We start from the raw sequence: 57,671 nt of genomic DNA on the forward strand, positions 1-57,671 counted from the left end.
CATGAAGTCGTGGTGATGGAAGTAGCGGAGCGCGCCACGGGAGGGGGCTGGTTGGCGGGGCTCTCCGAGGGCTTGCGCCCCCGGCTCAGGACGTGCGAGAAACGCGACTTTTTCGGGGTTCAACGAGTCGGGGTCGAAGTGGTTGAGATCGACCTTTATGCCGAGCTCCTGCTCAATCACCGCGGCGCCGCTGGGACTGATTGACAGATGCACGTCGCGCCCCGAACGCAACAACACCTCAAGCAGGCGGACGGCGTAAGCCGCGCCGCTCGCTCCGGTGACGCCGACGATGAGAGGAAGATCATTCATTTATCATTGAACCACAAAGACACGAAGGGCACGAAGAAAGCTCGAACCCAAGCCGCTCTCAACCTCGAACACCTTTGTGTGCTTCGTGTTCTTTGTGGTTCAAACCTTTTCCCCGACGTACAAAGTCGCAATGCCGAGCGTCAGCGGGTGGAACCGCACGTTCGACAACCCGGCGGCCGTCATCCGTTCGGTGAGTTGCTCGTACTCGTAAAAACCCTTGACGCTTTCGGGCAGGTACTCGTACGCGGCTGAGTTGTTCCGCATCACGGCCTGGCCAATGCGCGGCAGCACGTTGCGGAAGTACCAGCCGTAGAACGCCTTGAAGGGCTGCCAGCGCGGCGTGGTGAACTCGAGGACGGCGACCTTGCCGCCCGGCTTACAGACGCGCGTCATCTCTCGGAGGCCGGCGTCGGTGTCGCTGACGTTCCGCAGCCCGAACGCCGCGGTGACGAGCTGGTAGGTGTTGTCGTCGAACTGCAATTGGTTGGCGTCGGCTTCGACCCACTGGATGCGGCCGTTGACGCCGCGATTGGCGCCCTTCTTCTCGCCCAGCGCGAGCATCTCCGGGCAGAAGTCGGCCGCCGTGACTCGCAGCCGGCCCTTGGCGGCCCGGTCGTAGGCCAGGGCCAGGTCACCCGTCCCGGTGCAGAGGTCGAGGATTGGCGCCACGCCGAGGCGGCCCTTCAGCACCGGCGGGACGATCCGCGTCGTCCGCCACCGCCAGTAGCGATCGACGTTGCCGCTGAGTAGGTGGTTGAGCAGGTCGTATCGCGGGGCGATCTCGCCGAACATCTGCCTTACGCGATCGCCCGATTTGTCGACGGCGGTGGCGGTGTTGGGCATGGGCGGGCGAGACGGGGCGGGGGACGTAGGCTGACAACCGTGGGGAAGTCCCTTAGCTTAACGGCGGACCCCTGGTAGGGAACGCCCTCCGCGGCGTTCCGGGGCAAGAGGTACGCGTTGTCCTGCGTAGCGCCCCGAACGCCGCGGAGGGCGTTCCCTACGGAGAATCGACGGTTGTCCAACACCCTCGCCGTCCACTACCTGCCGCAATTCGTCGCCGAGACCGACCTCGCCGGCGAGACGGTCGTCGTGATCGACCTGCTGCGGGCTTCCACGACGATCTGTCAGGCGCTGGCGTCGGGCGCCCGGGACGTGACGGCTTTTTTGGAGGTCGGCGACGTGGTCCGCGCCGCCGAGGCGGAGGGGAGCCGGGAAGGGCTGATCCTCGCCGGCGAGCGGAATTGCCAGATCATCGACGGATTCGATCTCGGGAATTCGCCCGCCGAGTTCACCCCCGACGAGGTCTTCGGGCAGCGGGTCTTCTTCACGACGACCAACGGCACGCGGGCCCTGCAGCACGCCCGGCTTGCTAGCCGAGTCGTGGTGGGGGCGGTTGTGAACCTGTCGGCCGTCGTTGACGCCATCGCCGACGACCAGGCGGTCCACCTGCTCTGCGCCGGCACCAATGGCCACGTCACGCGCGAGGACCAGCTCGCCGCCGGGGCGATTGCCCACCAGCTCCTGGCTCGCGGAGAACGCGACGTCAACGACCAGGGACGCCAGGTCCTTGGCGAGTGGCAAGAGTTGCTCACCACGGCCCGGGCCTTCGCCCGCACCACCAGCGAACAGCTGGCCCACGAGCTCCGCGACACGTCGGGCGGCAAGAATCTGTTGGCGATCGGCATGGAGGCGGACCTGGCAAGATGCGCCGCCCTCGACGCCCTGGGGGTGGTCCCGGTCTACGACCCCGCGACCGGCCGGCTTACCCCCCTTTAGCCAAGTGGGCCCCCCTTTAGCCGAGTGGGCCCCCCTCTAGTCGGCGCGAACGCTCCGCTAGACTGGCGGGTCTAACAAGAGTCCCCCTCCCTCTGGTGGGGAGGGGCTAGGGGAGGGGGGAGAGTCGGGTACCCGCTTCACCCCCACCCCAACCTCCCCACCAGGGGGAGGGAACGACTTCCTCAAGCCTCACCTCTTAAAGCGAAGCGTCTCCCGATGGAAATGGAAAAGCTGGTCTCGCTCTGCCGCCGGCGCGGCTTCCTCTTCCAGTCGAGCGAGATCTACGGCGGCCTCAACGGCTTCTGGGACTACGGCCCCCTCGGTGTGGAGCTGAAGCGCAACGTCAAAGAGGCGTGGTGGCGCGACATGGTTAGCGCCCACGACGACCTCGCGACCCTACCCGGCGCCCCGAGTCCCTACGAAATGACGGGGCTCGATTGCACCATCATCATGCACCCGCAGGTGTGGAAGGTGAGTGGGCACTTCGATTTGTTCGCCGACAAGATGCAGACTTGTCGCCAATGCAAGAAGCTGGTCAGAGCGGATCACGTTGCGGATATGACTCGCGACGCCGAATGGGCGCAATCGTTTGCAGCGTGTTGTTTTGTGCCGAAACCAGATGGAACGATGTCGTTCAACAGCGCCGAAGCGATCAGTTGGGCGAAGACTCGAAAGCTAGGCCGCAAGCTTGCGCCAGGGCTTGCGCTTGTGCGGGATCCAGAGGTTACGATGTCGTGGCTCGCTGAGGATATCGAGAACGAGTCGGTAACGCCGGCGACGCTGACACTGCCGCTCGTTCTCAGCTACATGGCGACGGCACAGAAGAACGAGACCGGCTTGCAGACGCCCTGCCCGCATTGCGGTGGCGATCTGACCGAGCCGCGTGACTTCAATTTGATGTTCGAGAGCCACGCCGGCGCTCTGCAGAGTGACGAGAACAAGGTCTTCCTCCGCCCCGAGACCGCTCAGGGCATCTTCGTCAACTTCAAGAACGTCATCGACTCGAGCCGTGTGAAGGTGCCGGTAGGCATCGCACAGATCGGCAAGAGCTTCCGGAACGAGATCACGCCGCGGAACTTCACGTTCCGGTCGCGCGAATTCGAGCAGATGGAGATCGAGTTCTTCTGTCATCCCAGCCAGTCGGCCGACTGGTACAAGTTCTGGCGCGATCGCCGGATGAAGTGGTGGCAGGAAATCGGCCTGGCTGGCGAGCGGCTCATCCTCCGCGACCATCATGCCGACGAGCTGTCGCACTACTCGACTGGCACCGCCGATATCGAGTACGCCTTCCCGTTCCTCCCTGAGGGCGAGTACGGCGAGTTGGAGGGGATCGCCCACCGCGGCGACTTCGACCTCCGTAGCCATATGGAAGGAAAGCTCGACCCCAACAGCTGCCCCCTCGAGGTGCAGAAGGGCGAGGACGGCAAGCCGCTCCACAAGGGGAGTGGCCGCGACCTCACCTACCGCGACGACATTACCAACGAGCGGTTTACGCCGCACGTGATCGAGCCCTCCGCCGGCGCCGACCGGGGGACGCTCGCGCTGCTCTGCGAGGCGTACCACGAGGACACCGCTCCCGACGATAAGGGCAAAGAGCAGACGCGCGTCGTGATGAAGTTCCACCCGCGGATCGCCCCGATCAAGGCGGCCGTCTTCCCGCTGGTGAAGAAGGACGGCATGCCGGAAGTCGCGCAGGACCTGTACCGCGCGCTGAAGAAGAAGTTCCCGGCGTTCTACGACGAGAAGGGCGCCGTCGGCCGCCGCTACCGCCGCCAGGACGAAGCGGGCACGCCGTACTGCATCACGGTCGATGGCCAGACGCTGCAGGACCAAACGGTCACGATGCGCGACCGCGACACGCTCGAGCAGGTGCGGCTGAAGCTCGACGACGTCGTGGCCGAGGTCGAACGCCGCGTGACGGGGGAGTGAGCCGCAGATACGCGCAGATGAGCACGGATGTCGCTTGGCGGGTTGACTCAATTCACCAAGACGCATCCGCGATCATCTGCGTCCATCCGCGGCTAATTCTTCTCACCGCAGCCGCGAGGCGAGGTGGTCGAGCTGCCCGCGCAGGTTGCCCACGAGCATCTCGGGCGAGGCGTCGCGGGCGATGTCGGCGTAGAACGACGCGGCGCTCGGGTGATTGCGGCTGGCCGATTCTTCGGCGGTGCGGCGCATCCGGCGTAACTCATCGTGCATCTGCGACAGCTTGCCGGCCGCCTGCCGCGCCGCGTTCCACAGCGACGAGAGCAGCTGCAAGAGGCCGATAATCAGCAGGCCTTGCCCACCGAGCGCCGCGGCGACGGCCGGGTTCCAGAGCTCGGAGCGGCCGCCAACGAGCGACCACGCGCCAAGACCCATCCCGAGCCCCAGGCAGCCGGCTCCGAGCGAAGTGATCAGCCAAGCGGTGAGCTGTCCCCGCGTCGAGTAAGCGGCGGAGATGGTCGGCGTTGACCGGACGACGGACGCCGGTCGCTTGACCGGCGCCGCGTGGTGGTGGGGCGGGGCGAGCGCCTCCGCCAGCGGCGTGTGGGCGACATCGACACGGAACGTGCGGGCCGCTTCGCCGGCGCTGATCGTCGCGTGGGCCGAGCGGAGGGTGCGGTAGATCGAACGCCGCGCTTCGTCGCCGTCGTCATCTGCGTCGTCGGTGGCCGCTGTCGGTTGCGACTCCGACGCCGACGGCGAAGTACGCTGGCAGCGCCCGCAGCGGGGCCCGTTGGCGCCGGGAGGGCCGAGGGCTGGCGTTTCTTGCTGGCAGTGGCGGCACCACATGGCGGATCGACTCGCTGACGAAAGGAAGCGGCTTCGTCGTCTGTCGTCGGCGCTGCGGCGCGCGAAACTTTAACGGTTGCGCCGACGAGCCGGCTACGCTTGCGCTTGTAGCTGCGCCTTCACGGCCGCTAGCAGCGCGGTGCGGGTCTCGGCGATCGTGCCGCGATAGCGGACGCCTGCCGCCTTGGCGTGGCCGCCGCCGCCGAATTTTTCCGCCACCGGTCGCACGTCGACAACGCTGCGGCTGCGGAGGCTGCACTTGGTCAGCCCGGGTTCCATCGCTGCGATCAAGACCGCGACCTCGACCCCCTCGACGCTCAGCAGCCGATTCACCACGTCCTCGGTGTCCGCCTGCGCGGCGCCGGTCGCGTCAAAATCCTCGTCGGTTGCTTGGCCGAAGGCGACGCGGCCGTCAATCTCGAGCGAGAGGCTCTCCATGATGCGGCCGTGTAGCCGGACGCGGGCGGCCGTGTTGCGGTCGTAGAGTTTCTGGAAGAGGTCCGATGGGTTCGCGCCCGCTTCGACAAGCTGGGCGATCGTGCGGTAAGTGGTCGGCGTCACCGACGGGAAGCGGAACCAGCCGGTATCGGTCGCGATCGCGGCGAAGAGCGGCGACGCCGCCTTGGGCGAGAGCTCGACTCCTAGGGCCCCGGTCGCCTCGACGATGAGGCGGCCAGTCGCCTCGGCCGTGTCGTCTTTCAGGACGATCGCGTCGAGGTCGTCGCCGCTCTGGTGGTGGTCGATCACGCAGCGCTGGGCGGGGGTTGTCCGGATCACGTCCGCCATCGCGCCGAGCTGGCCCCACGCGCTGGTGTCGCACACGATGTGGGCGTCGGCCTGATGGACTTCGCTGACGGAGACGCCCTCACCGAGGACTTCAACGCGTCCCTCGGGGTCGAGGAAGCGGATGTGCTCGGGCGGCGCGTCGGCGTTGATGATCCGCACCCGCTTGCCGAGCGCCTCGAGGGCGTAGAGGAGCCCCAGCTCGCTGCCGACCGCGTCGCAGTCGGCGCGGGTGTGGGTCGTGAGGGCGAACGAATCGCACTCGGCGACGAGCTTGCGGAGCGGGGTCCAGTCGATTGGCATGGTGGCTTGGTTTAAGTCAAACACGGAGGCGCCGAGGGCTCTGTGGTTAATAAGTTGTGTTAGTGACGATGGCCTGGGCGGCGGCGATGTCTAGTTTGATTTGTTCTACCAATTCATCGGCGGAGGCGAAGGCGCGTACGTCCCGCAATCGCTCGAGGAAGTCAACCTCCAGAGGGCGCCCGTAGACTCTTTCATCGCAGCCGATGAGGTGGGCTTCGACCTTGGCGTGGAGGTCATCGAAGGTCGGATTGGCGCCGATGTTCACCGCCGCGGGCCAGATCGCCGTGGGGCCGTCGCGTCCGACCAGCCGCCCAACGCCGGCGTAAACCCCCTCGGCGGGAAGGATCGTGTCGATCCCCTCCAGGTTGGCGGTAGGGATGCCCATCTTCGCGCCGCGGCCGGCGCCGTGCGTGACAATGCCGCGAATACGGTAGGGCGCCGTCAACATCGCCGCCGCCCGGCCGAGATCGCCGGTCTCGCCGATCAAGCGACGGATCCGCGAGCTGCTCAGCAGCTCACCCGCCTCGTTGGTTGGTTCGACCACGTCGAGCGTCATGCCCGCCTCCGCGGCGAACTCGCCGAGCAGCCGGACGTCGCCCTCACGGTTGTGGCCGAAATAGAAGTTAGGGCCCTCGACCAGCGCGCGGGCCGCCATCGTGTCGCGGAGCACCAAGTCGAAGAACTCACGCGCTGAAAGCCGCAGCAGCGCCTCGTCGGTCGGGTAGGCGACAACGCGGTCGACGCCCAGCTTCGCCAGCAGCTCGGCCTTCCGTTCGGTCCAGGTGAGTGGCGGCGGGCAGTCGTGCGGCCGGAGGACGCGGACCGGGTGGGGATCGAACGTAAAAACGACGGCCGGACCGCTGATCTCCTTAGCCCTTTGGATCAGCCGCTCGATGAGTCGTGCATGCCCTCGATGCACGCCATCGAAGTTGCCAATCGCCACAGCGCCGCCACGGGCGTCGGGCGGCAGATCATTGAGGTGGCGGGTGATTTGCAAAGCGGGAGGGACGAGTCGTTAGGGGCAGGGGACGAGCGGAGTGTGTGAGCCGCGTCGTCCTCGACGCAGTTTGTCAAATGTCGGCGCCGAGTTGGGTGAGCTTGTTCGTTTGGACCCAGGCCTCGGGGAGATGATCGAGCAGGTCGGGGGCGGTGAGTCCGATTTCGCCTAGCTTGGCCGCAGCAAGGTCTCCCGCCAACCCGTGGACGAAGGCGCCGAGCCGCGCCGCGTCAAACGGGCCGAGCCCCTGGGCGAGCAGCGCCGTGACGACGCCGGTGAGGACGTCCCCGGCGCCGCCGGTCGCCATGCCGGGGTTGCCGGTGGAATTAACCGCATAGCGCTCGCCATCGGTCACCACGGTGCGGGCGCCCTTGAGCAGGACGACCGTCTCGTCGCCGCCAAGCGACAGGGCGAGATCGGCCGCTCGTTCACGGCGTTCCGTGTCGTCGTTGGGGTCGCTCAGGGGCGAGCCGCTGAGGCGGGCGAACTCACCTGCGTGCGGCGTCAGGACCCGCGGCCCGGCCGGCGCCGTGAGGCGTCCCCGCGACGCCGCCAATCCGTTCAGCCCGTCGGCGTCGACAACCATCGGCATGGCGATCGACCAAGTGACGCCAACCAGGGTGGTGACCGCATCGCTGCGTCCGAGGCCGGGGCCAACCGCGGCGGCGTCGGCTTCGGTCAGGAGGCCCGACAGCGCGGGACCTGCCGACTCGACGAGCCGTTCGCCGTCGTCCGCCAGGGCGTGGGTCATGAGGGCGGGGCAAAAGCCGGCGGCCGTCGCTTGCACGCACCGCGGCGTCGCCAAGCTCACGAGGCCCGCCCCGGAGCGGAGACAGGCCATCCCCGCCAGCGCCGGCGCGCCCGCCATGCCGAGCGAGCCGCCGACCACCAGCACGCGGCCGTAGGTCCCTTTGTGCGAATGCGGATCGCGGGCTAGTAGGTTCGGCAGCGGGTCGTTGGTGGCGTCGATCATCGGGGGCCGCTCCGCGTGGCGATGAGTCCCGCCAGGTAACCCCCTTTGAAGCCCGCGTCGATGTTCACCACCGCGACATTCGAGGCGCAGCTGTTGAGCATCGACAGCAACGCCGCCACGCCGCCTAGGTTGGCGCCGTAGCCAACGCTCGTCGGCACGGCAATGACGGGGCACGCCACGTAGCCCGCCACGACGCTCGGCAGGGCGCCCTCCATGCCGGCGACGACGACGATGGCCGTCGCCGACTCGAACTCCGCCAAGCGCTCGCGGAGCCGATGAGGCCCGGCGACCCCGACGTCGCTGACGCGGGTGACCGCGACGCCCATCCAGGCGAGCGTTTCGGCCGCTTCCTCAGCGATTGGCAGGTCGGTCGTCCCCGCGGTAATGACAGCGACGCGGCCATCGACAACCGGCGGCGTCCATCCCTCGGGAGTCGCCCGCACGGTGCGGGCCAGCGCGTTGGGCCGGGCGGTGGGGAACTGTTCACTGAGCAGGGCGGCCGTAGCGGGATCCACCCGGGTGGCGAGGGCCGGCTCCCCCCGCTGGAGTTGGGCGGCGAAAACAGCGGCGATGGCCTCGACCGGCTTCCCCTCGCCGTAGACGACTTCGGGGTACCCGCATCGCCGGCGCCGGTCGGCGTCGAGCGTGACAGCGCCATCGGCGAGGGGCAAACTCTGAGATTCTTCGGCCATAGGCCCGATTCTAGCCGGTTGGCTGCCTGGCTGTTAGCGACGTGGCAGCCAAACGGGGGCCGTTGAGGCTCGGGACCGATTCCGAGGAGGGGCCGAATTCGCGGCTAAAAATCGTTGAAAAGCGTGCGCAAAGGTTGACCCAGCGGTGCGCGTAGGTAGCCTCAGTGGCTGACTTTACGCGCGTTCGTCACAAGCGATCGTTCGTCGAGATTCCCACCTAAGCCCCCACCCGCGGTACGGCAAGGTCAGCCGCATCGCTATCGGCAAGGAAGCCCGCCGCCCCCGATTGCGTAGCCGACGGGGGGCGTTAGCGCGCGTAAGACCCGACACCGCTCTGAGCCCATTCCCGCCTGTCCCCCCCATGCCGGCGGCGCCCGCCGCTATTCGCTTCTAGCGGCCCCGGAACGCGGCTGACGCCATCCCCCCCCGAGGGGTTCGTCGTCGACGACTGGCGGGGCGCCCGTCCTGTTACAAGCACCTTTTGGAGTTACTCATGAAGAGTCTGTTCTGCCGCGTTAGCTTCGCGGCGTTCCTCCTCGGCGCGGCGCCCGCTTGGTCGCAGCTGCAGATCACCGAGATCATGTACAACCCGAGCACGCCGAGCGACGGGTTTTACGAGTGGTTCGAGGTGGTGAACACCGGAACCGAAGCGATCGATCTCGATGGCACCTACATAGAAGACTTTGCGGGGTTCGCTCGCGCCGACTTCTTGCCGGCCGTCCAGAGTGCCCTGGCGTCGAACACCGTAATCCAGCCGGGCCAAGTCGCCGTTCTCTACGACGCCTTCGTCGGCGGCGGAAGCCCGTACAACTACGACGACGCCGCGTTCCGCGCCGCTTGGAACATTCCCGAGACCGCCGCAACGATTGCGGTCGATTTTTTCCCGTCGCTAAACAACAGCAATAGCGCCGCCAGCGCCGGCAACAACAGCAACGCCGATACGATCGGCTTCTGGGCGAGTCAGGCCGACCTCGCACTCGACACCGTTGCGGGCGTCATCGACGCGAACGGCACAACGGTCAACGCGTTCAATAACACTTACTTCAATTTCTCCTACAAGTCCGGAAGCGGCTGGCCTGCCAGCACCAATGGCGTCTCGATCGAGCTGATTGGCAGCGACGTGAACGCCGGGGCCAGCTGGGCGTTGTCGGCGAACGGCGTGAATGGCGCCACCACCAGCAACGAGATCCTCGACACGTCGGCCGGCTTCAAGAACAGCACGGACGACTTCGGCAGCCCCGGCCAGGTTCAGACAGCCGGAACTCCGCCGGTCGGCCTGCACTTCTCCGAGATTATGTACAACCCCGCGTCGGGTGAGCCGGCCTGGGAATGGGTCGAGGTGTACAACGCCACCGGCGCCGCGATTGACTTCGGCGCCACGCCGTATGTGTTTGACGACAATGACGACGCCGATCTCGCCGCCGCCAACTTGACGTCGGGCACGATCGCCAACGGATCGGCTGCGGTGCTCTACAACGCATCAGAGACCGGCGTTTCGCTCGCCGATATGCAAACCGCTTGGGGCGCCTCGGTGAACTTCATCCCCGTAACCGAGTGGACCGCTCTGACGCAGGGTGGCGACGGCATCGCCCTTTGGGACAGCTACGCCGCCTACACAAGCGAGCCGACAACCGGACAGGGCCGGACTTTCGACAACGCCATCGAGTCCATCGACTACGGCAATGCCGAGTTCGGCTGGCCTGACGACAACGGAACCAGCTCGATCTACTTGACGGACCTCACCAACGCCAACGCGACCGTCGCGGTGGCGCCCGCTGCGGGCGACTTCAATGGGGATGGCTTGGTCGACGCCGCCGACTACACCGTCTGGCGTGACACCGAAGGTACCGGTGATCTCCGAGCCGACGCGAACGGCGACCAGGTTATCGACGGTTTGGACTACGACCTCTGGGTCGCAAACTACGGAACGATCACCGAGCAGTCGGCAGGACCGTTCTGGGCCCTGTCGGGTAGCGACTTCAACGACTTCATCAGCACACAGGCGACGGCTGTACCCACGGGCGGCCAGGCGGTGGTTTACGCCGGTGGAGAGGTTGGCAGCCCCGGTGTCTACAACGGCACGTCGTTGGCGGTTTCGGTCCCCGAGCCCTCCTCGGTGCTGCTCGCCCTCGTCGCCCTCGCGGGCTTGGCGAAGCGTCGCGGCTGAGACCCCCAACGCGGTTGATTTAACAACGAAGCCGCCCCGGCCTGTAGGCCGGGGCGGCTTTTTTCGTTCTGCCGATGCGGCGCCGCGTCTTACGGCGTTCCAACCGCGACAAGCTCGCGGTGCACCGCGTCAAGTTCGCCCGGCCCGACCTGCGAGCGTCGCTCGGCGAAGCCGACGACCAAGGCGAGGTCGGCCAGCCGGTCGATGCGGCGGGCGTAGCCACCCGTGAGCACGTGCAGTTGCTGCAAGGCTGGGTCGCTGAAGACGTCGCGCGCCGCTCCCGCTGCGGCGAGCCGATGACGGACGTAGGCCGCTGTCTCTTCGGCGGTGAAGCCGCGGAGCAGCGTTTTGACATCGAGCCGCTCGTCGAGCGTCGGTTTGCGAGCGACCGCCGAGAGCAGCCCCATCTGGCCGACCAGCAGCAGCGTGAACGCCGCCGCGGCGCCCGACCGGAAGTTGGTGACAAGCCGCAGTGTTTCTAGAGCGCCGCAGTCCTCGAGCAGGTGCGCTTCGTCGATGACGACGAGTTGGCGCTGGCCCGTTTCGGCGTTCGCCTCGGCGAGCGCTTCGAGCCGGCGGACCGACTCCTCGATCGACCCGGTAGGCGAGGCCGAAACGTCCGGCGCGGCGAGCCGCTCGGCCAAGTAGGCCAAGAGGTCGCGGCTCGACATCTCGGGGAAGACCGCATGCACGAGCCGGACGCCGTCCGGCGCCAATAGCGTGGCGAGCCGATTTACCAGCAGGGTTTTGCCGACACCGCTGGGCCCCGCCATCGCCGCCGCAGCGCGTCCCTGGCGGACGGCGTAGAGGAGCTTCGAGAGCGCGCCCTCGTGGGCCTCGCTCGGGTAGTAGAACGCGTCGTCGGCGCCGCCGGGCTCAAACGGCTTGGCCGTGAGTTGCCAGTAGTCGAGATACATGTTGCGGCTTGTGGTGGCTTAGGGAGGGGTCACGGCTTCAGCCGACCGCAGCGAACGTCTCGACGATCCCCGCCACGCCAACCGCGGCAAGGGCCTTTTGGCAAGCGGCGATGGCCGTCGAATCGGAGGGCGCCGCGTCGATGACGACCGCCATGACGCCCAGGCCGAGCCGCGTCGCCGCGACGGCGGCGGGTCCGGCGTCGATAAGGACCAAGTCGTGGGCGCCGGCCAACCGCGTCGACGCCGATTGAACGATGGCGGGCGAGGCGTCAGGACCGAGGGCAACCACCGTCGTCTGGTCCTCGCGGCTGACGATCGCCAAGTCGTCGATCGATCGCGGATCGAATGTCGGCGAGACGCCAGCGATCCGCCGGACGCCAAGCTGCGCCGCGGCGCCCGCCTCAGCCGTGAGGTCGAGGATCGCCGTCTTGCCGCCGGCGCCACCCACGATCCGAGCCAAAGCGAGCAAAGTTGTCGTGGCCCCGACCCCGGGTCGGGCGCCAACCAGAGCGACGACGGGCGTCGCCGACGGCGTCTGCTCGGCGAGGTTCGTAAGAACTTCGAGCAACGCATCGCGGCCCGCATGGGCGAGTTGCTGAGCCACCGCGGGCCAACTGAGTGACTCGAGTTCGATGCCGGGCGTGAACCGCTCGGGAGGGCAGGCCACTGCGGGCTGCGCCGCGGGCGGATCGACTTTCGGTGGTTCGGGTTGCTGCCGTTCGGCGCGACGCTTGGCGAGGTGCGCGGACAACGGCGCCTTGGCGGTTGTCTCGACGCTTTGCGCCGAGACGTAGTGGGGCCCGCCCAGCGCGAACCCGTTTGGCGGCGCGGCGGCGCTGGCCTGTTGCAAGGCGGCGATAAAGGCGCGGTCGGTATGGCTCATCGTGTGGTCGTTTGCGGGTAGTCGGGGGCGTGGGCGACGTCGACGCGGCCGGAGTCAACCGGCATCACCTGCCCCGTGAGCTTCGCCCCAGCGGGGCCCTGCCACGCCGAGGCGGGGCCTCTAGCGAACGACGACGGCGGCAGCGAATCGGTTGTCGCGACGGACTCCCCGAGGGGAGACGCGTCGAGCGGGCGGAGCGCGCCGCTCGCGGGCGTCGGTGTCGAGGCGACCGGCCAGTGGAACGGCGGGGCCTCCTCGGCGGAGGGATTCGCAACGGTCTCCACGGCTTCCACGGCGGCGAGCGTGTCGGTGTGGGCGTCGATCGAGACTTGCGGCGAGGTGTTGGGCGCTTCCATGGCGGCGGCGCCCCCGCGGAGCAGCACGAACGTCAGACCCATCGCGGCGATCACGGCCGCCAGGACGATAATCCGCGAGTAGGGAAGAATCGTTGACTCAAGGTTCAAGAGCCACGTGGCCCAAGGGTCGTCGATAGCGGCTTGTTCACCGAACATCCTGGGCTCACCGAGCATCTTAGGCTCACCGAACATCGTAGGGCTATCGATCGCCTGGCGACGCGGCGGTGGCTCAGGCGTCTCGTCGTCAAAAGTCGAAGGCGAGACCGTATCGATGCGGATCGTCGCGGTGGGATCGGAGAGCTTGTAACGCCGCGGCGCCGGCTCGACGGAGGGCCCAGCCATGGCGAGGTCCGAACCCCCGTCGTAGAGATGGACGCCATGCAGCGCGGACTCGGCGTCGTCGAAGCGTTGAATCGGCTTCGGGCGCGGTGGCGACGGCGCGACACGCGGCAAGCGCGCCAGCAGCGACGGACGCTGCTGTTGCGGCGCCGGGGTCGGCTCGGCGGGGGTCTCCCCGACGGAGAACGTGTCGAACGAAACGTAAGGATCGGTCATGGCAAGTCCGGCAACCGGGCGGCGAAGGCGCAGGGGCGCCGCGGAGGGCGCGTCCTACCCTCTGTGATCGGGTCCGGTCGGCTGGACCTTGAGGATTGCTCCGATGGCGACGGTGATGACGGCGGTGATAGCGTCCGCCGACTCCTCGCGAAGCCTCTTGAACACGCGCGAAATTGACGAACCGTTAGCGGCCGGGGGTCGGCCGGGCGCCGTGTGGCGTCCGTTTTGTCCCCGCCATAAATTCGCTGCGGCAAAGCAGCCCACGGGTCGTCGCGACGAAGCCCGACTTTGCTAGCACCGGCGCAATCCCCGAAGCGATCGCCGACCCGCCGTCGATCTTTGTCAAGAGAATCGAGCGTTGCTCGTGGGCGCGGGTCGCCAGCGCCGTGGCGAGCCGCAACGCCTGGTAGCCGCGGTCGGGCTCGGTTTCGGCGAGGAAGGTGGTGAGCGATTGGCCCGTCTTGTTCAGGTAGCCGAGGGCCTGCCCGTCGCAGAGCACGACGCGGCAGCCAGCGGCGCGCTGCGGCTTGCCGGCGTCTTCGGCGGGCGCCGGCGGCCAGGGGAGGGCGACCCCGTAGGGATTCGCCGGGTCGGTAGCGGCGAGCACGAAAGTGGGGGGTTCGTCCTCACGCGGTCGTGAACGGAGCAACTCGTCGGCGCCGGCCGCCGCGAACTGCGCGCCCCCTTGTCCGTCGACGAAGTAACCGCGGCGGACTTTGCCCGCCTCCTCCATCGCCTTGAGCACCGGATAGATCGCCGAGAATCCCCCTTCGACCTGCTCGCGGGCGATCTGGTCTCGAGTCAGCACGCCGTGCCGCTCAACGAGTTGCACGGCGAGCGCCGCCAATCGTTCGGTGGAGGTCACGCCGCCGTGGAACCGCGACAGCAACGACCAGCGACCGTCGGCGCCCGGCAACCGCGTGCGGCGGCGTGAGCGGAAGGCCGTGCGGCCGCGGCGTGACGCGGCGCCGGCGACTTGTTTCGAATCCGATCCCGATTGGGCGACCAGCGCCCGGAGCGGCGCGAGCGTGTCGTTGGTGGCGTCGCCACGCCACACGAGGCGCCAAAGGGCGGCGAGCACATCGTTGGGGAACTCGCCTGTCGCACGAGCGATCTCGTCGAAAAAGAGCGCCCCCCGCTCGGCGAGCAATTCGCGCACCGTGCGTTCCAGGGCGTCTTTGCCCTCGGCTGGCGGCAGCGGCAGCCGGCCGAGCAACGGGAACTGGTCGGTCAGGTAGAGCGCGATGCGGCCATCGTGCTGGCCCAGGCTATCGACGCCCTGCCAGACGACTTCGCCGGCGAGGAACAGCTCGTCCAACAGGCCGGGCCGGTACTCCTTCACGCGGCTGGGAAGGATCTCACGTTCGAGGTCGCTAGCCGGCAGCGGGGCGCCTTGGAGCTGCTCGACCGCGTCGAGGACGCCATCGAGTCCCTTGCGTGGCTGCGTGACGCCTTGCCAGACGGGCAAGAAACGGGCGAGCGCCTCCGCCGGGACGGCTTCGACCTGTTGGCGGAGTTTGGCGAGCGAACGCCGTTTGATGGTGCGGAGCACGGCGACGTCGCACCATTCGCGGCCTCGGCGGCCGGGGACGAACTCGCCTTCGAGAACGCGGCCGGCGTCGCGCAGCCGCTCGAGAGCCGACCGCACCACGGCTTCGCCGAGTCCTAGCCGACGGGCCGCGTCGACCGATGAGAACGGGCCGTGGGTCCGCGCGAATCGCGAGACGAGGTCCCCCACCGGGTCGGCGACTTGCTCCAAAAAGGCGCCCGGGAGACCGGCGGGCGGATTCACACCGAGGGCGTCGCGCAACCGCGCGGCGTCCTCGCTCGCGGCGTAGCGTGGCTCGCCGCCGATCCGCACAGCGATGATCCGCCGTGTGTCGAGCAGCTCCGAGAGCCAACGCTCAACGTCTTCGCGCGCGACGGCGTCATGGTCGCAGCGGGCGTACAACTCGTCGCCGGTGAGGTCGCCGAGCGACAGAAACAGGTCGTGGGCCGCGTCCGCGTGACGGCAGTAAGGGTCGGCCAGCTTCTGGAGCTCAAGGCCCAGCTGGTCGATCGTCTCACCGTCGAGCAGCTCGCGCAACTCGGCGCCGCCGAGCAACTCGCGCAGTTGGGCGTGGTCGAGAGAGAGCGCGGCGGCGCGGCGCTCGGCGAGCGGCGCGTCCCCTTCGTAGATAAAGTTGCCGACATAATTAAAGAGCAGCGACGACGCGAACGGCGAGGGCTGTTGCGACTCGACCGTCTCGACCCGCACGACCCGTTTCTCGATATCGCGGAGCAACGCGACGAGGCCGGGCAGGTCGAACACGTCTCGCAGGCACTCGCGGTAGGTCTCCAGCAGGATCGGGAAGCTCGGATAGCGCGAAGCGACCGCCAGCAGGTCGGCCGCCCGGCGGCGCTGCATCCACAGCGGTTGGCGCCGGCCCGGTTGGCGTTTAGGCAGCAGCAGCGCGCGGGCCGCGTTCTCGCGGAAGCGGGCGGCGAACATCGCCGTCGAACCGAGTTGTGACGTGACGCGGTCCTCGACCTCGTCCGCGCGCGGCAGGAAGAAATCGGTTGGCGGCGGCTGGGGCGACTCGGGCAGCCGGAAGATCATCCCGTCGTCGGTCCAGCTGTAGTCGACCTCACCAAGATCTTCCTCGCGTAGCCGGGCCGCGACCGCGATCGCCCACGGCGCATGGACCCTCGCGCCGAAGGGCGAGAGGAGGCAGATACGCCAGTCGCCGATCTCGTCCAGGAAAGCTTCGACGATAATCGAACGGTCGGACGGCGGCTCACCCGTGGCCGCGGCTTGGTCCTGGAGGTAGGTCAGCAGGTGCTTGGCGGCGGGCTCTTCCAGGGCGTGCTTCGTCGTCAGCCGATCGAGGGCGGCGTCGTCGCCCTTCTTCGCCAGGGTCTGGGTGAGCTCGCGCGCCAGCTCGCCGATTGCGCGGCCGAACTCGAGCGGGCGTCCCGGTCCCTCGCCTCGCCAGAACGGCATCTTGCCCGGCTCGCCCGGCGCCGGCGCCACGAGGACGCGGTCCTTGGTGATGTCGAGCACCCGCCAGCTGCTGGCCCCGAGCAAGAAGACGTCGCCCGGGTGGGTCTCGAAGACCATCTCCTCGTCGAGTTCGCCGACGCGGCTACCGCCGGCGCCATCGGGGCCATCGCCCACCAAGAAGACGCCGTAGAGCCCGCGGTCGGGAATGGTGCCGCCGTTGAGGATCGCGAGGCGCTGGGCGCCCTTACGCGGGGAGACCGTGCCGCCGATCCGATCCCAAGTGAGCCGTGGCCTAAGTTCGGCGAATTCGTCCGATGGGTAGCGGCCCGACAAGAGGTCGAGCACCCCCTCGAACGACCCACGCGGCAAGTCGGCGTAGGGTGCGGCGCCACGCACCGCCGCGTACAACTCGTCGACGTTCGTGCCGTCTTCGTCGACCATCGCCACCAGCTGCTGGGCAAGCAAGTCGAGCGGGTTGCGGGGGTAATAAGTTTCTTCGACGTGCCCCAGCAGCATCCGACCCGTGGCGCCGGCGCACGCCAGCAGGTCGCCGCGGTACTTCGGGAAGATAACGCCGCTCGAGAGGAGGTCGACGCCGCGTCCGCTGCGGCCGATCCGCTGGATGCCCGACGCGATGGTCGGGGGCGCCTCGATTTGGATCACCAGATCGACCGCCCCCATGTCGATGCCGAGTTCCAGCGAACTGGTCGCCACGATCGCCGGCAGCACACCCCGTTTCAGCCGGTCTTCGATATCGGCGCGGGCCTCCTTCGAGATGCTGCCGTGATGGGCGAGGCAGATCTCGATCGGCGTGTGCTGCTCTCGCTGGGGGGAGTCGCCTTCCTCGGCTCGCTGGGCTTCTAGCTCCTCGTTCGCAAGCTCGTTGATCGCCGCCGCGAGCCGCTCTGCGAGACGGCGACTGTTGACGAAGATCATCGTGGATCGGTGCGATCGGATGAGCTCGAGCAGCCGCGGGTGGATCGCCGGCCAGATGCTCGGGGCCGAAGGCGCCATCGCCGCGCCGTCGAACCGCGGCGGGTCGCGTGGCGGATCGCCATCACGCTTCGCGGCCATGCCGGGCCGTGCGTCGTCGGCGCCCCCGACGCTGCCGCCGAGTTGCTCGTACTTGGGCGCCAGCTGTTTGGCCATCTCCTCGACCGGCATCTCGACCCGCAGCTCGAACCGTTTCGGCTCGGTGGCGTCGACGATCCGCACCGGCCGGGGACGGACGGGCTCATCGGGATCGGCGGTCGCCTCGGCGCCGCCGAGCAGCCTGGCAATCTCGTCGAGCGGCCGCTGGGTCGCCGAGAGGCCGATGCGTTGGAGTGCGCTGCAGTCGTGGCCGTGCTCCTCCGCGGACCGACGGCGGATCCGCTCCAACCGCTCGAGGGTGAGGAACAGATGGACGCCCCGCTTTGTCGGGACCATCACGTGGATCTCGTCGATGATGACGGTCTCCACCTGGGTGAGGATCTCGCGCGCCTTGCCGGTCAGCATCAGGTAGAGCGACTCGGGCGTCGTGATGAGCACGTCCGGCGGGTGGCGGAGAATGCGGGCCCGTTCACGTTGGTCGGTGTCGCCGGTGCGGATCGCGACCGTTGGGTCGCGGTAGTCGACGCCGAGCCGGCCGGCGACCGCCCGCATGCCGGCGACCGGCGTGCGGAGGTTGCGGTCGATATCGACGCCGAGCGCCTTGAGGGGCGAGATGTAGAGGACGCGGACGCCGGAGGCAGAGCGTTTCTTGTTGGTTTGCACTGACGACTGACGTCGCCGGCTCGCCGTCCGCTGCGTTGGCGAGCCGGCGACGTCAGGCGTCGGAGCGAACATCAACCGATCAAGCGCCGCCAGAAACGCCGCGAGCGTCTTGCCCGACCCGGTCGGCGCGAGCAGCAGCGTGCTCTCACCCGAGGCGATCACAGGCCAGGCGAGCTGCTGCGCCCGCGTCGGCGCGCGGAACGCCTCGTTGAACCACGTGCGGGTCGGCTCGTGGAACGGGGCGAGGGGGTCGGTGTCTGTTAGGGTGTTCACCATCGTCAGGTTACAGCGGACACACTGGCGAGGCGGAGCACAACCCGGCGATTCGGCAGCGAAGGCGACAGCCGACTCAGTCTTGGCATGTCGTGCACGCAAACACCTTGCGGCCGGCCATCGTCCACTGGTCGATCGCCGACCCGCAATCGGGGCAGTTCGCTTTCTTGTAGATGCGCAGCCCTTCTTCGCGGGTCATACGGCTGCGTGGCTTTCCGACAAGGGCGGGGTCGGCGATGAGGATCCGGTTGTGCTTGACGCCGATCCGCATCAACTCGACAAGCTTCCGCCAGAGGGCGTCGAACTCGCTGCGGTCGAGGTCCTTGCCCGCCCGTTCGGGGTGGATCCCCAGCAGGTGGAGCGATTCACAGCGGTAGATGTTCCCAACGCCGGCGATTACCTCTTGGTTCATCAGCAACGGGCCGATCGGCGTCTTACTCTTGCTGATGCGACGCCAAGCTCGCTCGGGGTCGTCGTCACGGAGCGGGTCGGGGCCAAGCCGCGCGAGCTGCGCCTCGTAGCCCGCCGTGTCGATCAATTCGCAGCGGTTGGGGCCGTTGAGGTCGAACGCCGCGTCGGGCCCCTCGATGCGGAGGCGCACCGCGCCACGTGGTTCGGGCCAGGCGCCCTCGTGCCGTTTCTTGTGCAGGCGGAACTTGCCGTAGAGGCCCAGGTGGATGTGCAGGACGTCGGCCGCCTTCGAGCGGCCCTTGGGGGCCCAGTGGTAGAAGAGGTGCTTGCCGACCGCCTCGACGCCCTCCAGCCGGCGACCGCTCAAGACGCCGGCCCCCTCGGCGAACCGCTCTTGCGGACTGCTGGCAGTCAGCTGTTGCCCGACAAATAGCCGCCGATGGTCGCGGGCGACGCGGTGGAGGGTGTGGCCTTCGGGCATTGCGTCGTCGGATCGGGGGTTTTCGGCGCTGGATTGTGAAGAAATCCCCCTGCGGGAGGGGCTGAGCGGCTTCGTTTTGCGCACCGCTCCGCCGGTTGTAACAGCATTGCAAGCAACGACTTAGTTACAACCGTGGAAACCTGACAAAGGAAACCGCGTGACGAGTAGACTGGAAACCGGCCCTTACCCGCTGGAGCCTCTACTTGCGGTTTGCCCCAGCCATGATGAGCACATCCGGATCGTTCGCCGCCGAGCTGCTCTCCGACGCCCGTCAGGGCTCGGAGACGTCGCTGGGCAAGTTGATGCAGCTGCACGCCAGTTATTTGAAACTGGTCGTCGCCTCGCAGCTCGATGACCGGCTGCGCGCTCGGGTTAGCTCGTCCGATGTTGTGCAGGAGACGTTCTACGAAGCCCATCGCGACTTCCCCGCGTTCCGTGGCGCCACGCCCGAGGAGTTCTTGGGCTGGCTGCGGCGGATCTTGATGAACAACCTCTTGCGGGCGGTCGAACAGCACCTCAAAGCGGCCAAACGCGACGTCCGTCGTGAGGTGTCACTGGACCGTGCGCGGCCGCTGGGCGACCGGTCGGCGCCGGGCTTCGCCGCGCAACTGCCGCACGACGGCGACTCGCCCTCGGCGTCCTTCCAGCGACGCGAGAACGCCGACACGCTCGGCCAAATGCTCGACGTGCTGCCGGACGACTACCGCGAAGTGCTCCGGCTGCGGCACCAGGAGGGCCTCGACTTCTCCGAGATCGGCGAACGGATGGGGCGCTCGTCGGGGGCGGTGCGGATGCTGTGGCTGCGGAGCATCAAGCGGCTGCGGTCCCTCTACGACGACGAGGCCGCCGAATGAACTTCAATCGAATCACCTGCGAAGACGCGACGCGGTCGTTCGTCGCCTCGACAGCCGAACCGACCGAGTCGGACGAACGGCTCATCGCCGTTTTGGACGAGTACGCTGCCGCGTTGCAACGGGGCGACGCGGAATCCCCCACCGATTTCGCAACAAGGCACCACGACTGCGGCGAGCAACTCGTCGACTACCTCGAGGGCGTCCGCACGATTCATGCCGCCGTCGAGTCGGCCCGCGACAGCGATCCGAGCAGAAACGAGCGGCGCCGCCTCGGCACGGCCCCTGGTGGTTCGCAGCCGTCGAAGTCCGAGATACTTCCCGGCGCCGAAGCGCCGCCGAGATCGGTCGGTGATTATCGCATCGTCCGGGAGATCGGCCGGGGCGGGATGGGCATCGTCTACGAGGCCCAGGAACAGTCGCTCCGTCGCCGGGTGGCGCTAAAGGTGCTGCCGTTCGCCGCGGTGCTCGATCAGCGGCAGATCGCCCGGTTCCGGAACGAAGCGCAGGCCGCGGCGGGGCTGCACCACACCAATATTGTGCCGGTGTTCGCGATCGGCCAGGACCGCGGCGTCCATTACTACGCGATGCAGTTCATCGAGGGGCAGACCCTCGCCCAGGCGATCACGGAGCTGCGACGCGAGGCGGGCGCGGCGGCGTCGCCCGATGCGACCACCGCAGCGGAGGCGTACTCACTGCCAGCCAGCCTGACTCCGCTCCCGACCAGTGCGTCGGACCCGCAACCGACGCTCGGCGACAACCACGTCGCGCCGTCGTTCTTCCGTGGCGCCGCGATCATGACCGCCGATGCGGCCGACGCTTTGCAGCACGCGCACGATCTCGGCGTGGTCCACCGCGACGTGAAGCCGTCGAACTTGCTGATCGACGAACGCGGCAAGGTCTGGGTCGCCGACTTTGGCCTCGCGCGGATGCAGACCGACCTGGGCGTCACCGCTACCGGCGACGTTGTTGGGACCCTCCGCTACATGAGCCCCGAGCAGGCGCGTGGCCGGGCCGATCAGGTCGATGGCCGCACCGACGTCTACGCCCTCGGCGCGACGCTCTACGAGCTCTTGACGCTTCGGCATGCGTTCCCGGGCGACGATCGGGTGCGACTCTTAGACAGCCTGCAAAATCACGACCCGACGCCGCCTCGACGGCTCAACCCGGCGATCCCCGCCGACCTTGAGAACATCGTCCTGCGGGCGATGGAGAAGGACACGACCGCCCGCTACGCGTCGGCCGGCGAGTTGCGCGACGACCTGCGGCGGTTCCTCGACGGTCGGCCGACGATCGCCCGCCCCCCGAGTCTCGCCGATCGCGTCGGCAAGTTCGTGCGGCGGAGGCGGAAGACGGTCGCTATCGCGGCGGCAGCGTTGGGCGTCGTCGCCGTGGTGTCGCTGGCCAGTGCGCTGCTGGTGAACGAGGCCCGCGGGCGGCTCGCCGCCGCCCTGGTGGAGTCCGAGACCCACCGGGCCCGCGCCGAGCGCCTGCTCAACCAGGCGCGTGGTGTGCTCGACCGGTTCGGCGGCGAATTGAGCGACCAGCTCGCCGCGACGCCCGGCGCCGAGGCGATCCGCGGCCAGGCCCTTGAGGACACCCTTGCCTACTACCGCTACTTCCTCGCCGAGTCGGAGGGCGACCCCCGGCTGGCGGTTTCGGCCGCCGAGACCCGGATCCGCGCCGCCGCGGTCGCCGAGCGCCTCGGCGAATCGGAAGAGGCGCTGCGGCTCTACGACGACGCGGCGGAGTCGCTCGAGACGCTGCTCGCGATCGATCCGACCAGCGCCGTAGCCACGGCGTGGTTGGCCCGTTGCGTCGATAACAGGGGCTTGTTGCTCTCGCAAAAGGGGGAGGACGAACGCGCCACGACCGACTTGCGCCGCGCCGTCGAATTGCGACGCGGCCTCTTAGCGGAAAAGGCGAGGGACCCTGCCCGCATGGCCGACCTTGCCGCCGCGTTGTCCGACGCCGCTTCCGCCGTCAACGATGATCCGGCCGCCGCCCGGCGTCAGCTCGAAGAGGCAATTGTCCTCTTGGGTCGCGCGCGACGCGCCGAGGCCGACAATCCGGGCCACGCCCGCCGGTTGGCGGTGGCGCACAACGCGCTCTCCTCGCTGCTGCGTCGCGTTGACTCGGAGCGGGCGGCTCAGGAGAGCGACCAAGCGGTTGAGCAACTCCTCTCGCTAACGGATCAACAGCCAGACGTCGAGGCGTACCGCGCCGACCTCGCGATGGCGTACAGCAACCGCGGCGCGCTCGCCGCCGATCGGGGGCAGTGGGCCGGCGCCGCCGAAGCGTACCGGGCCGCCGCCGCCGAGTTGGCTGACCTGGCCGAGCGGTCGCCGTTGGCGCCCCGGCACCGCAGCGAACTCGCCGTTGCGTTGGCGAGCGAAGGGGCGGCCGAAGCCAGGGCGGGCCGCGCCGACCTGTCCGACGCGGCCTTCGACCGAGCGCAGCGAACACTAGAAGGCTTGGTTGTGTCGTATCCGAGTTCGGACCGGTACGAACGGAGCCTCGCCGCTCTCTGGAACAACCGCGGCGTTGTGCTCCGCGACAGCGGGCGGCTCGACGAGGCGTCGGACGCATTTGCCCGGTCGGTCGCGATCGAGGAAGAGCGGATCCGCCGCGCCGGCGCCGATCAGCCGACGTTGCTAGCGATGCATTACGCCAACCATGCCCAGCTGCTCGGCCTTCTCGGCAAGATCGAAGAGGCGGCGGCGATCGAGACGAAGCGCCAAGCGTTAGAGAAGAAACAAGAGCGGACACAAGACGCGTCGCTCAACCAGGAGGAACACTGATGAGTCGCCCCCATCGACAACCATCCCTACGCGGCCGCCGGCTGCGCATGGAGTACTGCGAAAGCCGCTGCGTCCTCAGCGCCACCACGGGCGCCGTGACCGTTGACGCGGCGGATAGCGACGCGGCGATGGTGTACTTGCAGACTCCGGGGCTGTCTGGTTGGACTCCAATCGATGGCGATTCCCAGTTGACCATCATTGGCTCGGCGACTGGTAGCGAATTCCTCCTGAAGTCCGCCGACTCGCTTTCCCTCGCGTCGGCCGAGGCAGGGTCCCTGGGCGCCGTGCTTGTCCGTCCGGGATTAACGATCTCGGTGCTGGGATTCCGAGACGTGGCGACGGATGGGCAGCGCTTCAGCGACTTGCTCGGGAGGACAGAGTGGGCCGTCGCCGCTGATTCCAACAATGCGGAAATCCTTCGGACCTATCTCCATCAAGTCACTGTCGACGCGGCCTTCTCTCTCGACGCAACGCTTTCCAGCGCCGAAAACGGATCGAATGATTTGCTGACCGATGGCTTCACTCGAGAAGACGTCATCACCAACTCCAATCAGGGGACGGTGAACTGGCCCGACTCGAACGGCAGTATCAGCGGCGCCGTGACTGGTTCGTCGTCGGGCAACGGCACGGGTGATTACTTTGACGCCGCGGACGATGGCGTCAGCCGCCCGGTCGAGAGGGACGCGGCCGAGGTGACCTTAACGGATGACGTCGACGGCGATTCAACGACGCTGGCGGGGCAAGACTTGAGCCCCGCCGAGCGACCGACGCTGCGACCGGAGCTCGTCGAAACCGGGGGAGCCGTGTCGCCGCCAATTGCCGAGCCGATGGCGAGGGCTCAGACGGCAATAGGCGGATTAAGGCGCGTTGCGGCGGCGCCGGCGCCGCCGGCCGGAGCCGGAGACCCCAACGCCGGCCTCATTGACCTGGCCGAGTTATTGTTGAGCCCGACGGCCGAAACGACCCCGGCGACGTTCGTGGCGGCCGCCCCGAGCGACGCGGCCCGCGACGCCGCCCTGGCGCTCGAGTCGTGGGTGCGGACCCTCCCGACTCCCGCCGAAGCGCCGGCCGTTGCGTCTGGAGACACCTCTTTAGAGGGGTCTTCGTTCGGAGTGAAGGCGCTTCCGCTGCCGGCTCCTGGCAGCGCCACCCCCGCCCATTCGTCGCGAGATGACCTCTCCTCGGTGGGAACCCCCTCCAACGCCGCGGTGGTGGACGGAGGGGCTTCTAGCGAACGGCTCGAAGGACGGGGATACCGGTACTTCCTGGCGTCGCTGACAACGCTTCTCGGAGGGGCGGTCCTGGCGACGGCGCGACGGGGCCGGCCTGCCGCCGAGTCCGAATGTGTCGAAACTCCCCGCCGGGAATCGCCTCGGGATCGTTGACAAGATGTCGGCGCGGGTAGGTTTGCGCGTAAACTAGAGAGACGCCTGCGGAGTCGGTCTGCTGGCGCCCTCTTCGTACGCCACGCCCTCCCCGCCCTATGCCCCTCGCGACGCGACTTCCGGCGACGGCATTCTTGATCTTCGCCGCCACCGTGGCCGTTGCGGACGAGCCCGCGGCTATCGAATTCAACGAGGTGCTCTTCAACGACCAAGTCCGGCCGATCTTCGTAGAGCACTGCCTCGCGTGCCACGGGGGAGTGAAAGAGGCCGGAGGGATCTCTTTCGTCACCCGTGAGAAGGCGCTCGCCGAAGGCGACTCGGGGATGCCGGTCATCGAGCCGGGCGACCACGAGGCGTCGTACTTGTACGACCGGGTCGCCGATCCCGACGACGACTTCCGGATGCCGCCGGCCGAGCACGGGCGACGGCTCAACGAGCAGGAACTAGCGACGCTCCGTAGCTGGATCAACCAGGGCGCGAACTGGGAAGACCCCTGGGCGTTCCGCAATCCGCAGCGACGTCCAGCGCCGGCGTCCCCCGCAGCAAACGAGTGGTCACAGTCGGCCATCGACCCCTACGTTTTCGCTCGGCTCGAAGCGGAAGGCCTCACGCCGGCTACCGAGGCCGACCGCGCGCAGTGGCTGCGGCGCGTGACGTTTGACCTCATCGGTCTGCCGCCGACCGAGTCGGAGCGGACGCTGTTCGAGACCGATCACGCAGCGGGCGCTTACGAACGCGTCGTCGACCGTCTCTTGGCGTCGCCCCACTTCGGCGAGCGGTGGGCGAGCGTCTGGCTCGACCTGGCGCGCTACGCCGACACGATGGGATTCGAGCGCGACCCGCCGCGCGACATCTGGCCGTGGCGCGACTGGGTCGTCCGTGCGTTCAACGCCGACCTGCCGTACGACGAGTTCTTGCTCAAGCAGATGGCGGGCGACTTGGTCGAGAACGCCACGATCGAGGATCGGCTCGCCACGGCGCTGCACCGCAACTCGCAGACGAACACCGAGGGGGGCACCGACGACGAGGAGTTCCGCTGGGCGGCGATCGTCGACCGCGTCGACTCGACCTGGCAAGGCGTGCTGGGGATGACCATGGGATGCGCCCGGTGTCACGACCACCCGTACGACCCTCTCTGGCAGAAGGACTACTACCGCTTCGCCGGCCTCTTCAACACGACGCAAGACGCCGACCTCGCGGAGGACTGGCCGAAGGTCGCCGTCCCCGACGACCCGGCGCTGTTGTCGGAAGCGGCCGCTATCGACGCCGGGCTCAGCGATGTCCGCCAGCAGATTTTCAGAAGGGGGCAGGAGGCTGCCGGCCCAGTCGAGCGTTGGCAGCCGTTGATGATCGAGACCGCCGAGTCGACCGGCGAGACGCGGCTCGATATCCGCACCGCCGAGAACGGGCCCGAAGTCGCCGCGATCGGCACCGTGACCGACCGCTCGACCTACACCCTGACGGCGGCGGCCCCAGCGGGTCCGATCGCGGCGCTGAGGATCGACGCATCGCCGCTCGATCCTGACACAGCGATCGCGACGCCCGAGTACGGGTTCGTTCTCTCCAACTTCCGGGTCTATTTAGAACGGTCCCCGCAAGCGACTTCGTCCGACGAGGAACCCCAGGAAGTCGAGCTGATGCTCGTCGAGGTCCTCGCCGACGAAACCGAGGGCTTCTTCCGCCCGATCGATTCGCTCCGCGACAACAGCGCCGGTTGGGGGCCCTACACCCGGATGCGCCGGCCCCGGTGGGCGGCGTTCGTCTTCGAATCGCCCGTTGAACTCCGCGAAGGCGAGCGGCTCCGGCTGCAACTCAAGCACGAGATGGCGACCGACGGACAAGGCCCGCTCGTCATGCAGCGGCTGCGGGTCTCGACTACGTCGGAAGACGCAATCGGCCAGCTCGCCTCCGACAGGGCGCTCCGCGACCTGCGCGAACGAGAGGGGGCTCTGATGGCGCGCCGCAAGGCGATCGCTTCGACCGCAACGCCGGTGCTCGTTAAGCAGCCGGTGTCGCTACGGCGTAAGACCTATCGCCTTGATCGGGGTTCTTGGCTGTCACCCGAGGAAGAGGTCGATCCGGGGACGCCGACCACGCTGCCCGGCGCCGCCAGCGATCGGTTGGAGCTGGGGCGTTGGCTTAGCGCCGACGACAATCCCCTCACCGCCCGTGTGATGGTCAACCGCGTCTGGGCCGAGGTCTTCGGCGCCGGCCTCGTCGAGACGCTCGCCGACTTCGGATCGACCGGCGCCGAGCCGTCGCACCCCGCGTTGCTCGACGATCTGGCCGCCCGCTTCCGGGGTGAGATGGGGTGGAGTCTCAAGCGGCTGCTGCGTGAGTTGGTGCTGTCTGCGACCTACCGGCAGGATGCCCGTGTTTCAGCCGACTTGGTGAAACGCGATCCCACCAACCGCCTTCTCGCTCGAGGTCCCCGTGGCCGGTTGCGGGCGGAGATGGTGCGTGACCAAGCGCTGGTCGTCTCGGGCAAGCTGAATCCACGCCTCGGCGGACCCCCCGTTATGCCGTTCCAACCCGAGGGGGTGTGGAAGACGGTCTACAACAATCAAAAGTGGGAGACGGCCGAGGGCGCCGCGCGGTTCCGCCGCGCGCTCTACACGTACTGGAAGCGGACGGCAGCCTACCCGAGCATGATGGCGTTCGACGCCCCCAGTCGCGATCAATGCACCGCCCTCCGGCCGACGACCAACACCCCGCTGCAGGCGTTGGTGACGCTCAACGACCCGGCTTTCGTCGAACTAGCCGAGGCCCTTGCCGACCGAATGCTCGCCCGCACGGAGGAGACGCCACGCGATCGGATCGCCTGGGCCGCCAAGGAAGCCACCGGGCGTCCGCTCCCCGAGGCGGGGATCGACGAACTTGTCGCGCTGAACGAAGAGATGATCGCCGACAAGTCGATCGATGAGGGATTCGCAATGACCGTCGTCGCCAACGTGATCCTAAATCTTGACGCGGCGTTGACCAAATAGAGATCCGTATGAACCTTCGCCAAGAACTCCAGCACCGCACGACGCAACACGTCACGCGTCGCCACTTCCTCGCCGGCGGCATGGCGGGTCTGGGGGCGTTGTGGTTAGGGGGCAAGAACGCGTCGGCGTCGTCGGGTCGGATCGTGATCGACCCCTCGCAGCCCTGGGCGCCACGTCTGCCGCACTATGCCGCGAAAGCAAAGCGGGTGATCTTCCTCCACATGGCGGGCGCCCCGAGCCAGTTCGAGCTCTTCGAGCACAAGCCGGAGCTCGCGCGTCTTAACGGACAGAAGTGCCCCGCCGAGTTGATGGCGGGCGAGCGTTTCGCGTTCCTGCGTGGCGAGCCGCTCTTGCTGGGGCCGCAGTACCCGTTTTCCCCCGCCGGCGAGTCGGGCCTGTGGGTCAGTGACCGGTTGCCCGAGTTCCGCAAGTCGGTCGACCGGGTCACGTTTGTCCACACCATGACGACCGACCAGTTCAATCATGCGCCCGCCCAGCTGCTCGTCCATACGGGGCTGGCCCGCCAGGGGGGCGCGTCGATGGGATCGTGGGTCACCTACGGTCTCGGGAGTGAGAACCAGAACCTGCCCGGGTTCGTTGTGCTCCTCTCCGGCGGGAAGGCGCCCGACGTCGGCCAAGCCGGCTGGGGGAGTGGTTACCTGCCGAGCGTCTACCAGGGAGTCCAGTGTCGCAGCCACGGCGACCCCGTGCTGTTCCTCTCGAACCCCGAAGGCGTCAGCCAGGATTTGCGTCGACGCACCATCGAGGCGATCAACCGCGTCAACCAGACGACCCACGCCGAGTGGGGCGATCCGGAGACGATCACTCGCATCGCCCAGTACGAGATGGCCTGCCGGATGCAGCTCGAGGCGTCCGACGCGATGAGCCTCGGCGACGAGTCGCCGACGACGCTCGAGGCGTACGGCGCCGCGCCGGGCGCGGAGAGCTTCGCCAACAACTGTTTGCTCGCCCGGCGGCTCGCCGAGCGGGGCGTCCGCTTCGTGCAGCTCTTCGATTGGGGCTGGGACATGCACGGCACCAGCGAGGAAGGGTCGATCGACAGGGGCCTAACGAAGAAGGCGCGTGAGATTGATCGCCCCATGCACGCGTTGCTTTCGGACCTCGAAGATCGGGGGATGCTCGAAGACACCCTCGTCATTTGGGCGGGTGAGTTTGGCCGCACCCCGATGCGGGAAAACCGGGGCGGCAAGGAGATGGCGTTCCTCGGCCGCGACCACCACGCCAAGGCGTTCACGATCTGGCTCGCGGGCGGCGGCGTGAAGCGGGGCCACTCGCACGGCGAGACCGACCCGATCGGCTTCGGCCCCGTGACCCAGCCGGTCGAGGTGCGCGACCTGCACGCCACCATCCTGCATCTGTTGGGATTCGACCACGAGAAGCTCGTCTACCCGCTGCAGGGGCTCGACCAGAAGCTGACGAGCGTCGAGAAGGCCCGGGTTGTCGAGGATTTGATCGCCTAACGGCGCCCCTCCGCGGCGGTCTTAACGCAGGCTTCATCACCTTCTGCGCAGCCATGCTTGCTGAGGTAGGGGTTCTCGCATAGGGTCGCAGGGACTTGGAAACGATCCCATCTGTGGGAGGCGTCTCCCGACGCCGATTACGCGCTCCATGCCGCTGCGGAATGGACACCGTAATCGGCGTCGGGAGACGCCTCCCACAGATTCGGCGGCCTCCTACAGTTTGTGCGAGCGTCACTGAGATTTGCCCCCCTCGGAACGACAACCGATGATGAAGAAGTTTGCCTGCCTCTCGCTTTGCCTGTTCGCGTCAAGCGCAGCCGCCCACGAAGGGCACGAGCACGCCGACGAAGCCGCCGCGCCGGGCGCTCAATTCCCTGCCGCCATCGCTTTGCCGGCCATTGATGGCCCCAAGCCGTGGTCCGATAAGCCGCTCTTGAATGATCCGGATCGTTTCCAGATCGCGATCGTGACCGACCGCACCGGCGGCCACCGGCCCGGCATTTGGATGGACGCGGTACGGAAGCTCAACCTGCTACGCCCCGAATTCGTCGTCTCGGTAGGCGACCTCATCGAGGGCTACACCGAGGACCTCTCGCAGATCGAACGCGAATGGGGCGAGTTCCTCGGCTTCATCGACCAGATGCAGATGCGGTTCTTCTTCGTGGCCGGCAATCACGATGTCACCAACCCCGTTCTGCACAAGAAATGGCGCGAGCAGTTCGGCCGAGAGTGGTACTCGTTCGATTACCGCGGCGTGCACTTCCTCTGTCTTTGCAGCGAGGACCCGGTCCAGCAGCACATCAGCGACGAGCAGATCGAGTTCGTGCGTGACGACTTAGAGAAGCACGCCGACGCGCGCTGGACGCTGGTCTTCCTGCACAAGCCGCTCTGGACCTACGCCGAGCGGGCCGAGGCGAACGGCGACTCCGACCCCACGAATTGGCGGCGTGTCGAGAAGTTACTGGTCGATCGCCCCCACACGATCTTCGCCGGCCACGTGCATCACTACGTGCAGTACCAGCGGAATGGCCGTGATTATTATTCGCTGGGGACCACCGGCGGCGGCTCGCAGCTCCGCGGCAACGAGTACGGCGAGTTCGACCACGTCACGTGGCTAACGATGGAGGCCGACGGCCCCCAGGTGGTGAACCTACGGCTCGACGGCATCCTTCCCGCCGGCATTGTCACCGAGTCGAGCGCGGCCCGCTTCAGCGATTTTCTCCGGAAGGTCCGCGTCGAGGTCGCCCCCATCCTTGTCGATGACCACAACGCGTTCAGCGAGGGGGGCCTCAGCGTCCGACTCTCCAACGAGTTCGGCGAGCTCGTCGAGATGTCAGGCCGCGTCGATGGCTTGCCGCTGCGAGGCCTCACCGTCGAGCCCGACGGGCTGAAGCTGTCGGTCGGGCCGGTCGGCGAGGCGGAGCAGCACGTCCGCATCCGCTTCGAGGAGCCGATCCAATTCGAGACGCTCCGCCGGGCGACCTTCACCGCGACCCTGCGGACCAAGCCGGAGGATGGCTCGGCGCCGCTCTCGGCCGAACGGGTGATCCCGGTCGTGATCGACCGCCGGCATGTCTGCCCGCTCCTTGCGGAGTCGGCGGAGATTGACGGCGTCATCGAACCGTGGCCCGAGCTTTCGTACGCCACGCCTGACGATCCGGTCCTGATGGGCGCCGTCCAAGACTGGACCGGCCCGGCGGACGCGTCGTTCAAAGTCGCCGCCGGTCACGACGGCGCCAGCCTCGTGCTGATGGCGCGGGTCACCGACGAACAGATCGTGCCCGGCAAGGACCGCCTGCAGTGGATCCTCGACGCCCGCCCCGCCGCCCAGCGTCGAGACGAGCCGACGCTGCAGTGGGGCGCGCTGCGGGTGGCGGTTGGCGCCCCCGATGAGAGCGGCGACGCCAAGGTGACCGCGTTCCGAGGCCGCGGCCGGCGGCGCGAGGCGATCGAAGGGGTCGAAGGCGCCGCCCGACGGACCGAGACCGGCTACGACGTCGAGCTATCGATCCCGGCGAAGGAGCTCGCGCGGTTCCAAGGGGGCCAGCGCTGGGAGACCTTCCAACTCGCCGCCGTCCAGACCGACGCCGACGACTCAACCCGCGAGCCGACCGAGGTGGTCTGGCGAGGCACGAGCGACGTCCGATTCCGCAACTCGAACTTCGCGCAGTTCGTCCGGGAGGACTGACGCCGAAGGAGCTAGCCTCGGGCGTTTAGCCACGCGGTCTCTGCACGAGGCCGATCATCGCGACGTAAACGAAGAGCATCGTTGCGGGTTCGGGAATCGCGACCAACGTCGTCGCCAGCAAATCACGCCACAGCGTGTAGTCGGCCGCGTCCACTCGGCCGTCGCCGTTGCCGTCGGCGGCGAGGGAGGGCGTCTGACCGGCGAAGGCGTTGAACGCGGTTCCGTAGGCCTCGTTCCAGGCGTCGTAGTCGACGGCCGCGAGAACGCCGTCGCGGTCGTAGTCTCCTGCGGGCAGCACCGCCCGAATTGCCGCTTCGCCGAGCAGAGCGTGCAGCTCGCGCGTCGGGTGGACGCCGTCCCAAAAGACATAGCCCGGGGCGCCATCGAGCGACCCGCCGGACGCGTCGCGCCCCGCCTGCGTGGTGTTGACGAAGCCGAGCGACGCCGCATCCTCAAGGAACCCACTAAACAGGCTCGCAACATCGAGCCGGTGGATCGTCACGCCGGGGTTCCCGGACTCAACCCCCTCGTAAACCCCTTCGAGAGCCGCATTGTAAGAACGGGACCGATTGCTAAACGTCTGCGAAACGGCGGGGTCGGTGTTGTACTGGGGCGTCAGCCCGAGCAGCGGCAGATTGATCCCCAAGAACTGACTGGCGCCGGCGTTGATAAGCCGCCCGAGCTGGGTCTGCACCACATTCGCAGGGATGGTGACATTGGTTTGCCCGCCACGGATAAAGTCGTTGGCGCCGATAAACACGACAAAGAGCGTCTGCGGATCGGGCGTCATGCCTTCGAGCCGGTCGAGGTAATCGTCGACCTGCTCGACCAACGAGTTGAGGAAGAGGCCCTCGAAGCCGCCGGGCCCGTTGGTCTCGGCGCCGCCGTACGCGAAGTCGTCGCCCCCGAGCGCGTCGCGTGTCAGCGTGCCGAGACCCAGTCCCGTGGCGAGGTGTTCGGCGTAGACCGGCCCGTTGCTGAAGCGGCCTTGGTAGTAGTTCGAACCCGGCTGGATGCCGAACGTTGCGGCCGCCGTGTTGCCGACGTCCGAGAGGCTGTCGCCGAAGACGATGAGGTCGGTGTAGGGGCCGGCGTCTGCCGTTACAGTGGCGAGCGACAGGGCGACGATGGCGAGCACGCGACTGAGCATCCGAGCTCCTCGTGGGGGTTGATCAACTGAGGCAAGCATTGGCGATGGCGGCGATGTGGCGGATATCGGTCCCACAACAGCCGCCGAGCACCGACAGGTGCGGCAGGCGGTCACGCACGGAGCGGATTCGCCGGCCGAGGTCGTCCGGGTTTCCCTCGTCGAGTTCCGTGGCTTCTTCCAAATCGGCATGGCTCATCATCGAGGCGTTCGCCCGTAGCCCCCGCAGCCGCGTGACCCAAGGGGCCTCGGTGTCGAGCACCCCGGCGAAGTGAGTTGGGTGCGCGCAGTTAATCATATAGTAGGCGGGCGCAGCACTGGTTGCTTCGTCCACTTGTTGGATCGCGTCACCGAGCGGCTGTCCGGTTGGCAGCCGGCCGTCGGTCTCGACGGTGAAGGATATCGCCGCCGGGATGCCGGCGGTCGCCGCCGCCCGGGCGACGCCGACCGCTTCCTCGACGTAGTTGAGAGTGAACGCCGTGATCAGGTCCGCCTCGGTCGATGCGAGCGCTTCGATCTGGACGGCGTGGTAGTCGGCCGCTTGGTCGGGGGACATGGCCGAGTCGGCGATATAACCGTCGCCGCGTGGCCCGACCGCCCCGCAGATCGGAATCGGCGTCGAGCCGTCGAGCTTGTCGCGGTAGTCGGCGATGAAATCGATCGCCTGGCGGTTCACCCCAGCGGTGCCGTCGGGCGAGCCGTCGATCAAGGCGACCCAATCGGGGTTGGCCCGCCAGGTCGCCGAGCCGAGCTCGATGGCGACGCCATGCTTACCGGCGAGAGCGACAAACCCGTCGAAGTACCGCGTCAAGAACTCGCGGCCCGAGGCTTCGCGGAGCACCGGAAACGACGCAAACGAAGGCAAGTCGATCCCCTCGTGGAAGACCAGCACGGTCTCGAGGCCACCGTCGGTGAGAACGGGCTTGCCACTGAGCTGCGGAAGGGCGTCGCGATAGCGGGGCATGTCGGACTCCGGGGGACACGGGGACAAGGGGTCCAATCCTAGGCCGGAGTGTAGCCGATACGTCTCTCCCTCTTCACTAACTTCCGGGAGGCGCCGCTAGCGTCTGGGTCGATCAGCCCGCGATCGGCTTGAGAAACTCCAGGTGGTGCTGGCTGTGGACAACCATCATCTGCCGCCAGCGGTCGTTGGTGATCGACGTCGTGAAGGGGTAGGGGGGCAACGGCTCGCGGCGGTCGCGCGCTTCGCGCAGCGTGCTAAGGCACCGCTCGATGGCTTCGGGGTCGTCCGCCTCGCTCGGGGCCGGCTCGAGTTGCGGCAGCGTCTTCATTCCGTTGACGCCACGGACCACCCGCGAGGCGAACAGCCAGAACATCAGGTTGCCGAGAGTCGCCCGCAGCAGCCACGGGAACGGCTTCACCGACCCGTCGAGGCCGATCCGCATGGTTCCGGTCAGGTGCTCACAAAGCTGCGAAAGGTTCCACTGCCCGCCACGAGAGTAGGGGTGGTCGCGCAGACGCGTAACTTCATCGATCACTTGATCGAGCGATTCGAGCTTTAATCGACGGAGCTTCGGCATCGAAAGACCTCCAGGACGTACAAGACCCAGATGCAACTATCGGCAACCGCCGTGAACGACAGAAGTGACAGATTGCCACGCGACGTTTTGCCTCAAGGCGAAGTCTTTACGAAGAGAAACGAGCCGACCTCAACTAACCGGCGAGCCCACGACGGCAGTCGTGGGTGGGTCTCACGCCAAGGCGCGAAGGCGCAAAGAAGCGAGGCAGGCGGCCAAGGCGAGGCAGAGCCCGGCGGGTTCGGGGACGGGGGCGGCGTCGCGGTAGAGCCAGTAGGCTAGCACAGGTTCTCCCGAGTCAGATTGGAACGGCTCGTCGGTAGCATAGAACGCTATCCCGCGTTGCTCAGGTTGGCGGTCAAACCCGCTTTGGTAAGGAGAAAGCCATCCGAGCGTTGTTTGTGTTTGTTCTACTACCATCTCGCTTGGAAGGATGACAAACACACTCGTTCCGTCGAACGTGTGCGATTTCACGCTGGAGCCGCTCTCGGTCGCGACTAAACCGTACGCATATCGCGTGCTTTCCGAGACGCCGGGAGATATTCCGAAGTCTCTGCGTACATTCCATTCGAATAGATCGGACAGGTCTGGCGAGGACCAGGACTCGCTCGGAGTCGCAGTAGACCAAGATTCGCCCCAAGGTGCCTCGGCGGAATCAGCAAGCCGTCGTACGTCGTCAAGCGTTGCGAATCGAAAGCCAGAGTAGGCGCCGCCCTCTGCTAGATCGGACAGAAATTCTTCTTGCGTGTAGTCAACCAAAGTCGCCGCCGCAGGCTCCAACCACTCACGCTGATTCACGTCATCGTAAGTCAGCAACCCATCCCCCGGCTCGAACAGATCGCGGGAGACGACGCCACCGATTGCTGGGGCCGCGAGGGTGAGGGCGAGCAGAAGCGTGAGGCAGCGCATGAGCGGGTCCTTCCTGGGGGGCGTTCATCGCCCAGAAGCGTAGCCGAAGGGAGGTTGTCCGCACCACGCCAGCTCTGCGCCTTTGCGCCTCTGCGTGAGATTCTTTGATGGCGGACCGCCCGCCGATTGACGCCGGTCCCCCGACTGACGTCGAGGGCTGGCCTGCCCACGGCATGGTGAGCGTTAAGTGGTTCAGACGCCCTTTTTCGGCCGGGGCACTTTGGCCTTCTTTGTGCCGCGGCGGCCCTTGCGGTTCTTGCCGGCGGACTTGATGCCCGCCTCGACCGATTTGATGCTCTGACCGATCGACTCGCGCATTTTTTCGATCCGGTCGCGGAGGATCGCGGCCCGTTCGAATTCCATCTGGTCGGCCGCGTCGTACATCTCCTTCTCGAGCTCGTTGATGTACTCCTCGGTGATGTACTGCGACTCGTCGTCGCGGCCCACCGCAGCGTTGGCGCGCTGATGGGCGTCGGCGTCGGCCTCGATGCCGCGGCGGATCGCCTTCTTGATCGTCTCCGGTGTGATGTTGTGCTCTTCGTTGTATTCCTGCTGCAGCTTGCGGCGGCGCTCGGTTTCGTCGATCGCCTTCTGCATGCTCTTGGTGACTTTGTCGGCGTAGAGGATCACCTTGCTGTTGATGTTTCGGGCGGCGCGGCCGATCGTCTGCATCAGCGAGGTCTCGCTCCGCAGGAAACCCTCCTTGTCGGCGTCGAGGATGGCGACCATCGACACCTCAGGAAGGTCGAGCCCTTCCCGCAGCAGGTTGACGCCCACCAGGCAGTCGAACTTGCCGAGCCGCAGGTCACGCAGCAGCTCGACGCGTTCAAAGGCGTCAAGCTCGGAGTGGAGCCATTTGCAGAGGACTCCTCTCTCGACGAGGTACGCCGACAGGTCCTCGGCGAGGCGCTTGGTGAGCGTTGTCACCAGCACCCGCTCGCCGGCGGCGGCGCGCTCTTTGATCTGCTCCAGCAGGTGCGGCACCTGGCCGCGGGCGGGGGAGAGCTCGATGACCGGGTCGAGCAGGCCGGTCGGTCGGACGATCTGCTCGACCACCTCGCCGCCGCAGCGCTCGAGCTCGTAGTCGGCGGGCGTCGCGCTGACGTAAACGCATTGCCCGATCCGCTCTTGCCACTCCTCAAACTTCAGCGGGCGGTTGTCGAGCGCGCTGGGCAACCTAAAGCCGTGCTCGACGAGCGTTGTCTTGCGGGCCCGGTCGCCGTTGTACATGGCGCCGACCTGGCTGACGGTGGCGTGGCTCTCGTCGACGAAGAGCAGGTAGTCCTTCGGGAAGAAGTCGAACAGCGTGTTGGGCGGTTCGCCGGGCGCCTTGCCCGACAGTGGGGCCGAGTAGTTCTCGATGCCGGGGCAGTAGCCCATCTCGAGCATCATCTCGATGTCGTAGCGCGTGCGGGCCGACAGGCGTTGCGCCTCGAGCAGCTTGCCCTCGGTCTTGAAGAACTCGAGACGGCCCGACAGCTCGAGCTTGATCTGGTCGATCGCCTTGGCGATCCGCTCTTCGGGCAAGACGAAGTGCTTGGCCGGATAGATGTAGATCTGCTGCAGGTGGTCGACCGCCTGGCCGCTAGTGGGGTTGATGATCGAGAGCTTCTCGACCTCGTCGCCCCAGAACTCGATGCGGTAGGCGAACTCTTCGTAGGCGGGCCAGACCTCGACCGAGTCGCCGCGGACGCGGAACTTGCTGCGCTCCGGGTCGGTGTCGTTGCGGTCGTACTGGATGTCGATCAGCTTCGCCAAGACTTCGTCGCGGTCGACGATGTCGCCGACCGCTAGGCCGACCATCATCGCCTTGTAGTCTTCGGGAGAGCCGAGGCCATAGATGCACGAGACGCTCGCCACGACGATCGTGTCGCGGCGGCTGACGAGCGAGCTGGTGGTCGCCAACCGCATGCGGTCAATCTCTTCATTGATCGAGGCGTCCTTCTCGATGTAAATGTCGCGCTGCGGGATGTAGGCCTCGGGCTGGTAGTAGTCGTAGTAGCTGACGAAGTAGCTAACCGCGTTGTTGGGGAAGAACTCCTTGAACTCGCTGTAGAGCTGGGCGGCGAGCGTCTTGTTGTGCGACAGGACCAGGGCGGGCCGCTGCAGCTCCTGGATGATGTTCGCCATGGTGAACGTCTTGCCGCTGCCGGTGACGCCCATGAGGCACTGCTCGCGCTTGTCGGCCTTGAGGCCTTCGACGAGCGACTTGATCGCGGCGGGCTGATCGCCGGCGGGCAGGAAGTCGCTGGTGAGCTGGAACTTTGGCATCGGACCGGGGGGTGATTGATGCGGTCGGGCGAACCCCCGATTGAACCCCATCCCCCCGCCGCTGGTTAGCCCCTCGCCGCCCCAAATCGGCGGCAAGTGCGGCTTGGATCTCGATGTGGCGCGCCATTCGCTTAGATCGGTCCAGTCGTCCCCTGTGGTGGGGGCGAGAAGAGGCCCTCGGAGCAGCCGCGCGATGTACTTGCTAGTTGCCTACTCACTGATGGCCGGGATCTGGGCGATTGCCGCCAACTTCGGGGCCCCCCACGACATCCCCGTTTTCTGGGGGAACACGTATATCGGCGACAAAGTTGTTCACTTTGCGATCGTCGGCGTGTTCACCGTGGTCTTAGCGCGGGCAATGTGGCGTGCCGGCTGGCAGGCCGAGATCAGCCTGCTAATGAGCATTGCGATCACGATGCTGTTGAGCTCCGTCGAGGAGGCCAGCAATGCGCTGACACCGCACAGGACTTGCTCGTACGGCGACCTCGCTGCCGACTTTTTGGGCGCCCTGACCGCTTCGCTATTAGCTTGGCTTATGGAGATCCGGAGCGTGCGACTGGGGTGGCGGCGGCATAATTTTGTGCGCCCCCATGGCATCCCGAGCTAGGACCGCATCGCATCCCGAGCTAGGCCCCATGGCATCCCGAGCCAAGACGGAGTCCCCAGAACGTGTCCGACACGGACCGACGGTTTGGAAGGGGGGAATGCGCAGGGGTTTCGCGGTTCTTTTCAGCTAGCTAGCGATAGGAAACGGCTAGCCGAATCAGCGGACAAAATCGGGAGAGACGGACGCGCAATTGGGTGGCTTAACGGGTGTCCCCCGTCTCAGCCGGCCCGATATCCTGGAGGGTACGCCGTTTGTGCCCCTCGCCGCGACGAGCCCTGCTCGTCGTCGCGTCCACCCCCGGAATAATTATTGTGCTGATCTCACGTCGCAGAGTCGCTGGCTTCACGCTCGTCGAGCTCCTCGTTGTGGTGGCGATCATCGGAATCTTGGTCGCCTTGCTCCTGCCAGCAATCCAGGCCGCTCGCGAGGCGGCCCGGCGCAACCAGTGCCAGAACAACCTCAAGCAGATCGGCTTGGCGTGCCTGAACTACGAGTCGGCCCGCAACGGCTTGCCCCCCGCGTCGTCGAACTCTCCCGCTACGCGGCTGAACGGCCTCGGCTGGCAGGTCTATATCCTGCCCTTCCTCGAAGAGACCTCGGTCGCCGCCGACATCCGCTCGAACTACGCGGAAGACGCCGAGACCCTCGAGCTGGCGAACAGCATCGCGCTGGCGCAGTACAGCTGCCCGAGTGATCCGGAGATCGAGAACGTGCGTGGTCGGAAGTACGACTACATGCGCGTCATGTCCTACGCCGGCGTGCTTGGTTCTTACTTCAGTCGGTCGGGCGTCACCGAGTGCCTGAAGTCGCGCGGCGATCGTTGCGTGGGAGACGAGGACAACGTCAGCGGCGACTTCGGCCCGGTGAACCTGGACGGCCTCTTAGTCGTCGACATGCTCACGCCGCTCCGCCGTGTGACCGACGGGCTCAGCAAGACGGCGATGATCGGCGAGCGCTGGTACCAACTCCGCACGTGGACGTTCGGCAGCTACTACAGCACGAACGACAACCCGAGCGCCCCCGGGGCGCCGCGGGGTCCGCAGATGAAGACCGCGGTCAGCTCGGCGAAGAACTTCGACCGCCGCATCCCGCCGAACGCCGACCTCGATAAAGTTGGGTATTACCGGCTCCACCTGGAGGAAGACCGGCCGGCGCTCCCGGCCGGGGCGGAGAAGTCGATCCGCTACAACAACCTACCGTTCGGCAGCTTCCACCCGGGGAACGTTCACTTCGTCTTCGGCGACGGCAGCGTCCGTGGCGTGGCCGATGACGTCGACATGGACGTTTACCTAGCGATGGGATCGCGCGACGGCGGCGAAGTGGTTAGCGAGCAGTGATTCGTTGCCGGCTGGCTCGCGACGCTTCTCAGTGATTGACGATCGTGATCGTCGGCTCGCCCGCCTCGGGCGTGACGGCGACATGCGCCGTGATGCGCTGCGTGGCGTACGACGCGGTCGCGGCGTTGTCGATCCGCGCTTGACGGTAATAGCGTTGCTCAAGAATCAGCTGGTCACGGAGGTCGCGGAGCACCATGTCCTTACGCAAGAGGTCGAGCCGCACCTGCTCGGCCGACATCGTGAGGGCGTTGCCGGTGCCGAACCGGTTAACCCGGTCGTATTGCGACTGCAGTCGGCGTAGCGAGGCGATCCGCGCCTCGGCGTAAGCGATCTCGGCGCGGATCCGGCGCATCCGGGCCGGGTGCTCGAAGCGGCGGTAGAGTCGTTGCTCCATCGCGGCGACTTGCGCTGCGCGGGCCGAGGCGAGCGAGTCGCCGCCGCACTCGTAACACTGGTTTTCGTGTGCCGAAGCGATTGAGACCGAGGCCGACAGCAGGAGGGCGAGGAGGGCGTATCGCATGACAGGGAGCCGATCGGAGGAGTGGCGGCCCACCCGCGGGCCGATATCTCCACGCTAATCAGGCCGTCCGCCCGGCTCAAAAAAGGCGAACCCGTGGATGGCGCGATCGGTCCCTGAGGCCGATCATCCCTACCCGGAGGCCGGCGTGTTCCCTGCGACCCTCACAACCGATCGCCTCGTGCTGCGCCCGCCGCGGCTGGTAGACGCCCAGGCGAACTTCGACCGCTATGCGAGCGACCCGCAGGCGACACGATTCCTGTCGTGGAAGACGCACGCTTCGGTCCGTGATACGCGCGAGTTCCTGGCCAGAATTGTCAGTCCGGAGGAAAAGAATCGGGATCAGCATTGGGCGATCTGCGTTGCCGGTGAAACGCTCCCGAGTGGCATGATCACGACCTTTGGCGAGGGGCAAATCGTTGCGCTTGGATACGTCCTCGAACGACGTTGGTGGGGGCAAGGCGTGATGACCGAAGCGCTGCTCGCGGTGACAAAATGTGTCTGGAAAGACGACCGAACGTGGCGGCTCCAGGCGCTGGCTCACGTCGAGAACGTCGGATCGCACCGCGTCTTGGAAAAGGGCGGACTGCGTCTCGAAGGGACGTTGCGTCGGCGATTCGTAATGCCGCAAAGGGGAAGCGAACCGCAAGACTGCCGGATCTATGCGCAAGTCCGGGATGACTTGATGTAGAGACGGCGCCGGGAGTGGGCGTCACGAAGGGCTCCGCCAGCGCCGTCAGCGCGGGTTGCGGGGCGACGCGGTGGGGGCCGGGAGGTCCACCAACTCGGTGACGTTTCCCGTGACCAGACTCGAGTGAAAGCCGCCGCAGCCGCCGGTCGTGGTGTGGCGCTCGGCGATCATCGGCACGCCGTTGCGCGGATTGAGCATCGTCGACTTCACTTCGGCCGTCACCTCGGCGCCGGCGACGACGCTCAGGCGCCAATCCCGCAGGAAGATCGGCAGCGACGTCCGCAGCACTTCCATCGCCAGCGGCCCGCCGATGCAGCGCCGCGGGCCGGCGCCGAACGGGTGGTACGCGTAGGGCGACGGGTTGATCGTCAGCCAGCGGTCGGGCGTAAACCGCTGCGGGTCGTCGAACGACGACTCAAGGCGGTGCGTCACCAGCGGCGTGAAGACGATCGGCGTCCCCGGCGGCAGGTCGAGCGGGCCGAGCTGTTCGCGCTCGATGTTCATCCGCACCGAGTACGCGGAGGCGGGGAGCACCCGCATCGCCTCTTTGATGATCCGCTCTAGCAGCGACGGCCCGCCGGCCGGGTGGGGATCGTCGGCCGTGCCGGCGTGGATCTGGTCCCAAAGGGTCTGCATCACCTCGGGGTGCTGGGCGAGCAGGAAGGTGGTCCAGCTGAACGAGTGGGCCGTCGTCATGTGCGCCGCGGCGAACAGCACACAGCACTGGCCGACGAGCTCTTCGTCGGCGAGGCCCCCTTCGGCGTCGTGCGAGCGGACGAGCAGCGAGAGCACGTCGTGGGCGTTGGGGTCGGGGTCGTTCTGACGGCGGCGGATGAGCCGCATGACGTTCGACTCGAGTCCCTTGGCGAACTCGAGGAGCCCCTCGTAGCCGGCGTGGAACTCGGGCGTCGAAACCAGGGCGCCGATCCCCAACTCGTGGTTGAGCGTCACCCACTCGGCGATCTGCTCACCCAGTTCGTAGGCGAGCGTCGGCTCGTCGAGCCCGAACAGCAGCCGGCTGGTGACCCGCAGCATGTAGCGGATCATCGCCTGGTTGAAGTCGAACGCCTCGCCGTCGCGCCACTGGGCCGACTCTTCGCGGGCCAACTGCTCGATCGTCGGCCGGTAGGCGGCGATCGCCTTGGGGCCGAACGGCTCTTTGACCATCCGGCGGTTGCGCTTGTGCTGCTCGCCGTTCATGGCCAAGAGGCCGCACGTGACGCGACGCTGACTCGAGCGCTTGGGGCCGCGGATGCCGAAGAACCGCGCCTGGAACCGGTCGGCTCGGCTGAGCACCTGCTTGTTGTACTCGGGGTCGAACAGGCAGACGACCATCTGGCCGGCCTCCTGGTCGCGGAGCGCGGCGATCGGCCCGTGATCGCGGTGCAGCTGGAACAGCCCCCCCATCAGGTCACGACTAAACGCCACCAAACTCCCCTCCGTGAGGGGGGGGGCGATTGGCGTATCGGCAGCGCGATTCGCAGTCGGAGAAACGGGCATCAGAGGCGACCGGAGCCTGCGGAGGCGGGGGCGAGAGACGGTTTCAGGGGGGAGTAATCGGCGTATTTTGCCAGCAAAACCTGCTTCCCCTATCTTACCGGGTTGGCAAGTCTAGCTTGGGTCCGGGTCCCGAACCAGCGCCAAATCGTTCCGGTGAACCGCCACAGAATAAGGAGATCGGCCTAATAGCCCCGCGATCGCCTCACTAGGTTGCCGAAGGATCTTGGTCATATCGGTCGAGTCGTAGTTCGTGAGCCCCCGGGCCAGCTCCTCGCCACTCTCGTCGATCAGGGAGACGAGGTCCCCCTTGTCGAAGATGCCAGTCACGGCGATTACGCCGATTGGCAGCAGGCTCTTGCCCTTCTTTTCGACGGCCCGGACCGCTCCGGCGTCGAGCGTCAGGGCGCCGATCGGCTGGGCCGCGAAGCCGATCCAGCGTTTCCGCTCGGCGACCCGACCCCCTTGGCCCGGGATGAGGGTCCCCAGCGGCTCGCCCGCCATGAGGTCGACCAGCACATTGGGGCGTCGGCCATTGGCGAGAATGACGCTCTCCCCCGCGTGGGTGGCGATCTGGGCGGCCTCGAGCTTGCTCTGCATCCCCCCCTTCGAGAGGATCGGCCCCCCGCGCTTTGTCCCGGTGACGGCCAGTCCGGTCGTCTTCTCGTCGATCGATTCGACCATGCCGATCACACGCGAGTTCTCGTCGGCCGGGTCGCCGTCGTAGAGCCCCTCGACGTCGGTCAGGATGATCAGCAGCGGCGCGCTCAACGCGTTGGTGACCATCGCTGCGAGCTGGTCGTTGTCGCCGACCGTGCGGGCGAGCTCTTCGGTGCGGACGGTGTCGTTCTCGTTAACGATTGGGATGGCGCCGTACTCGAACAGCGCGCGGATCGCGTTGCGGAGATTCAGGTAGCGGCGGCGATCATTGATATCGTCGGCCGTCATCAGGACCTGCGCCGCTAGCAGGCCGTGCTGTTGAAAGGCGCGGTTGTAGGCCTCGATGAGGTGGCTCTGCCCGATCGCGGCGGCGGCCTGCAGGCTCGGGAGGTCGGTAGGCCGTTCGGTGAGTTTCAAGAGGCCGATGCCGGCCCCTACCGCGCCACTGCTCACAAGGACGACATGGCGAGTCGTGCCGGCGCCAATCTTGACGAGCTGCTCAGCGATCTGCAGGACCTGTTCTTCGTCGAGCGATCCGTCGGGCTTTGCGAGGCAGCGCGTGCCGACCTTCACGACCAGCGGGTCGGCGTCAGCGGCGAGTTGTTGTCGGACCAAGTCGGGCATATTGGGAGTGACGACAGGCTCCATCGGCTTGAAATTGATTGCGGAAAGCCGCTTCAGGTGAGTTAGTGCGTTCTAGGTTCCTGTAGTCCCGCCTAGGCGGGGCGCAATGCTTGCAGCGTGACGCCGCGCGACATCTCCGCTGTCTTTTCACGGAATGCCGCCATGTGGGGAGCTGCCAGATGCTTTTCCAGCGCGGCGACGCTCTCCCATTTCTCGATCACCACGACCGCTCCCTCGCCGGCAAGCTCTTGCACCGGGATCGCCGTCGGCTCGTCGATGGCGGCGCCGTACTCGAGGCACCCCTCTTCGGCGAGCACCAGCGGTGTTAGCTCCGCGAACGCGGCAAGAAACTCGTCGCGGCGGGCGGGATCGACCTGGAGCGTGGCGACAACGTGGATCATGGGGGCGTCTCGATCAATCGGAACGGCCACGAGGCCCAATGCGTCGCGGCTGGCCAGCATAGCCTACCGAATGACCGCCCCGCGCTTTAGGGGAGGCCGCTCCGTCCCGGCGAAACGGGCCGCTCAGTCGGCGAGCTCGACCGGCGCCATCCGGCCCGACATCAGGTCGAGCAGCCGTGACCGCACGTCCGAAACGGGGAGGGCGTAGGTCTCGGTGCGTCCGGCCCGGGCGATGTTGAAGGCCACAACGCGGCCGTCGAGGTCGACGACCGGCCCGCCGCACTCGTCGGGCGTCAGCACGGTGTCGTGCTGCAGGGCCGACGGGAATCCGAAACGCCGCTCGCTGAGCTCGCCGCCGAGTCGGTTCTGATAGTGGGCCCGCTGCTCGCCGGGGTTGGGGGCCCAACTACGGAGGGTCGCCACGAGCCGGAGCTTCTCCTCTCCGCGGGCGACTTCTAGTTCGATTCGGTCGCCGGGGTGATGATTCCCGATCGCAATCTGGAGGTCTTCGGGCTTATGTGTTGGCGAATTATCGACCGACAGGATGAGGTCCCCAGTCTGCAACCCCGCCTCGAGGGCGGCGCTGTCATCCCTGACCTCGGTCACTTCGACAGCGGTGTCGGAGCCCTTCGTCTTGACGGGCTCGCGGTTGAAAGCGACGCCAAGGAATCCGGGGCTCTTTTCGATCGGCCGCGCCAGGACGCTGACGACGCCGACCGCGACGGGGTTGTGACCCAGGCCGACCGTCGCCAACCAATCGCCGGCGTGCAGGTCGCTTTCGTTTGCGGCAGAACTGGTGACCGGGATGCCCTGCTTTTTCTTCGGCCCGTTCGGTTCGTCGGCGTCATTGCGGAGCGATACCGCTTGGGTTGTCTCTCGCACCGCGCCGCCAGAGAGGTCGAGCGTCGCGAGCCCCTTGGCGTCGATCTTGAGCATCGCCAGGTCCGCTTCGGTGTCGACGCCGACAACCTTCGCTTCGACCTCGCGACGCACGTCGAGCCGGACCGTCACCGGTTCGAACAGGACGCTCGCCTTGGTAAGGACCCATCCATCCGGGCCGACGACGCCGCCGTAGGCGACCCGCTTGCCTTGCGAGCGGATCTCGACGGTCGCCTCTCTCGCCCGGGCGATCACCGGGCGAAATACCTCACGGATCTGCGAGCTGTTGGTGAACCGCTCGTGCGGCACCATCAGGCTGCTGACCCATTGCTTGATCTGCTCGCCGAGGGCCGGCGCCTCGGCCATATCGGGCTCTTGCGCGCGCACGGGGCGCGCGACCATGACCGCGGCGAGAACGGCGACGACGTGTAGGGGGCGGGGCCTCATCGGGGGTCCTCCGTGAAGGAGGCGCCGGGGAAGTCGGTCGGCGCCCGACCGAGCCACAGCGTCAACTCAATTTTGACCCCATCGCGTTGAACGACAAGCGGCACCCGAGAGAACGCCTCTTGCCGACGGATCAGCCGATCGACCGCGGCGAGGCTCTCGGGCTCCTTACCGGCGACTTCGAGCAGCACGTCCCCCGGGGTGACGCCGGCTTCGGCGGCGGCGCGGCGCGGGAACACCTGGGTGACGACCAGCCCGTCGCCGGTCTGCCGCAGCGCGAGTCCCGCCATCGGCCGCCAGTCGTCGGGGTCCTCGCCGTCGGGTACCCCGGTCATTCGGCCTTCCATCAGACGCTGCCACTCGCGGCGGTAGGCGCCGACAGCGACGTGGTAGTTGCTGGTGATCTGCTCGCCGATCTTGCTGTGAATGGCGATGACCTCACCGCGGAGGTTGATGAGGGGGCCGCCCGAGTCGCCGCCAACGAGCGTCGCATCGGTGTTGATGAGGTCGTCGCTTACCGTCAAGACGCGTCCCAACCGGACCGGCGGGGCCCGGCCATCGACGAAGCCATTCGGTTGCCCCAGAGCGACGGTCCAGTCGCCCGGTTGCGGCGCGACTTCCGCGATTGGCAGAAAGGGCCACGCCCCCGGCTTGCCATCCTCCGAGGCGGGGGGGCTGTCGGTGATCTGCACCAAGCCGCTGTCGATCGGGTGATTCACCCCCAACGAGCGGCCCTTCACCCGATGGCCGTCGGGGAAGCGAATCATCACCTCGCGGTTCGGCTCGACACTGACATGGCCCGCGGTCAGGACCAAGCCGTCCGCCGACACAATGACGCCCGACCCGACCGAGTCGTTCATCTCGACCGAGACCGTCACCGGCCGGGCGCGGGCCACGACGCGGCGGACCTGTTGCTGTAGTAACCGGAGCTGCTCAACGGTGGAGGGGGGGCCGGGCTGCAAGGCCGCCTCGAGCTCCGCGGCCATCGGCAGCGAACCGTCCGACGGACTTTTCGCGACGTTGGTGGCCGGCTGTACGGCGGTCGGAGCGTCGGGAGCGGGCGTCGAGGCCCCTTCTTCGCCGCGAGTCAGTCCAGCAGACGCTAGCAGGATTACCAGCAGGCTGCCGGCCACCCCGCGGCTAAAGCGGCGAAACGGGGCGCCGGGGCGGTCGGAGACGATACTGTACATCCGCACTTGACAGTAAACAGGTGTTTAGCAGAATGACTGCTGGCGGCGCCCGCCGCCGGACGACTCCCAATTATAGCTGATCCCGCTGTTTTTCCCCGTCAACGTCGCCAGGAGCGCCAAGAATCGCCAGCAGCTTCTTTGGCAGGACCACCCGGATCGACAGGAGAAGCCGATTTTTTCCGGCCGATCTCTCGGAATCTTCGGGCGTCTCCTTCTGACGCGAATGGCGCCTCAGCGGTTCCCAACCCCGACAGCCCCGTGTCCGACGCCAACCCCGTTTCGCTCGACTCGCTCACTAAACGCCAGGGCGAGGTCCTCGATTTCATCCGCGACAAGATCGAGAGCCGCGGCTACGGCCCCACGGTCCGTGAGATCGGCGAGGCGTTCGGCATCGCGTCCCCCAACGGCGTGATGTGCCACCTCAAGGCGCTCGAGAAGAAGGGGCTCATCACCCGGGAGGCGAACCGCTCGCGCGCGATCCAGCTCTCGCCCGAGGCGCAGACGCAGACCGGCGTGCCGCTGGTCGGTTCGATCGCGGCCGGTAATTTGACCGAAGCGATCGAGGTCGCGGAGCGGTTCCAGTTCGAGGACTGGTTCCCGGCCAAGAAGAGCCACTTCGCTTTGCGGGTGAAGGGGGACTCGATGATCGAGGCCGCGATCGCCGACGGCGACCTCGTGATCTGCCGCAAAGCGCGGACGGCCAACAAGGGCGACATCGTCGTGGCGGTTACCGACGAAGGGGACGCCACGCTCAAGTACTGGTTCCCCGAGGCGAACCGCGTCCGCCTCCAGCCGGCCAACAGCAGCATGAAGCCGATCTACTGCCGCAACGCCCAGGTGCAGGGGATCGTCACCGGCGTCGTGCGACGGTTGTGAGTTGGGAGCGGACGATCGCCCGACGGGGAGCGACGGTTAAAAACTCGCGATCCCACCTCGACACAAGGCGATCGGCGCCGATCATGGCGTGATGCTGCGAAGCCGCCTGTTCTGGAAACTCTTTCTCGGGTTCACCCTAGTGAACCTTGTGGCGACGGCTGCGCTGGTGGCCGCCACCCGGTCGTGGCGCCAAGACGAGGCGACCGCCCTCGTTCGCGCCGAGGTCCGCACGGCGGCGCTGCTGCTCGCTGACGCCGCCAGCGACTGGGCGCGGGAGCCGACGCCCGCCCGCGCCGACGCCCTCCGCCTACTCGTCGAGAGGGCGGGCCTCGAAGTGCGGGTGCGACGCGACGCCAACGGCGAGCAACTCCGCGTTCCCGCCGAGAAGACGGATGGGAGGGAGCGCACCCAGGCCCGACTCCGATTGGGAACGGACCAACAGCCGTTGGGCGATCTTTGGGTGGAGAAACCCACCGAGAACGTCTCTGTAATGCTCGCCCGGATGTGGGCCCGTTACGCCGCTTACGTCCCGTTCGTTGGGCTGGCGATGGTGGCGGCCGGCTACGGCGTGGTCGCCCATCTCGTCGGCCCGGTGAGGTCGCTCAATCGGGCGGCCGTTGCGATGGCGAGCGGCGCCTATCGGCAGCGGGCGTTCGTCGCCAACCGCGACGAGCTCGGGGCGCTCGCCAACTCGTTCAATCGGATGAGCGAAGAACTCGGCCAGCGGCTCTCGCAGCTTCAGGAGAGCGATCGACGGCAGGCGACGGTCTTGGGCGGGATGATCGAAGGGGTCGTCGCGGTCGATGAACGGCAGCGGGTGCTCTTCGCCAACGACGCCGCCGGCAAGCTGTTCCACTTTATTCCGGTCGAGGTCGAACGTCGGCCCCTTCTGGAGGTGGTCCGCAACCACGCGCTGCACCAGGCAGTAAAAACCGCGATCGCGACGCGAACGCCACAGCGGCTTGAGATCGAGTGGGACGAGCGGATCCTTTCGGTCCAGGTGACGCCCCTCGTCGGCGAGCCGGCGGGCGCCGTCGTCGTGTTGCACGACACGACGGAACTGCGCCGGCTTGAGAACCTGCGGCGTGACTTTGTCGCCAACGTGTCGCATGAATTGAAGACGCCGCTGAGCACCATCAAGGCGAACGCCGAGACGCTGCTGCTGGGCGCCGTCGACGACAAGGTGCACCGCACCAAGTTCTTGGAGGGAATTGGCGCCCAGTCCGAGCGGCTCGAGGCGCTGATCCAAGACATGCTGACGCTCGCCCGGATCGAGTCGGCGCAGCAGCCGTTCGATATCGCCTCGGTGCTCGTCGCGCAGGCGGTCGCTTCGTGTTTGCTTGACTACCGACCCCGCGCCGAGGCGAAGGAGATCGCCCTCACCACGGTCGAACCTGCGGGTTCACCGAACCTGAAGGTGCGGGCCGATCGCAATGGCCTGCAAGTCATCCTCAGCAACTTGGTCGACAACGCCATCAAGTACACCCCGTCCGGCGGGCAAGTACGCATCGCGTGGGAATCGGTGGCCGTGAATGACGTTGCGATGGTGCGGATCGAGGTGGCCGACACCGGCAACGGCATCCCGGAAGAAAAACTGGCGCGGGTCTTCGAGCGGTTCTACCGCATCGACGAAGCCCGTTCACGCGAGCTGGGAGGCACCGGCCTCGGGCTCTCGATCGTGAAGCACCTCACGCAGTCCTTCGGCGGCGACGTAGCGGTCACGAGCCGACCCAACGAAGGCGCCGTGTTCGTTGTGACGCTGCCTGGGGCGTGAGACCTAACGCTCGCCAATCGCGTACAGGGCGTCGAACGTCCGCAAGTAGAGCACCCCGTCACCCGGCACAGGGGACGACGAGATCGCTTCGCCGAGATCGTTCTGCGCGAGCTGCTCGAAGTCACGGCCGGCTTTGACCACCGTCACCACGCCGCGGCGGCTTGTCAGGTAGAGCTTGCCATCCGCCAGCAGCGGCGACGCGCGGTAGCGGTCGCTCACGGTCCGCTCGCGGTAGACCCGCTTGCCGGTCTTCGCCTCGAAGCAGGTGAGGTTGCCGTTCTCGCCGCAAAGATAGACCAGGCCATCGGCGACAAGGGGCGAAGGGACGTCGGGCGTCCCCTTATCGAGACGCCACGCCTCGAACTCGCCGCCGGTGACGTCGCCCGAGCCGCCGAGCTGGACGGCGGCGACGGCCCCTTGCTTCGCCGTGGGGGCGACGACGAGACCATCGCCCCACGCCGGCGAGGCGACGAACCGCAGCGTCGGGTGGTACGAGCCGGGAGGATTGAATCCCATCAATCGCCATTGCTCGGCGCCCGTCTGCAGGTCGTGGGCCGTGGTGGCGTCGCCGCCGTGGGCGATGAGCACCGCGTCGGCGCCGGCGCCGGCGATGATCGGCGAGGCGTAGGAGTGCTCGCACTCACGGTTCGCGCCGGTCTCGCGTTTGACAGACCAGACGGTCTTGCCCGTCTCGAGATCGAAGCAAGCGATGCGCGCCTCGGCGGTCGCGGCGTCGCCATCGCCATGAATCCACTGCACGTAAGCGTAGCCGTCGTGGACGATCGGCGACGAGGCGTAACCGAATTGAATGTCGAGCGGCGTGAGCCGCTCGTTGAGCGACAGCCGCCAGACAGGCTCCCCCTCGACCGTGTAGCACGCCATCGTCCCGTCTCCCATGACGGCGACGACACTTCGGCCGTCGGTCGCCGGCGAGGGGGACGCGAGGTTCCCCTCGTCGCCGCGGAACGCGGCCTCGCCGGTCGTCACGGTGCGGCGCCAGAGCGGCTCGCCCGTGGCGGCGTCGTAGGCGGCCAGCAACAGCTCGGCGCCATCGGGCGTCGTGAGGAACAGCCGACCCCCTGCGAGCAACGGCGTCGACCCGGCCGGACCGGGGAGCGGCGTCCGCCAGAGGACGTTCTCCGTCGGCGACCAAGTGGTTGGCAGCCCGGTCGCGTCGGACACGCCGTTGGTCGCCGGCCCCCGCCAATGGGGCCAATTCGCGCCCGTGGTCGAGACGAGGGCGAGCGTCAAAAGCCCAACCAGTTGGCGGTGCATGGCGAGTCTCCTCGGAGGGTGCTTCGCGAAAAAGGGGCCACGCGGCCCCGAGCGGTTAATATGAAGAGCGTAACCCACTTGGCGGCCCCTGGCGCTACGGCGCCGGGCCGTTTGCTCTGCCCAGGACTTATGAAGCTCTCATCGATCCCCCAGGTCTACCGCAACGCCAACCGCTGGCGAGAGATCCTCGCCGTGTTGAGCAAGCACGGCCTCGCCGATCTCTTGGGGCGATTCGACTTGCCGTTCGCCACCCGGCTGCTCCGAGGCGGAGCCAACAACGATCGGCCGTCGGTGCGGCGTGAAGAACGGATCCGCCGGGCGATGGAAGAACTGGGCCCCGCCTTCATTAAGTTTGGCCAGGTCCTGGCGACGCGGCCCGACCTCGTGGGGATCGATCTGGCCGACGAACTGTCAAAACTCCAGACGGCGGCGCCCGCCGACTCGCCCGAAGTCGTCCGCCAAGCCGTCGAGGCGTCACTGGGGCGTCCGGTCGAGGAGTGCTTTGCCGAGTTCGACGAGACCCCCGTCGCTTCCGCCTCGATCGGCCAAGTCCATCGCGCCCGGCTCGCCAACGGACGCCAAGTGGCGGTGAAGGTCCGGCGAGAAGGCGTCGAGCACCTGCTGCGTGTCGACACCGACATCCTCGTGGGCCTCGCCGAGCTCGCCGAGAAGCTGCCCGACCTCGCGCCCTACCGACCCTGCGCGATCGCGGTCGAGTTCAGCCGCACGGTGCGACGCGAGCTCGACTTCCGCGACGAGCGCCGCCGTATCGAGCAGTTCCGCGACGCGTTCGCGGGCGACCCGCGCTTGACGATCCCCGAGCCGATCGCCGACCTCTCGTCGGAACACGTCCTGACGCTCGAGTGGCTCGACGGGGCGAAGCTGTCGGACCCCGACTTTTCGATCCAGACCGACGCGGACCTGGCGCTCGTCGCCCGACACGGCGCCGAGGTGTTCCTCGAAATGATCTTCGACCACGGCCTCTACCACGCGGACCCTCACCCGGGGAACCTGATGGTGCTGCCCGGCGGCGTCATCGGCCTGCTCGATTTTGGCATGGTCGGCCGCATCAGCGACGCGCTGCGCGAGGACCTCGAGGACATGCTGATCGCGATCGTCTCGGAGGACGCCGCCGAGCTGACCGCCGCCCTGCTGCGGATCGGCACGCGCCCACCGGAGCTCGATGACGACGCCTTCGCGGCCGACGTGGTTGACTACGTCGATCACTACGGCCAAATGGAGGTGGGTCAGTTCGATCTGGCCGGCGCGCTGACCGATTTGTTCCGCTTGGTGCGTCGTCACGGCATCGTATTGACGCCCCAGCTGGCGATGCTCTTAAAGCTGCTGGTGATGCTCGAGGGGACCGCTAAGCGGCTGTCGCCTCAGTTCTCGTTGGTAGACCTGCTCGCCCCGATGCAGCGGAAGATGCTGCTGCGGCGGCTCAACCCGTTGCGGCAGGCCAGGAAGGCGCGGCGGCTATTCGGCGAGGTCGAGCAGCTCGCCGAGGAGATGCCCCGCCGCGTCCGCGAACTGCTGACGCAATTTCAGTCGGGCCGGTTTGAGGTGCACCTCGATCACCGGGGGCTCGAGCCCGCTGTGAACCGGCTCGTGCTCGGTCTGTTGACCTGCGCCTTGATCGTGTCGGGCGCCCTGATGGTGAGCCGCGAGGTTTGGCCCCTCTACGGCGTCTCGACGCCGGGCGTGGTCTCCTTCGCTTTCAGCGGCCTGTTGGGGCTGCGTCTACTCAGGGCGATCAGCAAGTCGGGCTGGCTCGATTCGCACTGACGAGCAGGCCACCCCCCAGGAACGCGGCGCCTCACGCGTCGGGCGTCGGCGTCCCGCTGAAGTGAGAGATCGCCGACTCGATCCGTTCGTTCAAGCGGTCGAGTTCCGATAGCAGCCGTTGCTGACGCTGCTCAATTCTGGCGAGCCGGTCGGCGGGGGTCCGTTCGCTCGACGGCTGACGACGCTCGGACATCTGGCGATTGGACCCCGGCTCCCGCGACGGCTCTCCGGCGGCGTCGCAGGGGTGGAGATCGGACCGCCGAGGGGGTGGCGACCAGTGGGGCTGCTCACGGATTGCCGCCTCTTTTCGCCGGAGGCGTGGGTCGTGCCGGCGGCTGAAACCGGGCGATTTGGGCGGTTTTTGCGGGTGACGGGCCGCGGGAGGCCCGCTCAAGCCCCCGCCGGCGAAAACGGGTAGCATCGCCGCCCGAGAAGCGTTATTCTTTCGGGTCTGCGGATTGCCCACTGGCCTCCGCCCTAAGATAGAGCACACCCATCCCCGAAGGCGGACCGGCCCAGACGCCGACCGCCGAGCGTTACCGGAGCTAGCGACAACGTGGTTAAGCTGACCCTTCGCGACAAAGAGACGGCGCAAGAAGCCGTGCGGCGCTTCCGCAAGCTGGTCGAGCGGAGCGGTATCAAGAAGGAGATGCGGATCCGGGAGTTCTACGAGAAGCCCAGCGCCACCAAGCGTCGCGCCAAGATCCGGGCCCAGCGTCGCGCCCGCCGTGATCGCCTCGCCCCCCGCTGATCACGGGAGGCCAATCCGGCTTGGAGGACCTTTGGGACCTCGCCGTTTGGCATTCGTGGAGCGTTTGAGCACAACGAAAATAAAGGCCCGCGTCGGGAGAACCCGACGCGGGCCTTTTTGTCATGAACCGATCCGCTTCCGCGTGACGCCTGCCCCCGTCGGGGCGGACGACATCAATAGGCGGCGGTCGCACGCAGGAAGAAGCCGTCCAGCGTCATCATGTTCGCATCGTCCATCGAGTAGATCTGGCTGGGGGTTACGGCGGTGTTGTACTCCGCGCGGTGGCCAAGATCATGCCAGGCCGACAGCAGGTAACCACCCGAGACCGAGATGTTCTGGGTGATGTAACCGGTGAGGCCCGCCTCGATCTCGGTGACCGGGATCACTTGGGTGGTAGTGAGCGAAACGTCGGTGAACCCGGGGCCGCCCGCAACGCCGTACTTCACGTCGCCCAAGAGCAGTGAGATGTCGCCCTTGATGTAGGCGCTGAGCATGCCGCTCCGGCCAATGTAGCGACGGCCTGTCATGCCGAACCGCAGACCAACGCCGTCGAAATCGACCGAGCTGACCGCCGAGCGGTCGGGGGCCGTGTTGATGGGGTCGCGAACCGTCTGATAGCCGAGTGAGCTATCGACGTTGGCGATTCGGATGCCGCCGCCCCAAGTGATGTCCCAAGCTGGGCAGACGGGGCCGCAGCACGGGTCACAGCAATCGCCGCAGTCACCGCACGGTGAGCCGAGCGGGCAGCCTAGCGGGATCGTCTTCGAGAAACCAATGTCGTAGTTCTTGATGTTGACGTCCGCGTAGCCGACCAACTCGTCACCGTCGCCGAGGGCGGCCTCGTAGGGGCCGTACAGCGTGCTATCGGCGTCGTTGGCGTTGGGGCCCGACGCGAAGCCGCCGCCGCTGTTGAAATTGGTGTAGGTGAAGCGGATCTCGCTGCCGCAGTCACAAAGACGGTAGCCGGCGAAGAGACGGTAAGAGTCGCCATAGTTCATGTTGAACTGATGGAAGGTCTCAAGATCATCCGTAACGCTGATCTCGCGGTAGGCCGTCGCCTCGCTGAACTGAGTGCGGACACTCAGATACTCGCCGCCCACGAACACTTGGCCGCAGGGACCCATTCCGCATGGGGCGCAGCCGAGGTCGCAGACTTCGCCGCAATCGCCGCAATCCATCGAGCCGCAGTCGCAGCTGGTCTGCTGGATTGGGTTGGTGAGTAGATCGCTCCCTTCGAACGTCGCCGCAACGGCGCCCCGATCGGTCGTCTGGGCGTTGAGGCTACTGGCGGCGCCAGCAGCCAAGAGGAGCGCGCACGCTCCGCGCAAGAAAATAGACATCCTGTCATCCCCCCCCTGGGTGTTTCCGCTTGGCGACGGCGGCGGTTCGCGTCTCGTTCTTGGCCTAGGTCTGCCAGAACCAGCCGCGACGGGGCGTTACGCAACGCTCCCGTTTGGACCTCGCCCTCATGATCGCCAACTCCTTCCCAAGGATCGGATGCGACGCAACCGGTCTTGCATGCTTTTCTGGAAGATCAGGCGTGATCGGCGCCGTCAGAACAACCGACTTTAACGGCGCCAGCGTCAGGGGCCGCCCAGACCGGACAGTTTCTCGGGTGACCTCAAGAGGCGCCTCGCAATCCCCGATCCTCCCCCGTCGCGAGACATGGGAGGGTCCCCGTTCCCCATACAAAGGAGAGGAAGTCCAACCTCCAGAGTCCGGGTTTCGGTTCCCACCTCGCTAAACGAAAAAAGCCCCCTCCCGCGTTGGGAGGGGGCTCTTGAGGTAAAAACGCAGTCGCTGTCTGCCTCAATCGACGGTCCTTCGGACGATGGTGCGGAGGCGCCCAAGCCACCCACACGAGGGGCCCAAAGACCGGCGGGGAAGCGACTCTCAGCCGCGACGCCGCGACGCGATGGTCACAAGGCCCAAGGCGGCCATCAGGGCCGTCGTCGGTTCGGGGATTTCTTCGAATCCGAACGGGGTGTCGGGGTAGACGTCAATCGGCTGCATCACTGCGTAAGGGCGTGGCGTCTGCAGGTAGCCGGCGACAGCCGCCGAGACCGGGTAGTTCGGCAGCGTCACGTTCGTGGTCTGGTTGGTGCCGATGTAGGTCAAGCTGAGTTCCGAGTTGCCGGTGGTGTCGGCCCCGCCGTTGGGAGTGAAGAACACCGAGGTGTAGTCGGCGAACCTCATCATGCCGCCGTTGTCGTCGTCCCGGTCGATATCGACCTGGAACCGAACCACTTCGCCCGGCTTCAGGCCGCCACGGGCGCCGAAGTCGACGACGAGCACGTCGCCACCCTCTTCAAGCCGCGTATCGAATTCGATATCGGGTGTCGAGAACCCGGTGATCGCGTACTCGCCGTTGGCGGGGTACGGATAGGAGTTCGTTTCTTCCTTGCGGAAGAAGACGTTGGAGAACCCGTAGTTCGTGTCGCCGATCGACATCCGGAACTCGTCGATCGCGAACGGCGCATCGGATTCGTTGCCGAGCTGGATGAAGGGCATGTTGTACTCGTAGACCTGGGTAGACCAACCGGTCCACAACGCGGTCATCTTCGAGTTCATGTCCGTCGGGGCGGCGAGGACCGTCTCGAGGCTGCTGAAATTGATCGTGGCCGCACTGGCTGCGGTCGTCAGGGCGAACGCCGCCGCGATGGCGAGCATCCGATTCGTGAGCGTCTTGTAAGGGATCATCTTCTTTGGGCGCCTCTAAGGGACCCTCGCTGGATCAACCAGCTGAGGGCAGGTGGGAATCAAGGGGAAGCAATCAAACAAGCGGACTTCTAAGCGCAATCAGCAGAGCGTCGTGGTGCGTGCCATTAGGCGTCGCGCGATTGCGACGGGGCCGGGCGACGATCCAGAGCGGTGAGGCCTAGGAAGTGAGGGAGAACCCCACTTGGCCGCCGGCGATCGCGGGCGAGACGCCTAACTAGAGGATCCGGCGGAGGGACCTTGGCGTGCCTACGCCCCACGGGGGCGGACGCGAACGCCTCGCGCTCGGCGGTGAGGCGTCCAAGCGGGGCGATTGAGCCCCGTTGAGCGCGCACCACGAGCGGGTCTTTGCAGCGGATTCGAAAGTCGCTTAGCCCCGGGGCGTCAACTCGCTGGGCATGCAATCGCATGCGGCGAAGAGGAGGGCGGCTTTCTTCCCACGAAGCCCGTTAGAAGCGGGCAAGAAGGGCTGAAGGCCGACCTAAGAATGCCAGAAGCTGCACGACGGATCGCTCCGCCGCCGCCGAATTGACACTCACGAGGACGACTCCAGATAACTTGGTGGGGGACCTATTTACACAGGTGGCTGCGGGTTTACCGCAGGCACTCCTTCAGAATAGATAGACCCGAACGATTGTCAACGACTTTTCCGCCTGGGTTGAGATTCCGGGGCGGTTTCGCGGACGGCCCCCCTCTGGAGGACCCCTCGGCGGTCTTCAGAGCCAATCGAGGCCGAGATCGAGCCCGATGGCGGAGTGGGTTAGAGCCCCGACGCTGATCCGATCGACGCCGGTTGTCGCGATGGCGCCGATGGTGTCGAGCCGCACCCCGCCCGAGGCTTCCAGGACGACTCCCGGCGCCCCAGCGTTACGCACGGCGACCGCCTCGCGCAGTTGATCCAGCGTCATATTGTCGAGCAACACGATGTCGGGGCCGGCCGGGAGGACCCCGCTCAGCTGGTCGAGCGAATCGACCTCGACTTCGATGACCCGCCCCGGCTGCTGCTCTCGGGCGCGCCGGACCGCCTCCGCGGGTGTCATCCCCGCTTGATCCGCCAGCGCGAGGTGATTGTCCTTGATCATCACCGCGTCGAAGAGCCCGGTGCGATGGTTGTGTCCGCCGCCGCAATGGACGGCATGCTTTTCGAGCCGACGCCAGCCGGGCGTGGTCTTGCGGGTGTCGTAGACCGCCGCCCGCGAGGGGCCGACCGCCTCGACATAGCGGCGAGTGAGCGTCGCGACCCCGCAAAGCCGGCTCATGAGGTTAAGCGTCACCCGTTCGCAGCGCAGCAGATCGCGGGCGGCGCCTTCGAGCGTCCCAACCACGGAGCCCGGCTCCAGCGTGTCGCCGTCGTCGAGCGTGGGCTGCCACGAGGCGTCGGCGCCCGCCTCTTCCAGGACGATCGTCGCCACGCGCCCGCCGGCCAGAACGCCGCGCTGCCGCGAGACGACCGCCGCCTTGCCCCGCCGCTCGGCGCCGACAACCGCGAGGCTGGTGACGTCACCGGCGTCGCCGAGGTCCTCCCGCAGGGCGAGCCGCACCAATTCGCGGCAATCTTGAATCAGGGCTTCGTCCCACTCAACGGTTTGAAAGTTCGCTGTCATTACCTATCACTCAGAGCGGGGAACCACAGATGGACACTGGTAAGTCGATTTGTAGGAGGCGTCTCCGACGCCGATGACGGTATCCACAGCAGAACGGCGTGGTGTGCGTAATCGGCGTCTGGAGACGCCTCCTACAGATTTGAACATCCGCGTCTATCTGCGTTCATCGGCGGCTAACTTTGATAGCCCCAGAAGTTGCTCGAACGCTTCTTCGCTGAGGACGGTAACCCCCAGCTTCTGGGCCTTGTCGAGTTTGCTGCCCGCCTTCTCGCCGGCGACGAGGTAGTCGGTAGCGGCGCTGACGCTGCTGGCCGCCTTGCCCCCCGCCTTAGCGATGAGGTCGTGGGCCTCGTTGCGGCTATGCCGTTCCAGCGTCCCGGTGACGACGAGCGTCCTGCCCACGAGGGGGCCCTCGGTCGCCGCGGGGGCGGGTTGCTCCTCGGTCAGCTCGACCCCTTCGGCCCGCAGGTCGGCGAGGATCGCTTGCCCCAGGTCGCTGTGCAGATACTCGTAGAGCGAGCGGGCGATCTCGGGCCCGATGCCCGACTCGGCGCCGTCGATCTGGAACGATTCCAACTCAGCGATGCTTGCTGCGGTGAGGGCGTCGATCGAGCCATACTGTTCGGCCAGGATGCGCGACGCGGTCGAGCCGACATGGCGGATGCCGAGCGCCGCCAGCACCCGCGTCAGACCGCGGGTCTTCGACGCCTCGATGCCGGCGAGCAGGTTGTCGGCCTTCTTCTCACCCATCCGCTCCAGGGCGAGCAAGGCCTCGCGCTTGGTGTGGAGCCGGTAAAGGTCGCCGTAGCCGCCGACGAGGTCCGCCGCCAACAGTTGCTCAATGACCTTTTCGCCGAGGCCATCGACGTCCATCTGACCACGGCTGGCGAAGTGCCAGAGCCGCTCTTTTAGTTGGGCGGGGCAGGCGGGGTTGGGGCAGTAGCGGCCCGACTCGTCGAGTTCGGTGAGCGGCGGCGGTTCGGGGATTGGCTCAGGTTCGCGACTCTGCTTGGCGGCGAGCTGCTTCTCGCGCTCGACGCGCTTTGACCACTGGGCGAGGTCGTTCTGCCGGCGTTGGTCGTACTCCATGA

The 57,671-nt window shown here is 66.9% G+C and carries 45 protein-coding genes (2 of these 45 only partly in view); 16 read left to right on the forward strand and 29 right to left on the reverse strand.

What is annotated here, in order from left to right:
- Both Pla108_RS13595 and ubiE read right to left on the reverse strand, forming a co-directional pair.
- Window positions 1–309 carry the start of a UbiX family flavin prenyltransferase gene (locus Pla108_RS13595; protein ID WP_146445495.1) on the reverse strand. 357 nt of this gene lie to the left of the window's left edge, so only the first 309 of its 666 coding nucleotides appear in the window; its start codon is at window positions 307–309; the stop codon falls past the left edge of the window.
- 99 nt (window positions 310–408) lie between these two features.
- A complete protein-coding gene (gene ubiE, locus Pla108_RS13600) occupies window positions 409–1,152 on the reverse strand; it encodes a bifunctional demethylmenaquinone methyltransferase/2-methoxy-6-polyprenyl-1,4-benzoquinol methylase UbiE (RefSeq protein ID WP_146445496.1) in 744 nt (247 codons plus the stop codon).
- Between the two features lie 174 nt (window positions 1,153–1,326).
- On the opposite strand from ubiE, the gene Pla108_RS13605 reads away from it, so the two are divergent.
- Both Pla108_RS13605 and Pla108_RS13610 read left to right on the forward strand, forming a co-directional pair.
- Window positions 1,327–2,088, forward strand: coding sequence for a 2-phosphosulfolactate phosphatase (locus tag Pla108_RS13605; RefSeq protein WP_197526539.1), 762 nt, complete (start codon window positions 1,327–1,329; stop codon window positions 2,086–2,088).
- A 222-nt stretch (window positions 2,089–2,310) separates the two neighbouring features.
- Complete coding sequence (locus Pla108_RS13610; RefSeq protein WP_146445607.1) at window positions 2,311–4,017, forward strand: glycine--tRNA ligase; 1,707 nt, start codon at window positions 2,311–2,313, stop codon at window positions 4,015–4,017.
- A 102-nt stretch (window positions 4,018–4,119) separates the two neighbouring features.
- Here the strand turns inward: Pla108_RS13610 and Pla108_RS13615 are convergent, their stop codons facing one another.
- The 5 genes from Pla108_RS13615 to larB form a co-directional block, all read right to left on the reverse strand.
- Window positions 4,120–4,863 (reverse strand): hypothetical protein, encoded by a 744-nt coding sequence (locus Pla108_RS13615; protein ID WP_146445498.1) that lies wholly within the window; start codon window positions 4,861–4,863, stop codon window positions 4,120–4,122.
- Between the two features lie 93 nt (window positions 4,864–4,956).
- Window positions 4,957–5,949: a DHH family phosphoesterase gene (locus Pla108_RS13620; protein ID WP_146445499.1), complete on the reverse strand. Its 993-nt coding sequence runs from the start codon at window positions 5,947–5,949 to the stop codon at window positions 4,957–4,959.
- A gap of 46 nt (window positions 5,950–5,995) precedes the next feature.
- Window positions 5,996–6,946: a bifunctional riboflavin kinase/FAD synthetase gene (locus Pla108_RS13625; protein ID WP_146445500.1), complete on the reverse strand. Its 951-nt coding sequence runs from the start codon at window positions 6,944–6,946 to the stop codon at window positions 5,996–5,998.
- Between the two features lie 73 nt (window positions 6,947–7,019).
- Window positions 7,020–7,919 (reverse strand): NAD(P)H-hydrate dehydratase, encoded by a 900-nt coding sequence (locus Pla108_RS13630; protein ID WP_146445501.1) that lies wholly within the window; start codon window positions 7,917–7,919, stop codon window positions 7,020–7,022.
- Entirely contained in the window at window positions 7,916–8,611 is a 696-nt protein-coding gene (gene larB / locus Pla108_RS13635) for a nickel pincer cofactor biosynthesis protein LarB (protein WP_146445502.1), read from the reverse strand. The genes Pla108_RS13630 and larB overlap by 4 nt, the downstream gene beginning before the upstream one ends.
- Before the next feature lie 493 nt (window positions 8,612–9,104).
- Between larB and Pla108_RS13640 the strand changes: the two genes are divergently transcribed.
- Entirely contained in the window at window positions 9,105–10,778 is a 1,674-nt protein-coding gene (locus Pla108_RS13640; protein ID WP_146445503.1) for a lamin tail domain-containing protein, read from the forward strand.
- A gap of 89 nt (window positions 10,779–10,867) precedes the next feature.
- Here the strand turns inward: Pla108_RS13640 and Pla108_RS13645 are convergent, their stop codons facing one another.
- The 5 genes from Pla108_RS13645 to Pla108_RS13665 all read right to left on the reverse strand — a co-directional run bounded on the left by Pla108_RS13645 (window position 10,868) and on the right by Pla108_RS13665 (window position 19,392).
- Window positions 10,868–11,695: an ExeA family protein gene (locus Pla108_RS13645; protein ID WP_146445504.1), complete on the reverse strand. Its 828-nt coding sequence runs from the start codon at window positions 11,693–11,695 to the stop codon at window positions 10,868–10,870.
- Between the two features lie 37 nt (window positions 11,696–11,732).
- Window positions 11,733–12,578 carry a hypothetical protein gene (locus tag Pla108_RS13650; protein WP_146445505.1) on the reverse strand — a complete coding sequence of 282 codons (846 nt, stop codon included), beginning with the start codon at window positions 12,576–12,578 and terminating at the stop codon, window positions 11,733–11,735.
- Window positions 12,575–13,489: a hypothetical protein gene (locus Pla108_RS13655; RefSeq protein ID WP_146445506.1), complete on the reverse strand. Its 915-nt coding sequence runs from the start codon at window positions 13,487–13,489 to the stop codon at window positions 12,575–12,577. The genes Pla108_RS13650 and Pla108_RS13655 overlap by 4 nt, the downstream gene beginning before the upstream one ends.
- A 184-nt stretch (window positions 13,490–13,673) precedes the next feature.
- Window positions 13,674–18,500 (reverse strand): Lhr family helicase, encoded by a 4,827-nt coding sequence (locus Pla108_RS13660; RefSeq protein ID WP_197526541.1) that lies wholly within the window; start codon window positions 18,498–18,500, stop codon window positions 13,674–13,676.
- A gap of 76 nt (window positions 18,501–18,576) precedes the next feature.
- Window positions 18,577–19,392 carry an Fpg/Nei family DNA glycosylase gene (locus Pla108_RS13665; RefSeq protein ID WP_146445508.1) on the reverse strand — a complete coding sequence of 272 codons (816 nt, stop codon included), beginning with the start codon at window positions 19,390–19,392 and terminating at the stop codon, window positions 18,577–18,579.
- Window positions 19,393–19,613: 221 nt separating this feature from the next.
- Here Pla108_RS13665 and Pla108_RS13670 point away from each other — a divergent pair, with 221 nt between their 5' ends.
- The 6 genes from Pla108_RS13670 to Pla108_RS13695 all read left to right on the forward strand — a co-directional run bounded on the left by Pla108_RS13670 (window position 19,614) and on the right by Pla108_RS13695 (window position 31,085).
- Window positions 19,614–20,246 (forward strand): sigma-70 family RNA polymerase sigma factor, encoded by a 633-nt coding sequence (locus Pla108_RS13670; protein ID WP_146445509.1) that lies wholly within the window; start codon window positions 19,614–19,616, stop codon window positions 20,244–20,246.
- On the forward strand, window positions 20,243–23,044 hold the full coding sequence (locus tag Pla108_RS13675) for a serine/threonine-protein kinase (protein WP_146445510.1): 2,802 nt from the start codon (window positions 20,243–20,245) through the stop codon (window positions 23,042–23,044). Before Pla108_RS13670 ends, Pla108_RS13675 begins: the two co-directional genes overlap by 4 nt.
- A complete protein-coding gene (locus tag Pla108_RS13680) occupies window positions 23,044–24,429 on the forward strand; it encodes a hypothetical protein (RefSeq protein ID WP_146445511.1) in 1,386 nt (461 codons plus the stop codon). Before Pla108_RS13675 ends, Pla108_RS13680 begins: the two co-directional genes overlap by 1 nt.
- 98 nt (window positions 24,430–24,527) lie before the next feature.
- Window positions 24,528–27,416 carry a PSD1 and planctomycete cytochrome C domain-containing protein gene (locus tag Pla108_RS13685; RefSeq protein ID WP_146445512.1) on the forward strand — a complete coding sequence of 963 codons (2,889 nt, stop codon included), beginning with the start codon at window positions 24,528–24,530 and terminating at the stop codon, window positions 27,414–27,416.
- 8 nt (window positions 27,417–27,424) lie between these two features.
- Entirely contained in the window at window positions 27,425–28,897 is a 1,473-nt protein-coding gene (locus tag Pla108_RS13690; protein WP_146445513.1) for a DUF1501 domain-containing protein, read from the forward strand.
- Window positions 28,898–29,165: 268 nt separating this feature from the next.
- On the forward strand, window positions 29,166–31,085 hold the full coding sequence (locus Pla108_RS13695; RefSeq protein WP_197526542.1) for a metallophosphoesterase: 1,920 nt from the start codon (window positions 29,166–29,168) through the stop codon (window positions 31,083–31,085).
- A 25-nt stretch (window positions 31,086–31,110) separates the two neighbouring features.
- On the opposite strand, the gene Pla108_RS13700 is transcribed toward Pla108_RS13695, so the two are convergent.
- From Pla108_RS13700 to uvrB, 5 genes are all read right to left on the reverse strand, one after another.
- Window positions 31,111–32,235: an SGNH/GDSL hydrolase family protein gene (locus tag Pla108_RS13700; protein ID WP_197526543.1), complete on the reverse strand. Its 1,125-nt coding sequence runs from the start codon at window positions 32,233–32,235 to the stop codon at window positions 31,111–31,113.
- Window positions 32,236–32,257: 22 nt separating this feature from the next.
- Window positions 32,258–33,196: a homocysteine S-methyltransferase family protein gene (locus Pla108_RS13705; protein WP_146445516.1), complete on the reverse strand. Its 939-nt coding sequence runs from the start codon at window positions 33,194–33,196 to the stop codon at window positions 32,258–32,260.
- Window positions 33,197–33,308: 112 nt separating this feature from the next.
- The gene (locus Pla108_RS13710; protein WP_146445517.1) at window positions 33,309–33,773 is read right to left on the reverse strand and encodes a DUF1569 domain-containing protein; all 465 of its coding nucleotides are present in this window, start codon (window positions 33,771–33,773) and stop codon (window positions 33,309–33,311) included.
- A 171-nt stretch (window positions 33,774–33,944) separates the two neighbouring features.
- The gene (locus Pla108_RS13715; protein WP_146445518.1) at window positions 33,945–34,679 is read right to left on the reverse strand and encodes a hypothetical protein; all 735 of its coding nucleotides are present in this window, start codon (window positions 34,677–34,679) and stop codon (window positions 33,945–33,947) included.
- A gap of 192 nt (window positions 34,680–34,871) precedes the next feature.
- Window positions 34,872–36,950, reverse strand: a complete 2,079-nt coding sequence (uvrB, locus tag Pla108_RS13720) for an excinuclease ABC subunit UvrB (protein WP_146445519.1) — start codon at window positions 36,948–36,950, stop codon at window positions 34,872–34,874.
- A 193-nt stretch (window positions 36,951–37,143) separates the two neighbouring features.
- Here uvrB and Pla108_RS13725 point away from each other — a divergent pair, with 193 nt between their 5' ends.
- Window positions 37,144–37,557: a VanZ family protein gene (locus Pla108_RS13725; RefSeq protein ID WP_146445520.1), complete on the forward strand. Its 414-nt coding sequence runs from the start codon at window positions 37,144–37,146 to the stop codon at window positions 37,555–37,557.
- 311 nt (window positions 37,558–37,868) lie between these two features.
- Window positions 37,869–38,894 (forward strand): DUF1559 family PulG-like putative transporter, encoded by a 1,026-nt coding sequence (locus tag Pla108_RS13730; protein WP_197526544.1) that lies wholly within the window; start codon window positions 37,869–37,871, stop codon window positions 38,892–38,894.
- A 28-nt stretch (window positions 38,895–38,922) separates the two neighbouring features.
- Here Pla108_RS13730 and Pla108_RS13735 read toward each other — a convergent pair whose 3' ends face one another.
- A complete protein-coding gene (locus Pla108_RS13735; RefSeq protein WP_146445522.1) occupies window positions 38,923–39,414 on the reverse strand; it encodes a hypothetical protein in 492 nt (163 codons plus the stop codon).
- A 97-nt stretch (window positions 39,415–39,511) separates the two neighbouring features.
- Here Pla108_RS13735 and Pla108_RS13740 point away from each other — a divergent pair, with 97 nt between their 5' ends.
- Window positions 39,512–40,102 (forward strand): GNAT family N-acetyltransferase, encoded by a 591-nt coding sequence (locus Pla108_RS13740; protein ID WP_146445523.1) that lies wholly within the window; start codon window positions 39,512–39,514, stop codon window positions 40,100–40,102.
- 45 nt (window positions 40,103–40,147) lie between these two features.
- On the opposite strand, the gene Pla108_RS13745 is transcribed toward Pla108_RS13740, so the two are convergent.
- The 5 genes from Pla108_RS13745 to Pla108_RS13765 form a co-directional block, all read right to left on the reverse strand.
- Complete coding sequence (locus Pla108_RS13745) at window positions 40,148–41,530, reverse strand: cytochrome P450 (RefSeq protein WP_197526545.1); 1,383 nt, start codon at window positions 41,528–41,530, stop codon at window positions 40,148–40,150.
- 183 nt (window positions 41,531–41,713) lie between these two features.
- The gene (gene proB / locus Pla108_RS13750) at window positions 41,714–42,907 is read right to left on the reverse strand and encodes a glutamate 5-kinase (RefSeq protein ID WP_231934494.1); all 1,194 of its coding nucleotides are present in this window, start codon (window positions 42,905–42,907) and stop codon (window positions 41,714–41,716) included.
- Window positions 42,908–42,975: 68 nt separating this feature from the next.
- Window positions 42,976–43,284, reverse strand: a complete 309-nt coding sequence (locus Pla108_RS13755) for a putative quinol monooxygenase (RefSeq protein ID WP_146445526.1) — start codon at window positions 43,282–43,284, stop codon at window positions 42,976–42,978.
- 123 nt (window positions 43,285–43,407) lie between these two features.
- Window positions 43,408–44,610: a S1C family serine protease gene (locus tag Pla108_RS13760; RefSeq protein ID WP_146445527.1), complete on the reverse strand. Its 1,203-nt coding sequence runs from the start codon at window positions 44,608–44,610 to the stop codon at window positions 43,408–43,410.
- Window positions 44,607–45,797, reverse strand: coding sequence for a S1C family serine protease (locus Pla108_RS13765; protein WP_146445528.1), 1,191 nt, complete (start codon window positions 45,795–45,797; stop codon window positions 44,607–44,609). The genes Pla108_RS13760 and Pla108_RS13765 overlap by 4 nt, the downstream gene beginning before the upstream one ends.
- Before the next feature lie 258 nt (window positions 45,798–46,055).
- Here Pla108_RS13765 and lexA point away from each other — a divergent pair, with 258 nt between their 5' ends.
- Window positions 46,056–46,673 carry a transcriptional repressor LexA gene (lexA, locus tag Pla108_RS13770; RefSeq protein WP_146445529.1) on the forward strand — a complete coding sequence of 206 codons (618 nt, stop codon included), beginning with the start codon at window positions 46,056–46,058 and terminating at the stop codon, window positions 46,671–46,673.
- Window positions 46,674–46,764: 91 nt separating this feature from the next.
- Window positions 46,765–48,447 (forward strand): sensor histidine kinase, encoded by a 1,683-nt coding sequence (locus tag Pla108_RS13775; RefSeq protein ID WP_146445530.1) that lies wholly within the window; start codon window positions 46,765–46,767, stop codon window positions 48,445–48,447.
- A 3-nt stretch (window positions 48,448–48,450) separates the two neighbouring features.
- Here Pla108_RS13775 and Pla108_RS13780 read toward each other — a convergent pair whose 3' ends face one another.
- A complete protein-coding gene (locus tag Pla108_RS13780; protein WP_146445531.1) occupies window positions 48,451–49,722 on the reverse strand; it encodes an outer membrane protein assembly factor BamB family protein in 1,272 nt (423 codons plus the stop codon).
- Between the two features lie 129 nt (window positions 49,723–49,851).
- Between Pla108_RS13780 and Pla108_RS13785 the strand changes: the two genes are divergently transcribed.
- Window positions 49,852–51,507, forward strand: a complete 1,656-nt coding sequence (locus Pla108_RS13785; protein ID WP_146445532.1) for an ABC1 kinase family protein — start codon at window positions 49,852–49,854, stop codon at window positions 51,505–51,507.
- 31 nt (window positions 51,508–51,538) lie between these two features.
- Here the strand turns inward: Pla108_RS13785 and Pla108_RS21000 are convergent, their stop codons facing one another.
- Window positions 51,539–51,700: a hypothetical protein gene (locus tag Pla108_RS21000; protein WP_197526546.1), complete on the reverse strand. Its 162-nt coding sequence runs from the start codon at window positions 51,698–51,700 to the stop codon at window positions 51,539–51,541.
- Between the two features lie 363 nt (window positions 51,701–52,063).
- Here Pla108_RS21000 and rpsU point away from each other — a divergent pair, with 363 nt between their 5' ends.
- Entirely contained in the window at window positions 52,064–52,258 is a 195-nt protein-coding gene (gene rpsU, locus Pla108_RS13790) for a 30S ribosomal protein S21 (RefSeq protein ID WP_146445533.1), read from the forward strand.
- Window positions 52,259–52,431: 173 nt separating this feature from the next.
- On the opposite strand, the gene Pla108_RS13795 is transcribed toward rpsU, so the two are convergent.
- From Pla108_RS13795 to ligA, 4 genes are all read right to left on the reverse strand, one after another.
- On the reverse strand, window positions 52,432–53,598 hold the full coding sequence (locus tag Pla108_RS13795) for an Lpg1974 family pore-forming outer membrane protein (RefSeq protein ID WP_146445534.1): 1,167 nt from the start codon (window positions 53,596–53,598) through the stop codon (window positions 52,432–52,434).
- A gap of 553 nt (window positions 53,599–54,151) precedes the next feature.
- Entirely contained in the window at window positions 54,152–54,958 is an 807-nt protein-coding gene (locus Pla108_RS13800) for a PEP-CTERM sorting domain-containing protein (RefSeq protein WP_146445535.1), read from the reverse strand.
- 734 nt (window positions 54,959–55,692) lie between these two features.
- Window positions 55,693–56,580 carry a carboxylating nicotinate-nucleotide diphosphorylase gene (nadC, locus tag Pla108_RS13805; RefSeq protein ID WP_146445536.1) on the reverse strand — a complete coding sequence of 296 codons (888 nt, stop codon included), beginning with the start codon at window positions 56,578–56,580 and terminating at the stop codon, window positions 55,693–55,695.
- A 153-nt stretch (window positions 56,581–56,733) separates the two neighbouring features.
- On the reverse strand, window positions 56,734–57,671 hold the 3' end of the coding sequence (gene ligA, locus Pla108_RS13810) for an NAD-dependent DNA ligase LigA (RefSeq protein WP_146445537.1). It continues 1,402 nt past the right edge of the window; 938 of the gene's 2,340 nt are visible here — the last part of the coding sequence; its start codon lies beyond the right edge, outside the window — the gene reads right to left on this strand; its stop codon occupies window positions 56,734–56,736.

This window comes from Botrimarina colliarenosi, assembly GCF_007859955.1.
In the GTDB taxonomy this organism is placed as follows: Bacteria; Planctomycetota; Planctomycetia; order Pirellulales; family Lacipirellulaceae; genus Botrimarina; species Botrimarina colliarenosi.

Bases quoted from the DNA above. Each gene is read 5' to 3' on its own strand.
- ubiE (WP_146445496.1), bottom strand. From the start codon at position 1,152: ATGCCCAACACCGCCACCGCCGTCGACAAATCGGGCGATCGCGTAAGG.
- Pla108_RS13610 (WP_146445607.1), top strand. From the start codon at position 2,311: ATGGAAAAGCTGGTCTCGCTCTGCCGCCGGCGCGGCTTCCTCTTCCAG.
- Pla108_RS13615 (WP_146445498.1), bottom strand. From the start codon at position 4,863: ATGTGGTGCCGCCACTGCCAGCAAGAAACGCCAGCCCTCGGCCCTCCC.
- Pla108_RS13620 (WP_146445499.1), bottom strand. From the start codon at position 5,949: ATGCCAATCGACTGGACCCCGCTCCGCAAGCTCGTCGCCGAGTGCGAT.
- Pla108_RS13630 (WP_146445501.1), bottom strand. From the start codon at position 7,919: ATGATCGACGCCACCAACGACCCGCTGCCGAACCTACTAGCCCGCGAT.
- larB (WP_146445502.1), bottom strand. From the start codon at position 8,611: ATGGCCGAAGAATCTCAGAGTTTGCCCCTCGCCGATGGCGCTGTCACG.
- Pla108_RS13640 (WP_146445503.1), top strand. From the start codon at position 9,105: ATGAAGAGTCTGTTCTGCCGCGTTAGCTTCGCGGCGTTCCTCCTCGGC.
- Pla108_RS13645 (WP_146445504.1), bottom strand. From the start codon at position 11,695: ATGTATCTCGACTACTGGCAACTCACGGCCAAGCCGTTTGAGCCCGGC.
- Pla108_RS13650 (WP_146445505.1), bottom strand. From the start codon at position 12,578: ATGAGCCATACCGACCGCGCCTTTATCGCCGCCTTGCAACAGGCCAGC.
- Pla108_RS13655 (WP_146445506.1), bottom strand. From the start codon at position 13,489: ATGACCGATCCTTACGTTTCGTTCGACACGTTCTCCGTCGGGGAGACC.
- Pla108_RS13665 (WP_146445508.1), bottom strand. From the start codon at position 19,392: ATGCCCGAAGGCCACACCCTCCACCGCGTCGCCCGCGACCATCGGCGG.
- Pla108_RS13670 (WP_146445509.1), top strand. From the start codon at position 19,614: ATGATGAGCACATCCGGATCGTTCGCCGCCGAGCTGCTCTCCGACGCC.
- Pla108_RS13675 (WP_146445510.1), top strand. From the start codon at position 20,243: ATGAACTTCAATCGAATCACCTGCGAAGACGCGACGCGGTCGTTCGTC.
- Pla108_RS13680 (WP_146445511.1), top strand. From the start codon at position 23,044: ATGAGTCGCCCCCATCGACAACCATCCCTACGCGGCCGCCGGCTGCGC.
- Pla108_RS13685 (WP_146445512.1), top strand. From the start codon at position 24,528: ATGCCCCTCGCGACGCGACTTCCGGCGACGGCATTCTTGATCTTCGCC.
- Pla108_RS13690 (WP_146445513.1), top strand. From the start codon at position 27,425: ATGAACCTTCGCCAAGAACTCCAGCACCGCACGACGCAACACGTCACG.
- Pla108_RS13695 (WP_197526542.1), top strand. From the start codon at position 29,166: ATGAAGAAGTTTGCCTGCCTCTCGCTTTGCCTGTTCGCGTCAAGCGCA.
- Pla108_RS13700 (WP_197526543.1), bottom strand. From the start codon at position 32,235: ATGCTCAGTCGCGTGCTCGCCATCGTCGCCCTGTCGCTCGCCACTGTA.
- Pla108_RS13705 (WP_146445516.1), bottom strand. From the start codon at position 33,196: ATGCCCCGCTATCGCGACGCCCTTCCGCAGCTCAGTGGCAAGCCCGTT.
- Pla108_RS13710 (WP_146445517.1), bottom strand. From the start codon at position 33,773: ATGCCGAAGCTCCGTCGATTAAAGCTCGAATCGCTCGATCAAGTGATC.
- Pla108_RS13715 (WP_146445518.1), bottom strand. From the start codon at position 34,679: ATGCGCTGCCTCACGCTTCTGCTCGCCCTCACCCTCGCGGCCCCAGCA.
- uvrB (WP_146445519.1), bottom strand. From the start codon at position 36,950: ATGCCAAAGTTCCAGCTCACCAGCGACTTCCTGCCCGCCGGCGATCAG.
- Pla108_RS13725 (WP_146445520.1), top strand. From the start codon at position 37,144: ATGTACTTGCTAGTTGCCTACTCACTGATGGCCGGGATCTGGGCGATT.
- Pla108_RS13735 (WP_146445522.1), bottom strand. From the start codon at position 39,414: ATGCGATACGCCCTCCTCGCCCTCCTGCTGTCGGCCTCGGTCTCAATC.
- Pla108_RS13740 (WP_146445523.1), top strand. From the start codon at position 39,512: ATGGCGCGATCGGTCCCTGAGGCCGATCATCCCTACCCGGAGGCCGGC.
- proB (WP_231934494.1), bottom strand. From the start codon at position 42,907: ATGGAGCCTGTCGTCACTCCCAATATGCCCGACTTGGTCCGACAACAA.
- Pla108_RS13755 (WP_146445526.1), bottom strand. From the start codon at position 43,284: ATGATCCACGTTGTCGCCACGCTCCAGGTCGATCCCGCCCGCCGCGAC.
- Pla108_RS13760 (WP_146445527.1), bottom strand. From the start codon at position 44,610: ATGAGGCCCCGCCCCCTACACGTCGTCGCCGTTCTCGCCGCGGTCATG.
- Pla108_RS13765 (WP_146445528.1), bottom strand. From the start codon at position 45,797: ATGTACAGTATCGTCTCCGACCGCCCCGGCGCCCCGTTTCGCCGCTTT.
- Pla108_RS13775 (WP_146445530.1), top strand. From the start codon at position 46,765: ATGCTGCGAAGCCGCCTGTTCTGGAAACTCTTTCTCGGGTTCACCCTA.
- Pla108_RS13780 (WP_146445531.1), bottom strand. From the start codon at position 49,722: ATGCACCGCCAACTGGTTGGGCTTTTGACGCTCGCCCTCGTCTCGACC.
- Pla108_RS13785 (WP_146445532.1), top strand. From the start codon at position 49,852: ATGAAGCTCTCATCGATCCCCCAGGTCTACCGCAACGCCAACCGCTGG.
- Pla108_RS21000 (WP_197526546.1), bottom strand. From the start codon at position 51,700: ATGTCCGAGCGTCGTCAGCCGTCGAGCGAACGGACCCCCGCCGACCGG.
- Pla108_RS13795 (WP_146445534.1), bottom strand. From the start codon at position 53,598: ATGTCTATTTTCTTGCGCGGAGCGTGCGCGCTCCTCTTGGCTGCTGGC.
- Pla108_RS13800 (WP_146445535.1), bottom strand. From the start codon at position 54,958: ATGATCCCTTACAAGACGCTCACGAATCGGATGCTCGCCATCGCGGCG.
- nadC (WP_146445536.1), bottom strand. From the start codon at position 56,580: ATGACAGCGAACTTTCAAACCGTTGAGTGGGACGAAGCCCTGATTCAA.